The sequence below is a fragment of the Stenotrophomonas sp. LARHCG68 genome (assembly GCF_052871705.1).
The window spans coordinates 510068-567738 of sequence record NZ_JBIXJV010000001.1; the positions used below are offsets into that span (position 1 = coordinate 510068).

Below are 57671 nucleotides of genomic sequence, written 5' to 3' on the forward strand. Positions count from 1 at the left end.
GGCAGCTCGATGTCGGCATAGGCCAGGGCGCGGTGCGACTCGGCCACGAAGGCCTCGCGCGGCAGGCGGGCCAGCACGTCCAGCACGCGGATGTCCAGCACGTCCCAGGGACGGATCTGCTGTTCAACCATCAATTCGCGGACGTGGGAGTAGTTGATCGTCATGGGAAAGCTCGTCATTCCAGCGCGGTGGGCCGGCCATTTTACCGGTTAGGAGCGCGATGCGGGCCAAGCATCGCCGTGGCCGCTCGGGCGGCCGCAGTGCCGGAAGTCATTCGGACCTACGGTCTGTTCAGCTTGGCAGGGGTGGGTGTCAGCGCGGTGCATACGCCCGCAGGAAGAAGTCGACGCTGGCGGCCACGTGGGCATCCTGGTCGAGCTGGCCGGGCGCGGCACACAGCCCGCACATCATATGGGAGTGCAGCTCGCCCTTGATGATGCAGAAGTACTGGCGCGCGGCGACGATCGGGTCGGGGATGTCCAGTTCGCCCCGGGCCACGCGGGCGGCCAGGAAGTCCGACAGCGCGGTCTCGGTGCGGGCCGGGCCGGCCTCCCAGAACATCTGCCGGATCCGGTCGTCGGTGTCCGGGCTCATCATCATCCGCTGGGTGGCCAGGGCCGCGTCGCTGCTGATCAGCGTGAAGAACGCATGGCCGATGCCCAGCAGCTGGTCGCGCAACGGGCCTTCGCTGTCGGTGACGAACAGGGCGTCGGGCATCATTTCTACGCACTTGGCCTGGATGGCCTCGCGGAACAGGGTCTCCTTGTCACCGAAATGGCTGTACACGGTGAGCTTGGATACGCCGGCACTGGCGGCGATGCCGTCCATGCTGACGCCGTTGAAGCCCAGCTCCACGAACATTTCCTTGGCCGCATCGAGGATGGCGGCACGTTTTCCAAGGTCTTTCGGACGGCCCGGCCCACTGCTGCGCGCAGGCTCCCGGGAGACGTTGGTGGCAGAGGATTTGGAAGACATGAGGGAATACTAGACCAGCTGGTTCGATATTTATACTATACCGCGTCGTTCAGTAATGGCGGTGAAACCCCGGCCGCCTCCCTTCCCCCTGCGTTCGCGACCCTGATCACCATGAACAACCTCCGATGGATTGGCGGCAGCCTGTTGCTGGCCGTGCTTGCTGCGTGTGGCAAAACCGAAACCGCCGCGGTGCCGGCCTTGCCGGTAATGGTGGTCAAACCGGCCGGCGGGCAGGACGTGACCGTCACGGCCTATCCCGGCGAAGTGCATGCACGCGAGGAGGCCGCGCTGTCCTTCCGTGTGGCCGGCAACCTGCTGCGGCGTGAGGTCGATGCCGGCCAGCGGGTGAAGAAGGGCCAGGTGCTGGCCGAACTGGATGTCGCCGACTACGCGCTGCAGGCCCGTGCCGCACAGGCACAGTACGCCGCGGCCGAGGCCGACCTGGTGAAGGCCCGCGACGAGCACCGCCGCTATGAGGTGCTGGCCGCCCAGCAGGTGGTCAGCCGTTCGGCACTGGACGCACAGACCGCGGCGCTGAAGGCGGCGCAGGGCCAGGCCGACGCGGCGCGGGCCAACCTGGACGTCAACCGCAACCAGGCCAGCTATGCGCAGCTGCGGGCACCGGCCGACGGCATGATCGCCGCGCGCGAGGCCGAGGCCGGGCAGGTGGTCGCCGCCGGGCAGACGATCTTCACCCTGGCCGCCGACGGCGCCCGCGAAGTGGCCATCGCGTTGCCGGAAAGCGCCATCCGCGAGTTCAGCGTCGGCCAGCCGGTCGAGGTGGAGTTGTGGAACCAGGCAGGCAAGCGTCTGTCCGGCAGCATCCGCGAGATCGCGGCCGGCGCCGATGCGCAGACCCGCAGCTACGCTGCGCGCGTGCAGCTGGCGGCCGATGCGTTGGATTCGGTCGAGCTGGGCCAGAGCGCCCGCGTCTATATCGGGCACGGCAAGGGAGCGGCGCTGAGCGTGCCGCTGTCGGCGGTGCAGGCAGGCAAGCAGCCGCAGCAGGCCAGCGTGTGGGTGGTCAACCCGGCCACCGGCGCACTGCAGTCGCGCGCGGTGACCCTGGGTGCCTACGGCGCCGAGTCGGTGCCGGTGCTGCAGGGGCTGCGCGCCGATGAGTGGGTGGTGGCCGCCGGCGGCCACCTGCTGCGCGAAGGCCAGGTGGTGCGGGCCGTGGACCGCAGCAACCGCCCGGTGCTGGCACCGGCGCCGGCTGCCGCCGCGAACAAGGGGGAATGAGGCGTGCGCCGCTTCAATCTTTCCGAGTGGGCACTGACCAACCGCCCGCTGGTGCTGTTCATGATGATCGCCCTGGCGATCATCGGCACCTGGTCCTACAAACACCTCGGGCAGTCCGAGGACCCGCCGTTCACGTTCAAGGCCATGGTGATCCAGACCTCGTGGCCGGGCGCCACCGCCGAGCAGGTGTCGCGGCAGGTGACCGAGCCGATCGAGAAGGCGCTGATGAACACCGGGCAGTTCGAGTTCATCCAGTCGTACTCGCGGCCGGGCGAATCGCAGGTGATCTTCAGCGCCCGCGACGCGATGGCCTCCAAGGACGTGCCGGAGCTGTTCTACCAGGTGCGCAAGAAGGTGGGCGACATCCGTTCGCAGCTGCCGGCCGAGGTGATCGGGCCGTTCTTCAATGACGAGTTCGGCGATACGTTCGGCAACATCTATGCGCTGACCGGCAAGGGCTTCGACTACGCGGTGATGCGCGACTACGCCGACCGCATCCAGCTGGAGCTGCAGCGCGTGGCCGATGTCGGCAAGGTCGACCTGGTCGGCCTGCAGGACGAGAAGGTGTGGATCGAGCTGTCCAACACCAAGCTGGCCACGCTGGGCGTGTCGATGCAGCAGGTCCAGCAGGCGCTGTCCGAACAGAACGCGATGGCACCGGCGAGCTGGTTCGAGACCGCCAGCGACCGCGTGCAGCTGCGCATCACCGGCCAGTTCAACTCGGTGCAGGAGATCAGCGACTTCCCGATCCGCGCCGGTGACCGCACCGTGCGCCTGGGCGACATCGCCCAGGTCAAGCGTGGCTTCGCCGACCCGGCCTCGGCCAAGATGCGCTTCATGGGCGAGGACGCCATCGGCATCGCGGTGGCGATGAAGAACGGCGGCGACATCATCAAGCTCGGCAAGGCGCTGGACGATGAGTTCGCGCGCCTGCAGAAGACCCTGCCGGTGGGCATGGAACTGCGCAAGGTGTCCGACCAGCCGCATGCGGTGAAGGATTCGGTGGGCGAGTTCGTCAAGGTGCTCACCGAGGCGGTGGTGATCGTGCTGCTGGTGAGCTTCTTCTCGCTGGGGCTGCGCACCGGCCTGGTGGTGGCGGTGTCGATCCCGCTGGTGCTGGCGATGACGTTCTTCCTGATGCACCAGTTCGACATCGGCCTGCACAAGATATCGCTGGGCGCGCTGGTGCTGGCGCTGGGCCTGCTGGTGGACGATGCGATCATCGCGGTGGAGATGATGGCCACCAAGATGGAGCAGGGCTACGACCGCATGCGTGCGGCCAGCTTCGCCTGGGAGTCCACCGCCTTCCCGATGCTGACCGGCACCCTGATCACCGCCGCCGGCTTCCTGCCGATCGCCACGGCGGCATCGAGCACCGGTGAGTACACCCGCTCGCTGTTCCAGGTGGTGACCATCGCCCTGCTGGTGTCCTGGGTGGCCGCGGTGTTGTTCATCCCGTACCTGGGCGACAAGATGCTGCCGGACCTGCACAACCCGCAGCCGCCCAAGCCGACCAGCCTCGCCGGCCGCGTGCGTGCGCTGCGCCAGCGTTGGGCCGACCGCAACCCGGCGCTGGCCAACCTGGTCGCGCCGAAGGAACTGACGCACGACCATGACCCGTATGGCACCGCGTTCTACCAGCGCTTCCGGCGTTTCCTCGACGCCTGCCTGCGTCGCCGCTGGCTGGTGATCTTCGCCACCATCGGCCTGTTCGTGTTCTCGCTGGTGATCTTCCGCTTCGTGCCGCAGCAGTTCTTCCCCGATTCGACCCGGCCGGAGCTGATGGTGGACATCGAGCTGGCCGAAGGGGCCTCGCTGACCGCCACCCAGGCCCAGGCCGAGAAGTTCGAGGCCCTGCTCAAGGGCCATGCCGGCATCGCCAACTTCGTCGGCTACGTGGGCACCGGTTCGCCGCGCTTCTACCTGCCGCTGGACCAGCAGCTGCCGGCCACCAACTTCACCCAGTACGTGGTGCTGGCCGAAGACACGCATGCCCGCGAGGAAGTGCGCGAGTGGCTGCTCAAGGAGGTGGTGCCGCAGTTCTCCGACGTGCAGATGCGCGTCACCCGCCTGGAGAACGGCCCGCCGGTGGGTTACCCGGTGCAGTTCCGGGTGTCCGGCGAGCACATCGAGCGGGTGCAGGCCATTGCCCGGCAGGTGGCGGACAAGGTGCGCGAGAACCCGCACACCACCAACGTCAACCTCAACTGGAGCGAGCCGAGCAAGGTGGTGCGGCTGGTCGTGGACCAGGACCGTGCGCGCGCGCTGGGCGTGAGCAGCGCGCAGCTGGCGCAGTTCCTGAGCAGTTCGTTGTCCGGCACCAGCGTCAGCACCTACCGTGAAGGCAACCGCCAGATCGGCATGCTGCTGCGCGGCCCGGAGGACGAGCGTGCGCACCTGGAGATGCTGGGCAGCCTGGCCATTCCCACCAGCAGCGGCAAGCCGGTGTCGCTGTCGCAGGTGGCGCGCCTGGAGCAGGTGTTCGAGGACGGCATCATCTGGCACCGCGACCGCCTGCCGACGGTCACCGTGCGCGCCGACATCGGCGACAGCATGTTGCCGGTGGGGGTGGTGCAGCAGCTGCTGCCGACGCTGGAAGGCATCCGCGCCGAGCTGCCGGACGGCTACCTGCTGGAGACCGGCGGCACCGTGGAGGACTCGGCCCGTGGCCAGAACTCGATCAATGCCGGCATGCCGCTGTTCCTGGTGGTGGTGGCCACGCTGCTGATGCTGCAGCTGCGCAGCTTCTCGCGGGCGGCGATGGTGTTCGTCACCGCACCGCTGGGCATCATCGGCGCGACCCTGTTCCTGCTGATCTTCCGCGCGCCGTTCGGCTTCGTGGCGATGCTGGGCACGATCGCGCTGGCCGGCATGATCATGCGCAACTCGGTGATCCTGATCGACCAGATCCAGCAGGACATCGACGCCGGGCACGACCGCTGGCACGCGATCATCGACGCCACCGTGCGCCGCTTCCGGCCGATCGTGCTGACCGCGCTGGCCGCGGTGCTGGCGATGATCCCGCTCTCGCGCAGTGCCTTCTATGGCTCGATGGCGATCGCGATCATGGGCGGGCTGATCGTCGGCACGGTGCTGACCCTGGTGTTCCTGCCGGCGCTGTACGCGGCCTGGTTCCGGGTGCGCCCGGACGAAGCGGCCCAGTAAGGGGTGGGAGATCCGTCCCTGGAAGGGGCGGATCTCACGCCGGAATGCTAAATTGAAGCGGCCGGCCGCTGGCCGGGAGGACCTGCGGGAGGCAGGTTTGCCCAGACCGCTTCACCATTTCCCGAACCCCGTCACCCGCGCCATCGCGCGGGTCGCCGGGTGCTGCCTGTGGGTGCTGTTGGCGGTGCTGGCCGCGCCGCTGGCGCAGGCCGCGCGCCACACCGTGGCCGGTTGGGACATGGAGCAGGGGCTGCCGCACAACCTGGTGCAGGCGGTCGCGCAGGACAACGAAGGGTTCATCTGGCTGGGGACGTGGGAAGGCGTGGTCCGCTTCAACGGCCGCAGCTTCACCGTGTTCGACCGCCAGAACACCCCGGGCGTGGAGCTGTCCGGCGTGCCCACCCTGCTGGCCGACCGCGACGGCGGCATGCTGTTCGGCACCATCAACAACGGCCTGTACCGCTACCACCGCGGGCGCTGGGAAGCGCTCGGCGGGGAGCAGGCCCGCCACCTGTCGATCACCGCCTTGCTGCGCGACGCCGACGGCACCCTGTGGGTGGGCGCGAAGGAACGGTTGCTGCGGTTGTCCGCCGAGGGCGAGCTGCGCGACGTCGGCCTGTCCCCGGGCCTGCCCGAAGCCACCATCACCGCCCTGGCGCAGTCGGCCGACGGCACGATGCTGGTGGCCACCGAGCGTGGCGTGTTCCAGCTCCGGGGCAGTCAGGCAACGGCCTGGCAGGACAGCGCCGGCTGGGTGGTGCGTGACCTGGTGGGAGACGGAAAGGGCGGTTGGCTGGTCGCGGCCGATGACGGCGTGCGCTGGCTGCGCGGCAATGGCACGCGCGAGCACCTGTACCCGGGTGAGCGCGTGGAGCGGCTGCGCCGCGATGCCGGCGGCGACCTGTGGTTGAGCCTCTCGGCCGGACGGCTGGAACGCTTCGGCGCAGGCCAGCGCGAGCGCATCGCCATCCCCGGCCAGGTCAGCCCGGCGCTGATGATCGACCGCGAAGGGCTGGTCTGGGCCGGAAGTACCGATGGCCTGTTCCGGATCGACGAAGGCGCCGCGCAGGGGCTGACCGAGACCGAGGGGCTGGGTTCGAACTACGTCCGCGCGGTCATCCAGTCCGCCGATGGCACGGTGTGGATCGGCCACTCCGAGGGGCTGGACCGGCTCGATGGCGGGCAGCCGCGGCGGGTCCCGCTGGTTCCCGGTGCCCGTCGCGATGCCTCGGTGCTGGCGTTGGCGGTGGCCCCCGGCACGCTGTGGGCGGGCACCTACAACCATGGCGTGCTGCGGCTGGATGCCGATGGCACGGTGCGGCAGCAGGTGGTGCTGCCGGGCACGGTGCAGCCGCTGGTGCGCGCGCTGTGCGTGGATGCTGATGGCGGGCTGTGGATCGGCAGCGCCGAAGGGCTGTTCCATTACCGCGATGGTCACCTCCGCCTGTACGGGCTGGAGGAAGGCCTGCCCGGCGCGGCGGTGCATGCGCTGTACCGCGATGCCGGCGGCGTGCTGTGGATCGGGACCAATGCCGGCATGGCCTCGCTCGGCGCCGATGGCAAGCTGCAGAGCTGGTCGGTGCAGAGCGGTTTCCCGGCCAGTTACGTGTTCGATTTCCTCGGCGATGGCAACGGCGACCTGTGGATCGCCACCGACCATGGCCTGCTGCGCAAGCGCGGGCTGGACGTGCAGGTGTTCGACCACCGCAGGGGCCTGCCGCGCGACAAGGTGTTCCGCATCATCGACGACGGCCGCGGGCACCTGTGGTTGCCCAGCAACCAAGGCGTGTTCCGGCTCGACCGCAATGACCTGGTCGGGGTGGCGGCGGGGGCGCGCAGCCAGTTGGCGGTGCATGTGATCGACCACACCGACGGCATGCCGAGCAGCCAGGCCAACGGTGCGTCCTCGCCGGCCGGTTGGCTCGCCCGTGACGGGCGCCTGATGTTTCCCACCGCCGAAGGGCTGGCGGTGATCGACCCGCTGCGCGTGGACGGCAGCGCCCGCCTGCGCCGGTCGCCGGTGGTGATCGAAGGGGTGGTGATCGACGGCACGCCGCAGGCCCCGCAGGAACGCTATGCGTTGCCGCCGGAAGTGGAGCGGATCGAGGTCGCCTACACGGGGCTGGGGTTCCGGGCGCCGGACAAGATGCGCTACCGCTACCGGCTGGAGGGCTTCGACGCCGACTGGGTCGAGGCCGGCGAGCGTACCGAGGCGGTGTACACCAACCTGGCCCCGGGTAATTACCAGCTGCGGGTGCAGGCGATGACCCTGCCGCTGGATTGGCAGGATGCGCGCCGCGTCGGCGAAGCACGCCTGCAGCTGAGCGTGGCCACGCCGTACTGGCGGCGGCCGTGGGTGATGGCGATGGGCGTGGTCGCGCTGCTCGGGCTGGTGCTGGTCCTGGTGGCCTGGCGCACGGCCAGCTACCGCCGCCGGCAACGTCTGCTCAGCACCGAGATCGCGGCGCGGACGCAGGAACTACGCGAGAAGAACCGCGCGCTGCAGCAGGCCGACGCCGAGCGCGATCACCTGCTGCGGCGGTTGGAACACATGGCCATGCATGACGTGCTGACCGGCCTGCCGAACCGGCGCGCCGGTGATGCCTACCTGCAGCAGGCCATGCGTGAGGCCGAGCGCGACGGTGCGCCGCTGCACGTGGCGCTGCTGGACATCGACCATTTCAAGCAGATCAACGACGGCCACGGGCATGAGGCCGGTGACCAGGTGTTGCGTGACGTCGCCAGCCTGCTGCAGCTGCAGCTGGGCGAGAACCAGTTCGTGTCACGCCATGGCGGCGAGGAGTTCCTGATCGTGCTGCGCGGCATGTCGTTGCCGGCCGCGGCCGAACAGCTGCAGGCGGTACGCATGCAGCTGGCGCGGTTGCGCCTGGAGGAACTGGGCGCGGACACGCATATCACCGTCTGCATGGGCCTGGCCAGCCTGGGCCCGGGGCAGCAGACCGTGCGGACCCTGCTGGCGGCGGCGGACCGCCAGCTGTATCGCGCCAAGCACGAAGGCCGCAACCGCGTCGCGCACTGAGTTGCGGCCAAGGCGCCGTGCGTGTCGCACGGCGCGGCGTTGGCGGCAGGCTCAGTACAGGCCCTGTGCCAGCATCGCGTCGGCGACCTTGACGAAGCCGGCGATGTTGGCGCCGTCGACGTAGTTGACGCTGCCATCGGCGCGCACGCCATGGCGCACGCAGTTGGCGTGGATCTCCTTCATGATCACGTGCAGGCGCTCGTCCACGTCGGCATGGCGCCAGGACAGGCGCAGCGCGTTCTGGCTCATCTCCAGGCCCGAGGTGGCCACGCCGCCGGCATTGCTGGCCTTGCCCGGCGCGTACAACGTGCCGGCGTGCAGGAACACGTCCACCGCTTCCAGCGTCGAAGGCATGTTGGCGCCTTCGGCCACGCACAGCACGCCGTTGCTGACCAGCGTGCGCGCATCGGTTTCGTCCAGTTCGTTCTGGGTGGCGCAGGGCAGGGCGATGTCGGCCGGGATATGCCACGGGCGGCGGTCGGCGAGGAACTCGAAGCGCGCATCGTCGGCCAGTTCGGACAGGCGGCCCCGGCGCTCGTTCTTCAGGGTCATCACCGCCTGCAGGCCGTCTTCGTCGAAGCCGTCGCGCGCGTACAGCGTGCCGCCGGAATCGGAGAAGGTCAGTACGCGCGCGCCGAGTTCGGCGGCCTTGATCGCCGCGAACTGGGCGACGTTGCCCGAGCCGGAGATCAGCACCTTGGCCCCGTGCGTTTCGCGGCGGGCGTGGTGCAGCATCTGCTCGACGAAGTAGACCGTGCCGAAACCGGTGGCCTCCGGCCGCATCAAGCTGCCGCCGTAGGCCAGGCCCTTGCCGGTGAACACGCAGGACGCATCGTTGCTGAGCTTCTTCATCATGCCGGCCATGAAGCCGACCTCGCGCGCGCCCACGCCGATATCGCCGGCCGGAACGTCGGTGTCCGGGCCCAGGTGGCGGTACAGCTCCAGCATCAGCGCCTGGCAGAAGCGCATCACCTCGCCGTCGCTCTTGCCCTTGGGGTCGAAGTCCGAGCCGCCCTTGCCGCCGCCCATCGGCAACGTGGTCAGTGCGTTCTTGAAGGTCTGTTCGAAGGCCAGGAACTTGAGGATGGACAGGTTCACCGACGGGTGGAAACGCATGCCGCCCTTGAACGGGCCGATCGCCGAGCTGTGCTGCACGCGCCAGGCCCGGTTGACGTGGGTCTGGCCGGCATCGTCGGCCCAGGCGACGCGGAACTGGATCACGCGCTCCGGCTCGACCAGGCGTTCCAGCAACCCGTAGCGGGTGTACTTCGGGTTCTGCTGCAGGAACGGCCACAGGCTGAGGGTCACCTCCTTCACCGCCTGCAGGAACTCGGGCTGGTGCGGGTCGCGCTTGGCCACGTGGGCCAGGAAGTCGTCGGGGCTACGGTAGTTCAAGGGCATTCCTCAAGGATGGGGGGATCCGAAAACGGGGATCCAATAAGGGAAAGGCTGTCTATCCACCGGGCGACAAGAGGTCGCCAAAAAAAGACGCGGCCCAAAGGCCGCGTCCGGATGTCATTACTGCAGTTGGGCAAGCACGGCCTGGGCGGCCTGGCTGGTGCTGAGCGCCTGGCCCTGCGCGGCTAGGTCGGCGGTGAAGTGGCCGTCATCCAGTGCGGCGGAGACGGCCTGTTCGATCGCCGCCGCTTCGGCCTCCAGCCCGAGCGAATGGCGCAGCAGCATCGCCGCGCTGAGGATGGTGGCGTAGGGGTTGGCGATGCCCTTGCCGGCGATGTCCGGTGCCGAGCCGTGGATGGGTTCGTAGATGCCGACCTTGCCTTCCTGGCCCAGCGAGGCCGATGGCAGCAGGCCCAGCGAGCCGGCCAGCATCGAGGCCTCGTCGGTGAGGATGTCCCCGAACATGTTCTCGGTGACGATCACGTCGTAGGCGCGTGGCTTGGCGATCAGGTGCATGGCCATCGAGTCGACCAGCTGGTGTTCGAGTTCGACGTCTGGGAACTCCTCGCGGCCGATGCGCGCGGCGGTATCGCGCCACAGCCGCGAGGTTTCCAGCACGTTGGCCTTGTCCACCGAGGTCAGCTTGCCGCGACGCTGCTGCGCCAGGCGGAAGGCGCTGCGCAGCACGCGCTCGATCTCGACCACGGTATAGCGGCACAGGTCGCTGGCGCTGTCGGCATCGCGGGTCTTGTCACCGAAGTAGATGCCGCCGGTGAGCTCGCGCACGACGATGAAGTCCACGTCGGTGAGCAGTTCGGGCTTGATCGGCGAGGCGTTCAGTGCGGCCGGATGGGTGCGCACCGGGCGCAGGTTGGCGTACAGGCCCAGCGCCTTGCGGATGGCCAGCAGGCCCTGTTCCGGGCGCACCTTGGCGTTCGGGTCGGACCACTTCGGGCCACCGACGGCGCCGAGCAGGACGGCATCGGCCTTGCTGCAGGCTTCCAGCGTGCTGGCCGGCAGGGGCTCGCCATGGTTGTCGATGGCGATGCCGCCGATGTCGTGTTCGCTGAAGGTGAAGCTATGGCCGAAACGGGCGGCGATGGCCTTGAGCACGTCCACGGCGGCGACGGTGATTTCAGGACCGATGCCGTCACCCGGCAGTACGACGATGTTGGCTTGCATGTAAGGCTTCCGATTGCTGTTCTTTTGAAGCCCCTCTCCCTGTGGGAGAGGGGTTGGGGATTGGGTAGGGAGGACCACGCGTTGTGTCTGGCCGCAGTAGTCCTCGCGCTTACCCTCATCCGCCCCTTCGGGGCACCTTCTCCAGGAGGGAGAAGGGTTTATGGCTCACGCCGCGCGGGCGGCTTCGTAGGCTTCAATTTCCGACACGCGGCCCAGCAGCCAGCCCAGCTGGTCCACGCCTTCCAGCAGGCAGGTCTGCGAGAAGCCATCCAGCGGGAACGCATAGGCCTTGCCGGATGACGTGCGCAGTTCGCGTGCGGCAACGTCGACGGTCAGTTCGTCGTCCGGGTGCTGCATCAGTTCCTGCACGTCGGCCTCGTCCAGCACGATCGGCAGCAGGCCGTTCTTCAGCGAGTTGCCACGGAAGATGTCGGCGATCTCGCTGCTGACGATGGCACGCAGGCCCAGGTCGGTCAGCGCCCACGGCGCATGCTCGCGCGAGGAACCGCAACCGAAGTTGCGGCCGGCCAGCAGGATCGAGCGGCCTGCATTCTCCGGTTGGTTGAAGGCGAACTCCGGGTTCGGCGAGCCGTCGGCCTGCCAACGCCAGTCGTTGAACGCGTTCTTGCCCAGCCCGGCACGCTCGGTGGTGGACAGGAACCGCGCCGGGATGATCTGGTCAGTGTCGATGTTGGTCTGGCGCAGCACCACGCTGCGCGAAACGATCCGGGTCAGTGCGGCCATCAGGCCACCTCCTTGGCAAACAGTTCACGCGGGTCGGCGACATGGCCGTTCACCGCAGCCCAGGCCGCGCTCATCGGCGAGGCCAGCAACGTGCGTGAGCCCGGACCCTGGCGACCTTCGAAATTACGGTTGCTGGTGCTCACCGCCAGCTGGCCCGGTGCGACCAGATCGCCGTTCATGGCGATGCACATCGAGCAGCCCGGTTCGCGCCATTCGGCACCGGCCGCACGCACGATCTCGTGGATGCCTTCGGCTTCGGCATCGCGCTTGACGATCTCCGAGCCCGGCACCACCAGCATGCGCACGCCATCGGCGATGCGACGACCGCGCAGCACCTGCGCTACTTCGCGCATGTCGCTCAGGCGGCCGTTGGTGCAGGAACCGACGAACACCACGTCCACCGGCGTGCCGGCCAGCGCGTGGCCGGCTTCGAACTTCATGTAGTCCAGGCCCTTCTGCGCGGCCGCGTCGTTGGCGGCCGGGATCGGCGCATCCACGGCGATGGCGGTGCCCGGGTGCGTGCCCCAGGTCAGGGTCGGGCGGATGTCGGCGGCATCGATGTGCACTTCGGCATCGAAGCGTGCGCCGGCATCGCTGTTCAAGGTCTTCCAGTGGGCGACGGCGCTGTCGAAGGCGGCGCCCTTCGGGCCACGCGGGGTATTGGCAACCCAATCGAACGTGACCTGGTCCGGTGCGACCATGCCGGCGCGCGCGCCGGCTTCGATCGACATGTTGCACAGGGTCATGCGCTGTTCCATGTCCATCGCGCGGATCGCCGAGCCACGGAACTCCAGCACGTGGCCGGTGCCGCCGTTGACGCCGATCACGCCGATGATGTGCAGCACCACGTCCTTGGCACCAACGCCGGGCGACAGCGCGCCATCAACGGTGATCGACATGGTCTTTGCCTTGCGCTGCAGCAGGCACTGCGTGGCCAGCACATGGCCGACCTCGCTGGTGCCGATGCCGAAGGCCAGCGAACCGAACGCACCGTGGGTGGAGGTGTGGCTGTCGCCGCAGACGATGGTCATGCCCGGCTGGGTGAAGCCCTGCTCCGGGGCGATGACGTGGACGATACCGCGGTTGGCCGAGGCCAGGTCGAACAGCTCGATGCCGTACTCGGCGCAGTTCTTGGCCAGCATCTCCACCTGCGCCTCGGAAGCCTTGCTCGCGTACGGCAGTTTGCCGTCAGGGCCGGCCGGCAGGGTCGGGGTGGAGTGGTCCATCGTCGCCTTGGTGCGGTCCGGGCGGCGCGGCTTCAGGCCGCGCTCGCGCAGTTCGGTGAAGGCCTGCGGCGAGGTGACTTCGTGGATCAGGTGCAGGTCGATGTACAGCACGGCCGGCGCGCTGTCCGATTCGGGGACGACGACATGCGCGTCCCACAGCTTGTCATACAGGGTCTTGGGTGCGGAGCTCATTGCTTTCTGGTTCCGTTGCCTATGAGGGGCCATCGCGCTCAGGCGCTGACGGCTTCCTGGGTCTGTGCGCTCTCGCGCTGGCGCAGCAGGCGGTTGGTGACATCCAGCCAGGCCAGCGCGCTGGCCTCGATGATGTCACGGCTGGTGCCGGTGCCTTCCAGGATCTCGCCTTCGTGGCGGACGCTGAGGTTGGCTTCGCCGCGCGCATCGGCGCCGATGCCGACGCTGTGCACGTGATAGCTGTCCAGGGTCAGCTGGATGCCGGTGGCGGCCGACAACGCCGAGAACAGCGCATCCACCGGGCCATCGCCCTGTGCGGTCTCGGCCACGCGGTTGCCTTCCGGATCGGACAGCTCCACCAGTGCGTTGGCGCGGCTGCCGACGTCGCTGATGGTCATCGAGGCCAGGCGGTAGCCGTCGCTGCTGGAGGTGCCCTGCATCAGGGTCTGCAGGTCGGCGTCGGTGACCACGCGCTGCTGCTCGCACAAGGCCTTGAACTGCTCGAACACCAGCTTCAGTTCTTCCTCCTCCAGCCAGTAGCCCAGCGCCCGCAGGCGGGCTTCGACCGCGGCGCGGCCGCTGTGGCGGCCCAGCACCATCTGCGAGGACTCCCAGCCCACGTCCTCCGGGCGCATGATTTCGTAGGTGTTGCGGTTGCGCAGCATGCCGTGCTGGTGGATGCCGGACTCGTGCGCGAACGCATTGGCACCGACGATGGCCTTGTTGCGCTGGACCGGCATGCCGACCAGGCGCTGCAGCAGCTGCGAGGTGGGCACGATGCGCTGGGTGTCGAAGCCGGTGTCGAAGTTGTAGAAGGCATTGCGTACCTTGAGCACCATCGCGATCTCTTCCAGCGCGCAGTTGCCGGCGCGCTCGCCGATGCCGTTGATCGAGCCTTCGACCTGGCGCGCGCCGCCTTCGATGGCGGCCAGCGAGTTGGCCACGGCCAGGCCCAGGTCGTTGTGGCAGTGGGCGCTGAAGATCACCTTGTCGGCGCCGGCGGCATGCCCGATCACGTGCTGGAACATCGCGCGGATTTCGTCCGGCGTGGTGAAGCCGACCGTGTCGGGCAGGTTGATGGTGCGCGCGCCGGCGGCGATGGCGACCTGGGCGACTTCGGTCAGGAAGTCCAGTTCGGTGCGGGTGGCGTCCTCGGCCGAGAACTCCACGTCGTCGACATGGCCGCGGGCCATCGTCACGTGCTTGTGCACCGACTCCAGCACTTGCTCCTTGCTCATGCGCAGCTTGTGCTCGCGGTGCAGCGGGCTGGTCGACAGGAACAGGTGCAGGCGCGGACGCGCCGCCGCCTCCAGCGCCTTGACCGAGGTCTCGATGTCGGCGGCCAGGCAGCGCGACAGCACCGCCAGCACCGGGCCGCGGACGTCGCGGCCGATCAGCGCCATCGCCTCGCGGTCGGATTGGGAACTTGCCGGGAAACCGGTCTCGATCACGTCCATGCCCAGCTCGGCCAGGGCGCGCGCCATCACCAGCTTCTGCGGTGGGGTCATGCTGCAGCCCGGGGATTGTTCGCCGTCACGCAGGGTCGTGTCGAAGATGGTAATTCGCGGGGTGTTGTTGGTTGGAGTATTCACCAGAGGGTCTCCTCGACAGCGGTAACGGAAATGGGGGGGGAATCGGATTTGAGGGTGCGTGGCGGGGGCGAGGTGGCGCGGCTTCTAAGTCGCTCGCCGTTGCGCCGTCGGGGCTTGCGCGGTGGCCGCGGGCGGACTTCGGACAGCAGCGTGGACAGCACGGTGGCATCGATGTTGCCGCCGGAGACGACCGCGCACTTGCGCTTGCCGGCCACGCGGCGGCCGGCGGCCAGCGCCAGCGCACCGGCACCCTCGGCGATGACGTGTTCCTCCAGCGCCAGCCGCACCAGGGTTTCGCGCAGTTCGGCCTCGCGCACGATGACCACGTCGTCGAGCAGGCTGGCGCACAGGCGGCGGGTGAGGAAGCCGGGGATCTTGACCTTGACGCCATCGGCCAGCGTGGCCACCGGCGCGATCTCGCGCACGTCGCCCTTGATCGCGCGGGCCATGGAGTCCACGCCCTCGACCTGCGCGCCGATGATGCGCACGCCCTGTGACTTCAGCGCCAGTGCCACGCCGGAGGCCAGGCCGCCGCCGCCGATCGGCACGATCACCACGTCCGGGGCATGCGGGGCCAGCTCGATGCCCAGCGTGCCCTGGCCGGCGATCACGTCCGGGTCGTCGAAGGCGGACAGGAAACGATAGCCATGGTGTTCGGCCAGCTCGCGGGCGAAGGCATAGGCCTCGTCGTAGCTGGTGCCGTGCTGGCGCACGGTGGCGCCCCAATGCTGGACGCCGGCGATCTTGGTATCCGGCGCGCCGTGCGGCATCACCGTGATTGCCTGCACGCCGAGGCGGAACGACGCCCAGGCCACGCCCTGGGCGTGGTTGCCGGCCGAGGCGCAGATGACCGGGCGCTCGTCACCGCGTTCCAGCGCGGCCAGCATCGCGTTCAGCGCGCCACGGACCTTGTAGGAGCCGGTGCGCTGCAGGTTCTCGAGCTTGAGCCAGGTACCGAAGCGTTCGGCGTAGTGCAGCGGGGTGGGCGGCAGGAAGCGGCGCAGGCGTGCCTGCGCGGCCAGCACGTCGGCGACGCTGACGTGCATCTCGCCCGTGGGTTCGGCGGTTACGGCGGGGCGGCCACGATCAGGCATCGAGGTGGCCGTGGAGCGGGGAACGGGGAAGGGGGAACCGGGGGTGAAGGTCGTGGCCGGAGCGTTGAAGAAGACGCCTCCGTTGTACCCGTGCCGCATTGGCACGCGGGGCCTGCAGCCCCTGCTCCCGATTCCCCGGTCGTACACCTACGTCGCTGTTCATGCGCTGGCACCGGCGACCGGTACCACGCGTACCGATTCGCAGTCGTAGACCTTTTCCAGCTGGTGGCGCAGGGTTTCCGGCGGCCGGGTGCCGTCGATGTCCATCTGCACGTGCCAGCGTCCGGCATCGTCGGCGTTGCGGCTGCCGGCGATGTTGCTGAAGGAAAAGCCGCGGCGTTCGACCATGCCGATCACGCGCACCAGCGCGCCCTCGGCAGGCTTCAACACCAGGTCAAGCCGGTATTGCATTGGAACTCTCCTGCGTTGCCTTGGCGTGGGCGGGGTTGCTGTCCAGCATGGTGCTGTTGGCGTTGTTCGGCGGCACCAGCGGCCAGACGTTGGCGCGGGCATCGATGGCCACGTGCAGCAGCATCGGGCCGGGGGCGTCGAACAGTTCGGCCAGGCCGTCCTCGACGTCGTTGCGGTGGATGATGCGCCTGGCCTGGATGCCGAACACCTGCGCCAGCGCGACGAAGTCCGGGTTGTCGGACAGGTCGATCTCGCTGTAGCGCTCGGCATGGAACAGCTCCTGCCACTGGCGCACCATGCCCAGCGAGGAGTTGTCCAGCAGCACGATCTTGATCGGCAGCTTGCAGCGGGCGATGGTCACCAGCTCCTGCACGTTCATCATGAAGCTGCCATCGCCGGAGACCAGCACCACGGTGCGGTCCGGGCAGGCGAACTGCGCGCCCATCGCCGCCGGCAGGCCGAAGCCCATCGTGCCCAGCGCACCGGAGGTCAGGTGGTTGCGCGGGTCGTTGAAGCGGCAATGCTGGGCCACCCACATCTGGTGCTGGCCGACGTCGCAGGCGATCACGGTGTCCGGCGGGGCCACTTCGCTCAGGCGCTTGAGCAGGCGCGGGGCGTAGATCTGCTCGCCGGGTGCGTCGTAGCGGGCGGTGAACTTCTCGCGGTTGGCGGCGCAGCGGGCCCGCCAGGCGTTGCAGTGGGCGCGTTCGCCGGCCAGGGCGCGCAGGCCGTCGCGGACATTGCCCGGCACCGGGATGTCGGCACCGCGCAGCTTGGAGATCTCGTAGACATCGGCATCCAGGTGGATGACCCGTGCGAACGGGGCGAACTCGGCCAGCTTGCCGGTGGCGCGGTCGTCGAAACGTGCACCGACCACGACCAGCAGGTCCGACTCCTGCACCGCCATGTTGGCCGCGCGGGTGCCGTGCATGCCCAGCATGCCCAGGTACTGCGGATGGTTGGCCGGCAGTGCGCCCAGTCCACGCAGGGTCAGCACGGTCGGGATGCCGCTGGCCTCGACGAACTGGCGGAAATCCTCCACCGCATCGGCCAGGGCGATACCGCCGCCGCCGTAGATCACCGGCTTCTCGGCCTGGGCGATGGCGGCCAGTGCTTCGGCCAGGCGTTCGGCGGCCGGGGCCGGCACCGGATCGACCGCCGCCGGCACGTGGTCGGGCAGATGTGAGGCATCGGCCAGCTGCACGTTCTTGGGCAGGTCGATCAGGACCGGGCCGGGACGCCCTTCGCGGGCGACCCGGAATGCCTCGGCCACCACGTGCGGCAGCTCATCGACGCTGCGCACCAGCCAGCTGTGCTTGACGATCGGCATGGTCATGCCGAACACATCCAGTTCCTGGAACGCATCGGTGCCCAACAGTGGCGTGCCGACCTGGCCGGTCAGGCACACCATCGGCACCGAGTCGAGCATCGCATCGGCGATACCGGTCACCAGGTTGGACGCCCCCGGGCCGGAGGTGGCCACGCAGACGCCTACCTTGCCACTGGCACGGGCGTAGCCGTTGGCGGCCAACGCCGCGCCCTGCTCATGGCGTACCAGGATGTGCTTGAGGCTGGAATCCACCAGTGCGTCGTAGAACGGCATGATGGTGCCACCTGGGTAGCCGAACAGCGTTTGCACGCCTTCGGCCTCCAGGGCCTGCGTCAGCCAGCGTGCGCCGTTGCGTGGCGCATCGTGGGTGGAAGTGTTCATGCAGCGACCTTTGCGTTAAGCGGGTGGGGGACCGCCGCGTGATTACGCGGTCTGACCTTGCAACCAGACCATCTTGGCGCGCAGTTCCTTGCCGACCTTCTCGATCGGATGCTCCTTGTCGGCCTGCTGGAACTTCTTGTAGTTCGGCAGGCCGGCGTCGTACTCGGCTTCCCAGTTCCGGGTGAAGGTGCCGTTCTGGATGTCGGTCAGCACATCCTTCATGCGCGCCTTGACCGAGGCATCGATCACGCGCGGGCCGCTGACGAAGTCGCCGTACTGCGCGGTCTCGGAGATGAACTCCAGCATGCGGGTGATGCCGCCTTCATAGAACAGGTCCACGATCAGCTTCAGTTCGTGCAGCACTTCGTAGTAGGCGATCTCGGGCTGGTAGCCGGCTTCGACCAGCGTTTCAAAACCAGCTTGCACCAGCGAGGAAGCACCACCGCACAGCACGGCCTGCTCGCCGAACAGATCGGTTTCGGTCTCTTCCTTGAAGGTGGTCTTGATGATGTTGGCGCGCGCGCCGCCCAGGCCGGCGGCATAGGCCAGCGCGAACTGCTCGGCCTTGCCGCTGGTGTCCTGGTAGACGGCGTAGATGCACGGCACGCCACGGCCGATTTCGTACTCGCGACGGACCAGCGCACCCGGGCCCTTCGGCGCGACCAGCACCACGTCCAGATCGGCGCGCGGCTCGATCATGCCGAAATGCACGTTCAGGCCATGGGCGAACAGCAGGCATGCACCCTGCTTCATGTTCGGCGCGAGCACGTCGTTGTAGAGCTTCTTCTGCACCATGTCCGGGGTCAGCACGGCGACCAGGTCGGCCTCCTTGACCGCCTCGGCCGGCGCCTTGACGGTGAAGCCGTCGGCCTGGGCCTTGGCTTCGGTCGGGCCACCGGCGCGCAGGCCCACGACCACGTCGTAACCGGATTCACGCAGGTTCAGTGCATGGGCGCGGCCCTGGCTGCCGTAACCGATGACGGCGATTTTGATCTGGGGCAGTTCGTTGGTGCTCATGGTGCTTGGGTTCCTTGCGATGAAGAGAAAACGTGCAGTGAAAAAAGAAACGGCCGTCGCGTCAGGACGCGGCGGCCGGGTCGGGGAGGGCGATCGCCATGCAGGCCGATGCGGCGCACGGGGCGTTGCAGGCGGTGTGTTTGTGCATGGTGGAATCGGTCGGATACATGGTTTCAGATGAAATAGAAGCTGGAAACGAAAAACCCCGCACCGGGGTCGGCGCGGGGTCTTTAGTCGAATCTGGCTGTTTTTCTGCTACGCGCCAGTCTGCCCCGCACCTGTTGGCTCGGTAATAAGTACGAGTACGAGCAGCGACGCCGCGGCGGAAGCCGGGGTCGAAGTCAGGTGGGCGGTGGCGTTGTGGCGTTGCAGCATGGGGTCGAGATAACCACCGTCCGCCGGCGCTGTCAATGCTTGCAGTTGTGATTGCCGGTGAACGGCGCGCAAGCCCCGCCACGGCTGCTTGGTTGCGGTTGAAACCTACGCGCGGCGCGGCTTGGCGGCGCCCGCGTTGCGCGGGAATCGGACGTTTGTCGAGCGCGTGTGAACGTTTTTCGTGCCGGGGTGATGGGATCGGGACGCTTTTGCCGGTTTAACAGGTAAGGGGCTCAATGGCTGAGGCCCATCCGGGGGAAATCATGGCATTGGTATCGGAACAGGCGGCGCACGCCGGGTGCGAAGCATCCTGCGGCGGCGCGCACGTGGCGACCGAACGTGGGCTGGTCCAGCTGATGGGCGCCAGCCACGGGTTGCCGGCACCGTTGATCTACCGCAAGGGCTGGGCACTGCTGGGCTACCTAGCGGTGGAGTCGAACCGCAAGCATTCGCGCATCGCGCTGGCGGCCCTGCTGTGGCCGTCGCTGAGCGAAACCAGCGCGCTGACCAACCTGCGCCAGGTGCTGAGCAACCTCAACCGCTACTGCAGCAACGCACTGGGACCGGACGCCCTGCGCATCGAGCGCGGCAGCGTGGGGCTGTTCCGCGACGACCAGGTGCGCTTCGACATCGACCTGCTGCAGCTGGCGCCCTGCCAGGCCGTGTACATGCTGGCGCGGCAGAGCTGCTTCCTCGACGGGATGGATGACATCGCCGGCATCGACTTCCACAGCTGGCTGGAAACCACCCGCCAGGAGCTGGACGGTCGCCTGATCGACGCGGCGGAGAAGTGCTGTGACGAGCTGCTGGCCAGCCAGCAGTGGGAGCGCGCGGCGATGATGGCGCGTTCGCTGAGCCTGCACGACCCGTGGAACGAGGCGCATGCACAGCGGGTGATGCGGGCCCACGCCGGGGGAGGTATGCGGGCGGCGGCGGTGAAGGCGTACCAGCGGTTCGAAGTCATGCTCCGCGCCGAACTGGGGTTGGACACCAGCGTGGAACTGCGCCAGCTGCTCGCGCAGATCTCCAACGGGGTGGGCACGCTGGCCGGCGAGGTGACGTCCGGATTGCGGATGGAGCGCGGGCGGATCAGCGGCGTAGTGTTGGGGTAATGCCCCGATCTCCCCTCGCGGTGGCAGTGAAGGGCGTGCGCAGGCACGCCCTTCGCCTGTTGCAGCGGTGGCAGGCCGGTGGCAGCCGGCAGGCTCAGCGCAGTGCGTCGGCCGCGTCATGCTGGGCCTTGCCGGGGGAGAGCCCGAGCAGGTCGGCGCGGCGGGCTTCCAGGTCCACCCGGCGGGCGATGACCGGGGCCTTCTGGTCCAGCGCGTAGACCGTCTGGTCCGCATCCGAGCCGGTGGGTTGGCCGGTGCCGAAGGCGCTCTGGGTGGTCCGCGCGATGTTGACGTTGGATACGGCGATGCCCTTCATCGCGGCGGCGGCGACCACGCCGCCGATCGCGCTGCCCAGGCCGGCGGCGGCGAAGCCGGTGCGCCAGGTCCACACGAACTTGGTCTGGCTGACCTCCGAGGCGGTGTCGAACATGCCGGCGACCGCCGAGGCGATCTGCCCGGTGGCCAGCACGATGTCGGCGTCGGCGCTCTTGTTCCCGGCCTCGGCGAGCTCGGTCATGATGGAGAGCTGCTCCTTGTAGTCGACCATCGCCGGCACGTTGAGCGCGGCGGCGACGGCGGCATTGGCATGCGCGTGCAGGGCCGCGCCGGTGGCCTCGCCGCAGCGCAGGCGGCTCCACAACTGTTCGAAGCCGACCGCCCGGCGCAGCTGGCCGACGTTGCTGCCGGCGCGCGGGGAGTCGATCGCCGGGTCCGATGGGGCCGCTGCGTCCAGCGAGGTGGTGGCCAGCGCGTAGGCGATGTTGCCGAGCACCGCGCTGCCGGCACCTTCGGTGCGCCGGCTGTGCAGGAAGCTGTCCTTGCCGGTGGCGTTCATGCCGCTGCGCAGCGCGTAGCAGAAGTCCAGCCCGTTGACCTGCAGGTTCGGCACCGACGCGCAGCCCGCTTCCGGGTGTGTGGCGCAGGTGTCCTGCAGCTTGACCAGCGCGGCCACGCTGTTGCTGGTGGCGTTGTTGAGCATCTGCAGGGACGGCGCGCGGTCCACCGCACGGGTGAGGTCGGCGTCGATGCTGGCGATGTCCGGGTCCACGCCGGACATCGCGTTGTCGCGGAATACGCCATAGGCGATCCGTGCGGCGCGCTGGTCCGGCAAACCCAACTCGCGGTAGGGCAGGAAGCCCTGGGCGAGGCTGCAGTCGCCGACGCCGCTGTCACCGGTGGCCGGGCACGGCAGGTGATGATTGGCGGCGGCGTAGGCCAGCAGCGCATCGTCGGCGCGTTGCAGCAGGCTGCGTTGGGTGACCTGCAGGGCCTCCTGGTTGCTCTGCATCAGCCAACGGGCCAGGAACACCCCGATGATGCCCAGCACCACCAAGGCGATGGTCAGTTCGATCAGCGAAAAGCCCGCCGGCCGGCGGCGCGGCACACGGATCTGCCGGTGTGTCATTTGTCGATCCCCGCGATGTCCAGGGCCTTGGCCTGTTGCAGCGCCTGGTCGCGCGCGTGCGCGGCCAGGTCGTTGCGGGTGCTGGCACGGGCGGCGATGTCCTTGGCCGTGGCCAGGGACTCGCGCGCGCCCTTGAGGTCGTCATCGGCCATCTTCACCAGGAAGACGGCATAGCCGACGGACGCGAGCGCATTGGCGTGTTCCATCACCGCCAGCGCGATCTTGAAGCCGGTTTCGAAATTGCCGGTGGTGGTCAGGAACACCGCGATGGCTTCGTCGAAGATCGCGAATGCCAGCGACGCGGCCGCGGCGGCGACGCCGGTCTCGGCGGCCTTGAGCAGCGCTTCGTTGGTGCGCACGTCGAACTTGCGGAAGCGGTAGTTGAACTGTGCCACCTCGGCGATGCTGTAGGCCGCGGCGGCGGACTGGGCCGCGCCCTGTGCGCGGCCGAGGCGGTCGGCGCAGGCCAGCCGGCTGGACAGCTCGCCGACGCCGGCGGCCAGCGTGAGGCCGGGAAGGCTGCCGGCCACGGGCGCGGCGCCCGGCAGCGCCAGCGCGCGCGCGGCGGCCTGGGCGTCGCCGACCTGGCCGCGTTCGTTCGGCATGCCCAGCGCGTAGGCCGCCGGCATGGACAACCCGGCCAACGGGGTGCCATTGGCCTGGACCTGCTGCAGGTGCAGGCACAGGTCCAACCCGTTGGTCGGCGAACTGACCTCCGCGCCGGCCAGGTGCGGTGCATACACGTTGCCCGGTGCCGCCAGCAGCGCGGCATGGGCGCTGTAGAGGATGCGCGCGTCACCCGGCAGGCCGAGCTCGCGCACCGGCAACCAGCCCGAGGTACTGCCCGGATCGGGGCGCCCGTCGCCATCGCTGTCGGCCGCCGGCAGGTGCAGCTTCGCGCGGGCATGGCCGAGCAGCGCTTGTTCGGCCTGCGCGAGCAGGCGTTCGTCGTGGTCGGCCTTGAGTACCTGCCCACCGATCGGGATCAGGGTGAACACCACTGCGCTGACCAGGCCGGCGATGAGCAGGGCCACGGCGATCTCGACCAGGCTGAAGCCGCGTTGCCGCCGCACGCACGGGCCGCTCATGGGCTTGCCTTGCGGGCGCCGACCGCGCCGCGCGTGTCGGCCTTGCCGAGGATGGCGCCGGCACCCACGGCGATGCTGTAGTCCTTGACGGAGCCAGGCGGGGCCATGTCCTTCAGCGCGTTGTACTGGGCTTCCAGTTCCTTGAAGCGGGTTTCGTTCTCGATGCGGTTGCGCGTGGCTTCGGCGGCGGCATCCCTTGCACGCACCCAGTCCGAGTAGGCGCGCGCATAGGAATAGGTGCTCTTCTCGGTGCCGCATCTGCCGGGGTCAAGCACGCAGCGGAAATCACCGTCGTAGTTGATGTCCTCGATCAGGCGCTGGCCATTGCTGCCGTCGGTCGGCATGTCGGCATAGCGGCGGATGGTGCCGGAAATCCAGGTGAACGTGGATTGCTCGTCATCGATCTCCATCATGGCCTTGCTCCAATCGCCCGGGTACTGGAGGTAGGGCGAGCTTTGGCTGTCGTAGTTGGACTTGGCGCTGGTGCGCCGCTGCTTGGCGTCGTCCAGCGCCGCCTTGGTCAGGTCGCGGTCGCGCTCGAGCATGGGCGTGCACTGGGCGCCTTCGTTCATCTCCTGGCCGGCGGGCGGGTGCATCTCATCGACGATGGCGGTGCTGCCGTCGTCGTTGATGACCGTGTAGGTGCAGCTGCGCATGTAGGTCACCTTGTCGCGCGAGTTGCGGCAGACCTGCTGGCTTTCGGCGTTGGTGGCCTGCCGGCAGATGTCCTCGGCGTCCTTGTGCGCGCTGTCGACCAGCTTCACCCATTGCTTCACGGCGTCCACCTTCTGCAGGTAGGCGCTTTCCAGCTCTTCCACCGTGCGCTGGATGTCGGCCCACCGCTGGGCCAGATCGCGCTTGCTGCGGGCGTCCTGGTAGGCGATCGGCTTGAAGCGGGTCACCCAGGTGTAGCCGCCCACGTGGCTCTCGGTGGGCAGCACGACGCAGCTGCCGTTGACATAATCGTAGCTGCCACCGGTGGCGGCCACGCATACGGTTTCCTTGTACTTGCCGGCGGAGTTGCCCAGGTGCATGCGATAGGAGATCCAGGTGTCGCTGAAGTGCGACATGCGCTTGTCCTGGTATACCGCGGCGGCATCAACCAGCTTGGCCTCGACCGCCTTGGCGCTGTCGATCTGCGCGGCCATGCCGGGCTGGTACTCGGTCACCATGTCGCATTCAAACTCCGGCGCGCCGTTGGCCTGCCACACCGGCTCGCCGTTGCTGTCCTTCTTCTGCACGGGGAGCTTGGTCTTCGGGTCCAGGCGTTGCTTGCAGTACTCGCGGGTGCCGCCGTACAGCGTCTGGCGCATGGTCTCCAGCACGTCGGCGACGGACGAGGTGGCGGGTTTGATCGATGCCGCGGCACGGTCACGCGCCTTGACGTTGGCATCCAGCGCCAGCCCGATCGGGGCCAGCGCCGCCGAGTTCAGCGCCACCGCGGCGGCGGAGTAGCTGATGGCGATGGCACTGATGATGACGGCGGCGGTGTCGAACGGCACGCCGACGCAGACCGTGCCGAGCGAGGCGATGCAGGTGATCACCGAGGTGGTCAGCGAGATGGCGTTCCAGACCGCCGAGTCGAAGATGTCGACCGCGCCGAGCACGCTCAGGGTCAACCCGGTGATGGCCATGGCCTGGGCGAACGCCGCATCACGCACCTGGGCCTCGCCGTTGCCCAGGTTGGTGTCCTGGAAGTCGGCCACCGTGGCGTGGTTGGCGACCGCGCCGGCCAGCACTTCCATCGACAGCAGCGAGACGTTGGTGGGGGCGTCGGCGGCGGCCATCGCCGCGTACTGGCGGCAGCCGACCAGCGGTGCCAGCGAGGCGAAGGTCCGCAGGCGGGTGCGATCGTCGTAGTCGATGTCGCCGGGCCGGGCCGGGCTGGGCAATGCGGCCGAGGCAGTGCTGTCGAAGCGGCCCTGGGTTCCCGCGACGGGGCCGGCGGCGACCAGCCCATAGGCGATGTTGAGGGCATTGCCCTGGGCGTCGGTGCTGGTGGCGTAGGTGTCCGCGGTGGCCCCGGGCAGCGCGTTCTGGTCCAGCGCGGCGCAGAAGTCCAGGCCGTTTCCGTGTCCTTCGGCCGGGTCCACGTAGTCCTCGAAGGGCTCGCCGCTCGGGTCGAGCGGGATGAACGCATCGCCGGTCGCCGACAGCGCGGGCTGGCGGGCACTGGTGCCGCCGGCGGCGATGCCGGTGACGCCCCGCGAGACCGAGTAGCGGATCGGCGCGGCGCCGGCCCCCATCTCGCGCGCGCCGGGCAACAACGCGATGGGCAGGAAGCCGACCGCATTGCTGGTGCCGGCCACGGCACTGCAGTCCTCGATGACCGCGGCCGGATCCTCGGTCCAACGCGTGGCCGGGCAGGGCAGGCGGGCGTGCGCGGCGGCATAGGCGGCCAGCGCATCATCGGCCCAGCGCAGGTATTCCTGCTGCTGGACGGCCTGTTCGGCCGGGCGCCGGGCATTGAGCAGCAGCGCGCCGGCGGCGACGGCCACGCCGACCAGCATCAGCAGCAGCATCACCTGCAGCAGGCTGAAGCCCCGCTGCGGGTGGCTGCCGGGGATGCAGCCGAGGATGGGGAGATGATCGCGGGAAGGGGTATGCATGCGGGCGATATCCGGTTACTGGCTCATCTTGATGTAGGCGATGACGGTGGCACTGGCGGCATCGGCACTGGTGTTGGCGTTGCTGGTCTCATCGCGCGACCAGGCGGCATCCTCGGTCGGCGCGGCGACCTTGCCGGTGCCCGGGCGCTTCTCGCGCACCCGGCCAACGCGCGCGTCGACCTTGCCGTCGATGCGCTGGTCCAGCTGCTGCGCCAGTTCGGGGGTGAGCCCATGCAGCACCAGCACGTTGCGCGTACGGGCGGCGTAGCCGCTGGCGCTGATCGGCTCGTGCCAGTCGGTGATGGCCTGCAGGCAGACCTGCAGGCGCTGCGGCAGGCCGTTGCGGTCCTGGTAGACGTAGGTTTCCTGGCGGCCTTCCATCGCTCCCTGGGGCAGGGTGACGCCTGCCTTGAGCATCTCGTCGACCAGCGCAGTGCCGCACAGCGCGGTGGCGGCGGTGCCACCGCCGATCATGCCGGTGAGCGCGTTGTCGCCGGGGACCCGGCCGGTCTGGCTGGCGTAGCGGTCGTAGGCCAGGATCCAGCCCTGCACGAACTCGCTGCTGATGCGCTCGGCCACGGCACCACGGTAGACGTCGCGGCCGACGGTGACCGCGCCGAGGATCAACGCGATGATCACCAGCACCACCGACATCTCCATGAGGGTGAAGCCGCGGCTGTGGTTGATGGGTTTCATGGTGGCGCGGTTCCTTACAGCTGCGGCGAGGTGATCGCCTGCTGCACCAGGTCATAGACCGGCAGCAGCAGGGCGACGATCAGGAAGACGAACATGCCGCCGCCGAACAGCACGACGACCGGCTTGATGATTTCCGACAGGTTGGTGATCAGGCGCTGCAGGCGCAGGCTGTATTCCTCGGACAGGCGCGAGAACTGGCTGTCCAGCGTGCCGGTGTCCTCGCCGACGCTGATCATGCGCACCATCATCGAAGGGAAGCCGCCGACCTGGCGCATCGCCGAGGACACCCGGTCGCCGCGCTCCAGGACCTGCCGGATCGCGATGATGCGGTCGCGGTAGTACTCGTCGCGCATGGCGCGCTCCATCACCTGCAGGCTGCTGACCATGTCTACGCCGGCGCGGATCAGCAGCGCCATGTACTCGGTGAAGAAGGCCAGGCCGGAGGAGAACATGATGGTCTTGGCGATCGGCAGCCGGTGCAGCGTGTAGTGGATGGCGCGGCGGAAGCGCCGGCTGTAGCGCCAGGTGACCCACAGCACGAACGCCAGCGCGGCCAGCCCGGCCAGGATCATCACGATGTGCCCGATCAGCCACTCCGAGCTGCGTATCACCCAGATGGTGAGCGGCGGCAGCTTGGCGTTCATCTGCTTGAAGAGATCGGACAGGTTGGGAATGACGTAGTAGATCCAGAAGCCGCCGGCGGCGAAGATGGCCGAGAACACGAACGCCGGGTAGATCAGCGCCTGGCGGGTATCGGCGGTCATCCGCGAGATGCGCTCGACGTGGTCGGCGGCCTCCATCAGCATCCTGTCCATGGAGCCGGTCTCGTCGCCGATCATGACCAGGTTGCGGACGGTTTCCGGGAAGGCGTCGGGATAGCGGCCGAATGCATCGCTCAGCGAGGCGCCGGCATCCAGTTCGTCCAGCAGCCGGCGTGCCAGCCGGGCCGGATTGGACACGCGGCCGGTGCTGATTTCGTTGGCCACCGCACGCAGCGCCTCCATCACCGGGATGCCGCTGCTGGTCATCACCGCCAGGTCGCGCAGCATGCCGGCCAGTTCCACCGGCTTGATGCTGGGCTTGATCAGGTGGGTGAGCGAACGCTGGGTCTCGGCCAGCCAGCCGGGGAAGCGATACAGCTTGAGTACCACCGCATCGAAGTTCTTCTCCAGCCACAGGCGCGCGGAGGCGTCGTGCTCGACGGCCAGCTGGGTCACGCCGGCGCGCACGCGGCCGTTGGAGAGCAGCAGCCGGTAGTAGTAGACGTTCATGACGCCGGGCCCACGCCGACCACGCGCAGGACTTCCTCGCTGGTGGTCTGGCCGGCGATGACGCGCGCGCGCGCGACCTGCTCGATGCCCTTGAAGCCGGCGCCCATCGCCAGCCCGCGCAGGGTCTCGCGGCTGACGTCATCGGCGATGCCGTTGGCCAGCGGTTCGTCGACCACCATGATGTCGTAGACCGGCAGGCGCCCGTAGTAGCCGCTGCCGCGGCAGCGGTCGCAACCGCCGCCACGCCGGCCGCTGCTGCCCACGGGCAGCTCCAGCCATGCGCATTCCTTGTCGGTGAACGGCACGTCCGTGGCACAGAACGGACAGACCTGGCGGACCAGGCGCTGGTTCACCACGGCCAGCAGGTTGTCGGCGATGACCTGCGCTTCCAGACCGAGCGGGCGCAGGCGGGGCACCACGCCGAACACGGTGGTGACGTGCAGGGTGGACAGCACCAGGTGGCCGGTGGCCGCCGCTTCCACGGCTGCCTGCGCGGTTTCGGCATCGCGCATTTCGCCGAGCAGGATCACGTCCGGGTCATGGCGCAGGAAGTGGCGCAGGGCCGAGCCGAACTCGTAGCCGGCGCGGCGGTTGACCTCGGTCTGGCCGGCACCGGGCACGCGGTACTCGATGGGGTCCTCGACGGTCAGCACATTGCGCTCGATCAGCGACTGCATGCGCAGTGCGGCGTGCAGCGAGGAACTCTTGCCCGAGCCGGTGGGACCGGTGATCAGGATCAGCCCGGCCGGCTTGGCGAACAGGCGTTCGAGCAGGGCCACGTCCTCGGCGAAGAAACCCAGTTCCTCCAGCCCGGCCAGGTCGCTGTGCTCGGGCAGCAGGCGCATCACCATGCGCTCGCCGGATTCGGTGATCAGGGTGGACACGCGCACCGTCAGCGCCGAGTCCAGCACGGTGGCGCGGAAGCTGCCGTCCTGCGGGCGGCGCTGCTCGGAGATGTCCATTTCCGAAGCGAGCTTGATGTAGCCCAGCAGGCGGCTGAGCGAGTTGGGCATGGCCCACATCGGGCGCAGCACGCCATCGACGCGGAACAGCACGTGCAGGCTGTGCTCGGACGGGGAAATGTGGATGTCGGTGGTGCGCTCGCGCACGGCCAGGTGCAGCAGGTAGTCCAGCAGCTTCTCCGGGCTGTAGGCGTGGTCGTTGTCGGTGGCGAGGCGGCGGATCTCCTTCTCCAGCAGCGCCTCGATCGGGTTCTGCGCGAAGTAGTAGGTTTGCCGGATCAGCCGCGCGACCTTGCCGTACTCACCCTGCAGGAAGCGGCAGCGCAGGCCGCAGCGTTGCAGCACGAGCTGCGCCACCGCGGTGGGGTCGGCATCGCCGAGCAGCACCTCCAGTTGCTCGCCGTCGCGGCGCAGCGGCAGGAACTGCCGCATCTGGCACAGCTCGCGGTTGAACATGGCCAGGATCTGCGGCTCGGCCACCGGCAGGGTTTCGACCTGGGTGAACTCGATGCCGAGCATGCCGGCGTGGGTGCGCACGATGTCCGATTCATTGGCCAGGCCGTGGCGGATCAGCAAGCGGCCGAAGCTGGTCTGCTCGACCAGGTTCTTCTGGCGGGCGTACAACAGCTGGATGGGGTCCAGCAGCCCCTGCTCGTTGAGCAGCACGCCGAGCTTGGCCTGTTCGAGGCTGACCAGTCCCTGCGTGGAGCTGGCGGAGGCGGAGGGGATGCGGGAATCAACCGTGGCCATTGCGGGAAGGATCCATGTCGTTCGGGGAGTCGGCGTGCGCGGCGGGAAGGGCCAGCAGGTGCAGGGTCAGTGCATCCGGGGTCCCGGTTGCCGGCAGGGCGTTGTGCTGCTGCATGCGGCGCAGCGCCCGCTGCGTCAGCGGGCCGAAGCGGCCATCGAGCTGGCCGTCGTAGTGCCCCTGCTGCCGCAGGCGGTACTGCAGCTGTTGCAGGCGGGTATTGGGTTGCTGTTGCAGCAGGTCGGCGTCGGGCACACGCGGCACGAAGGTGACCAGTGCGCCCTGCGCGGTGGCTTGCACGCACAGGTCGTCGTGCTGGCGCAGGTAGGGGGCAGCGCCGGAAGGCACCTGGACCTGGCGCCGTGCGCCGTCACCCAGGCGTGCAAGGCAGTGCTGCGGTGGGGGCGCGGTTGTGGCGCTGGCCGCTGCGGGCGGTGCCGATGCCACCGTCGATGCCGGCTCGGCATGGGTGTCGCCCGGACGCAGTGACAGGACCAGCCCACCCACGGCCAGCAGCCCGCCCAGCGACGCCGCCAGTGCCCACGGGTAGCGACGCGCGCGCGCACGGCGCTGCACACCGGCTTCGGCGGCGGCGGTGCGGATCAGCGCGGCATCGATCCGGCGTGGACCGGCGGCCTGGCCATACAGGCCATACAGGCAGCGGTCCATGATCTGGTGGATATGGCGTGGGTTGCCGTTGCTGGCGCGGTGCAGGGCGGTGATCGCCGCTTCATCGAGCGCGATGGCGCCGTCGGCACCGGCGCTGTCCAGCCGGAACCGCACGTACTCGCCGGTGCGGTCGGGTGCCAGGGCGCAGAGCTGGGCGTGTTTGCTGATGCGGCTGCTGAGCTGGCGGATCGCCGGTTGCGCCAGGACCTGCAGCAATTCCGGTTGGCCGGCCAGCACGATCTGCAACAGCTTCTCCTGCCCCGACTCCAGGCAGGTGAGCAGGCGCAGCAGTTCCAGGCTTTCGATGTCCAGGTTCTGGGCATCGTCGATCAGCAGCACGCAGGTGGTCTGGCGCTGCCAGCGCTCGAGCAGGAAGCGGTTGAGGCGGTCGATGTTGTCCGCGGCACTGCCCTTGGCGGGCAGGCCGAAGTCACGCAGCACCGCCGCCAGCAGGTCATTGCCCTGCAGGTAGGTGTTGAACACCAGCGACACCACCATGTCCTCGCGTTCCAGCGTGGACATCAGGCGGCGCAGGAAAGTGGTCTTGCCGGTGCCGACCTCGCCGGTGAGCAGCACGAAGCCCGAGCGCGTGCGCAGGCAATGCGTGGCCTCGACCAGCTCGCGCTCCAGCGCATCGGTCTGGAAGTAAGCGGCGCTGTCGGGCGTGGGCGGGAACGGCGAGCGGTCCAGGCCCAGCTGCTGCAGGTGCTGGCGGGTGGCCGGGTTCATTGCGGCGTTCCGCGGATCTGAGCCAGCGCCTGGGCGATGATGCTGGAGTCGCCGTTCTCCGCGGCCAGGCGCAGCAGCCGGCCCTGCGCGACGTCGGTCTGGCCGCGTCCGGCTTCCAGCAGCGCGAGGTTGACCCCGGCCTGAGTGTCCTCCGGGACCCGCAACAGGATCTGCCGGTAGCGGTCCTCGGCGGTGACCAGGTCGCCGCGGTTGTGTGCAACCCAGGCTTCGTTGCGCAGCAGGGTCAGGCTGTCGGCGGGAAGCAGCTGGCGCAACGCCTGCAGTTGCTGCTCGATGGCCGCGGCGTCGCCCTGCGCGACAGCGCGCTGCAGCAAGGCCAGTACATCGGGAATCCGGGCGGTGGTGTCCGCCGCAGGGCCGGCGTCGCGGGCCGGCCGGCGGGTGCTGACGGTGATGTTCATCTGCTGCGACTGCACGTGCACCACCTCCTGTCCGGACGGCGTGGTGGCCAGGCGTGGGGCGGGCGTCGCCGGCGCGGGCACGTCGCTGCCGGCGACGGGCGCTGCCGACGTGCGGGTGGCGGCCCGCGGTGCCAGTGGCGGCAAAGGGGGGATGGGCGCGGTCGCGGCAACCGGTGCCGGCGCTGCGACCGCAACCGGTACCGTCACCGATGCTGTTGCAGGCGCTGCGGCAGGCGCGGCCAGCGGTGCCCGCGTCGCGGTGGCGGCCACCGGCGGCGTGGCATTGCCGGAGAGCGCATGCACCAGCGCATAGCCGAGCAGCACGCTGCCGGTCGCGCCCAGCCAGAGGTAGCCGGTGCGCCGGCCGCCGCCGCGGGCCCGTGCTACCGGCGTGGCCGTGGCCTGGGGCGACGCCGTGCCGTTCTGGCGCAATGCGTCGTAGATCAGGCTCACAGCACTTTCACCCGCAGTACCAGCACCAGTTCGCGGGTGGTGTGGGTCTTGGCACGCGAGCCGAACATGCGGCCGAACACCGGCACATCGGACAGGCCGGGGATGCCCTTGTCATCGAGCGAGGCGTTCTGGTCGATCAGGCCGCCGAGCATCACGGTGTCGCCGTCGCGCAGGTTCAAGGTGGTGGTGATGCCCTTGACGTTGACCTGCGGCAGCGTGACCGCGTTGCCGTTGGGGAACTCGCGCAGGGTCAGGCTGCTGGCATCGACCTCGGTCTGCATCGGGTGCACCAGCAGCTCGACGCTGCCGTTCTCGTGGATCATCGGTGCCACGCCGATCACCACGCCGGAGAACAGCGAGTCGGTCTGGATGTCGGTGGACTGGTTGTAGGAGCCGCCGCTTCCGCCGGTGTTGGAGAAGTTGCTGGTGGACTTGGTGACGTAGCGGATGTTGGTGCCCACGCTCAGGTAGGCCGGGCTGCCGTTGCGCACGCGCACGCTGGGGTTGGACAGCACCTTGACGTTGCCGAAGCCGCGCAGCACGTTGACCGCCGCCGAGAACGTGTCGGTGGTGTAGCTCAGGCCCATCGCCCGGCCGAGGCTGGAGCCCAGGGTCTGGTTGGGGAAGGTGATGGTGCGCGGCTGCTGGCCCAGCCGGGTCAGGCCGTCGTAGGACAGCGGCGTGTTGGCATCGGGCAGGATGGTGGCGGCGGTGTCGCCGTAGATGCCGGCGACGCGGTCGCGCAGCAGGTTCCAGTCCACGCCGTAGTTGCTGCTGTCATTGAGCGAGACGTCCAGGATCTGCGCCTCGACCAGCACCTGCCGGCGCAGCTTCTGCTTGTTGTGTTCGATCAGCTGCTCGACGGCGCGCATCTGCGAGGGGCGGGCGCGCACGAACAGGGTGCCGCTGCCGGCATCCAGGTTGTAGCTGGCAACCGCTGGCGGCTTGGGCTGGTCCGGTGCGGTGGGGGCGGGCGCCTGCTTGCTCTTGTCCGCGTCCAGGATCACGTCCAGCGCGGCGGCCAGTTGCTTGTAGGGGTCGTTGTCCTTGCCGACGCTGCCGCTCATCGACAGCGAGCCGCGCAGGGACTGGCCTGCGCCGCCCTCGCCTTGCATGCCGGCTCCGAACACGTCACCACCGCTGTTGAGCTCCAGCGAGGTCACCGAGTTGAGCATGTCCACGTTGAAGATGCGTTCCTTGGTCTGGCTGACCACCAGTGCACCGCCGCGCAGTTCGCCATGCAGGTCGAACGCATCGAGGATGTGGTTGAACACCTCGCGCGCGGAGACATTGCTCAGCTGCAGGCTGGAGCGCTGCTTCTGCTCCAGCACCCTGGGGTCCACGATCAGGTTCATCTTCAGCTCGCCGGCCAGCGCCCACAGCAGCTGGCCGACGTCGGCATCGAACATGCTGATGCTGACCACGCTGTGCTCCAGCGGGTCGTAGACCGGCGCCAGTGGCGTGGTGGTGGGCGTGCGGGTGCCCTTGTGTTCGAGGCTGGCCAGGCGCTTGTCCTGGGCCTCGAGGAACTTGGCCGACTCTTCGGCCAGCGCGGTGCTGGTGCGTTCCAGTGCCTTGTGCTCCACCGGTGGCAGGTCCTGCACGCTGCGCGGCGGCATGTTGGTGCATGCCGCCAGCATCAGCGAGCCGATGCCGCCGGCCAGCAGCCGGGGAAGATGGCGCAACTGCGGCTGGTGGGGGTTTCTGCGGTGGCAGCTAGTCATTTCCAAGGCCTCGGAGGTATGCGGGATCGGTTGCTTATCGTTCAAGGGAGGTCAGCCAGCCGAGCAGCGTGGTGCTGGATTCGGCCAGGACCTGGTCGTCGTAGCGGAAGCTCGATGGCCGTTCCGGCGGCGCCATGCACAGGGCGGTCCCGCGGGCGATGGCGTTGTTCATCGTGTCGAAGCCGGGCGCGTTGCCCGAGGACTGGTCCATGTCCATTCCCGGGGAGATCAGCGCGTAGGCAGGGTTGACGGTTTCGCCACCCCCATCGCAGGGAAGGTCCGGGCTCGACGGGGTTTCGGTCGGGTAGGCGGCGTTGGCGGTGGGCAGTTTGTAGAACGGCAACGCGGTGACGGGCGTGGCCTGCGCGGCCCGCGCAAGCGCGGCCAGCAGCCCGCCCGATCCGTCCTGGTCACTGAACTCGGCGCTGGCCGGGGACGGCCTGGCCAGGTCCGCCGTGCTGCTGCGGTGGACCGCGTAGCGGATGCGCGCGTTGCGGTCGGGCAGGGCCAGGCCCAGGCTTTCGTATGGCAGCCAGCCGACCGTGAGTCCCGCGGCGCAGCCACTGGCCCCACCGTTCTCGCGCCCGGCGTCGCCCTGCGGACTGCTGTCCGGGCAGGGCAGGCGCTTGTTGCGGAGGGTGAAGGCGCGCAGCGCCAGGCGGGCCTGACCCAGTTGTGCGCGGCTGGCGGTATGGCTGCGGGACTGCTGGAACATCTCATACGTGCCCGTCGCCGCGCTGGTCAGCAGGGCAAGCACGCCCACCACGACCGTCAGCTCGAGCAGGTTGAATCCGCGTTGTCGGCGGAGGTTGCGCATGTCAGGGCGCGGCCTTCGCCGCGGCAGGCGTGTTGACGTCGTAGCGCAGCCCTTCGCGCAGCGCGATCAGTTCGGTGCTGATCTGGTTCATGCGCTGCTGGCGCGCCGGCGAATCGGGCTGCTGGCTGAGCGCGACCATCTCGCGGCCCAGCTGCTGCGCCTTCAACGCGATCTGGATGTTGGTGCGCGCCGCTTCGACGTTCATTCCCGGCGGCAGGCTGCCGGTGGCCTGCGCGGTGTTCAGCTGGCGCAGCATGGCGTGGGCCTGCGCCTCGTTCTGCGCCATCTGCCGTTCCATCTGCGCGATGGCGGTGCGCATCTGTGCGTCTGGGGACGTCGGCGGGGGCGGCACGCGCATAGCTGCGGTGGCCGGTGCCGCCGCCGTCGGCACGGCAGGGCCGGTTTCCCACGGCGCGGGCGTGGCATCGGCCGGGGGCGGCGTGGGCGCTGCCGGTGTCGCATCGACGACGGCGGCCGGCGCGGGCACCGGCGGAGCCGCGGGCTCACCCTTGCGCAGTGCCAGCACGAGCGCGGCGCCGATCAGGATGGCCGCCCCCGCGCCGACAACGATCTTGAGGTGGGCGTTCACAGGCTGCCCTCGCTGGCGTCCGGCGCCTGGCCGATGTGGCGCACGCGCAGCGTGCTCACGTTGCCGGCGGCATCACGCACGCGCGCCCAGTTGTTGCCGATGGCGAGCACCCGGGTGCCGTCTTCCAGGCGCGAGCCCTGGCGGACCGGCGTGCCATTGATGACGGCGGTGGAGCGTCCGCCCGCGGTGACCACCAGTGACAGGGACGCAGGCGCGACCGGCAGCACCGCGGCGGCAGCGGCGGCGCCTGCGCCGCCGGGCAGGCTGCCGGGCGCGGCCTGTTCGGGAACGGCGATCAGCCCGGCGCTTTCGAAGCGCGGTTGCGGGCGCAGCGTGCTGGCCATGTCCAGCACCTGCCGGTTGCGCTGGATCGAGGCGCGCAGCCGTGCGGTTTCCGGGCTTTCCTCGGCGTTGTTGCCCATGAACAACACCGCCGGTTTGGCCACGACCATCGAGGCCAACCAGCCGGAGACCCCCAGCCAGCAGCACAGGGCCGTCATTGCGATGTATTTCTTCTTCACGTGGTGGGCTCCGTGGCGGTGTCGGTGCCGGCCGGGGTGGGGCGCTTGAGCAGGTAGGAGAAGACGCCGCCACCGGCGCGCGTGGCACCGCCGGACTGCGGATCCAGCGGCTCGGGGTCGAAGCCTTCGCGGCGCAACCGCTCGACGAAGGTGGCGATCTGCATGCCCGGCGTGCCGCGGTCGGCGTCGACCATGCCGTCCACGCGCAGGGTGCGCGGCGCGGCGGTGGCCTGCCCCGGTGCGGGTTGTTCCACGCGCACGCGCAGGACGCGTACCTCGTCCTGCGCGGCCAGGCGTATCGACTCCAGCCCGGTGACCGGATCCAATCCGTCGGTGAGGGTCTTGGCCTTGTTGACGAACTGCATGGCGGCATCGAACCCCGGCGGCATGGCAGCCTTGCCGGACAGCTGGCGGGCCTGCTCCTCGAGCGAGGCGATCTCCTGGCTGATCGTTTCGCTGCGCTCGTTGGCGTCGTGCGCGGCGAGCATCCAGCGTGTGCCAAGCGTGCCGAGCGCGATGGCGATCAGCAGCGAGGCCGCCGACGCCAGCGGCAGCGCCCATTCGGCCAGGTAGGCCGCACGGCTGGCGGTGGGGTTGACCGCATCGCGCGGCGACGCCTGTGCGGCCATCCACGCGATGCCACTGGACCACGCCTGGCCTTCCGCATCGTGGTAGACCTGCATCGGCACCTGCTTGACCTGGCAGCCGGTGTTGACCGCGAAGATCTCGGCCAGCTGCTGGTTGGCCGGGGCCTGGCCCGGTTCGGCCGCCGGCACGAACAACGAGCACCAGCGGAACTGCAGCGGTTCGCTTTCCTCGTCGTTGCGCGAAAGGTCGTCGGCCACCTGCTGGGCCAGCGCGCCGGCGGTCATCGACAGGTCCGAGGCGTCCTCGCTGTAGGCCATCGAGGCGCGGTGGATGATGTCGTGCTTGCGCAGCGCCAGCACGCTCATCTGCCGTCCGCTGTGCACGACCAGGCCATCGCCGGCCTTGAGCGTGCGCCACATCAGCGAGGTGAGCGGCACCACCAGGCAATGGTCCGGCTGCGCTTCGGCCCAGGCATAGGTCTGCTGCCAGGTATCCAGCGGCACCGCCGTGAACAGGGTCTGGTAGCCCGCGCCCATCGAGCGGTTCTTGTGGATCAGGATCTTGCCTTCGCCGTCGATCAGGCCATCGGCGCGCAGGCGCTTCTCGATCAGCGCGACGGCGTGCGCCGAACTGCCTTCCAGCGACATCACGCCGCTGTTGCCTCCTTCGAATTCGGCGAACAGCCAGGCCGGCCCTTCCAGGCGCGGACGGGTGTCGCTGACGGTCACGCGGTCCTGGTCGAAGGTCAGCCAGCGCCCGGGCAACTGGACGATGTTCTGCGTGCTCATGGCTGCGCGCCTCCCGGCGTGCTCTGGGGCGGCAGCGGGCCACCGACGGTGCGGAACAGCAAGCTGCCGCGCAGGGTCAGCGACAACGGCGCCGGCGGGCGGTCGGACAACGTGGTGGGCAGGTGGAACAGTCCTTCGGTCGGGTCGGTCACCGACAGCTCGAACACGTCCGCACCGAAGATGCGGTCGGGGCTGGGAGCAATGCCGCCCAGCAGGGCGTCGGCATCCATGCGCGAGAGCTGGGTCTGGTTGAGGTTGATCAGGCGCTCGCCCCAGCCGGTGGGCTCCATCCCCAACCCTTCCAGCTGCTCCAGCAGCTGGCGGGCGGAGCCGGCGTTGTCGACCTTCAGTTGCGCCTCCTGCTGGGCCATCCGAGCCTGCGACAGCAGCTCGTTGCGGGTGCTGAGCTGGTCGTAGGCACGGGCCAGACTGCTGCGTGCGGAGATGAACCACACGGCCGTGGCCACGAGTGCCAGCAACGTCACCGCGAAGATCATCAGGGAGAGACGTCGGGACCGGCGCAGCCGGCCCAGCAGGGAGGCGATGTCCATGGATTTACTGGTTCATCTTGTAATGGGCGACCAGCGTGATGACCTGGTCGGTGTCATCACCGCCACCGGCGACGTTGGAGTTGGCCGCGCCGGCCGAGCCGGCCTTGTTGGTGTTGTTGCCCTTCCACTCCATGCTCTCGGCGTCGGCGTTGCTGCCCACGCTGCGCTTGTTCAGACCCACCTGGCGGAACGCGCCGGATTGCGGGTCGGGCTTGCCGTCGATCATCTGGTCCAGCGAGCGGGCCAGGTCCGGGGTCAGGCCGGAGATGACCATCACGTTGCCGGCGCCGGAGGCGGTCTCGGCCGGGTTCCACTGGAAGCAGACCTGGATTTCCTGCGGGTTGCCGTTGGTGTCCAGGTAGACGTAGCGGTCCTCGAAGCCCTCGCCGCGGCCCGGCGGCAGGCTGATGCCGGCGCCACGCATGAAGTCGCGCAGCTTGTCGCCGTCCTGCGAGGCGGCGGTCACCGGCTGGTCGCTCTTGGTCGAGGCCGAGCCATTGCAGATCGCGCCCTTGCTGGCGGTGTTGTTGGCCATGTCGATGTCGTACTCCTTGCCGGCGACCATCAGGCGCGGCGCGGCCTGGTTGTCACCCACCGGAGCACCGAAGCGCTGGTGGTAGCTGTTGTAGGCCACCACCCATTGGTCGACGAACTTCTGCTTGATGCGCGTGTATTCGGCGTTGCGCTGCACGTCGCGGCCGATCATCACCGCGCCGATGATCACGCCGATGATGACCAGGACCACGGCCATCTCGACCAGAGTGAAGCCGCCCTGATGGCGCTTGGATCGCATTTGCATTGGAAGAGCCCCTTTTGGAAGAACCGGATGCCGCCGTGGCCATGCAGGGCGACGGGTTTGTTTCGGAGGAGCTAGATACGGTGCGGGCGTAAGACGTGCGTAAGACAGCGCGGTGGGCTACTTTCGCCGGACCATTCCTCCGGAGCCCGCCGATGCTGCGTCCCATCCTGTTCCTGGCGGTCTCATCCGTCTCGTTGTGCGCGGCGTCCGCCGCCGACCGTGTCACCGGTCACGCATTCGCCACGCGCTCGGAAGTCATCGCGCCGCATGCCATGGCAGCCACCTCGCAACCGTTGGCCACCCAGATCGCGCTGGACGTGATGAAGGACGGCGGTTCGGCGGTGGACGCGGCCATCGCCGCCAATGCCGCGCTGGGCCTGATGGAGCCCACCGGCAACGGCGTGGGCGGTGACCTGTTCGCCATCGTCTGGGATCCGAAGACGCAGCGCCTGTACGGCTACAACGGTTCCGGGCGCTCGCCGCGTTCGCTGACGCTGGCCGAGTTGCAGCGCCGCGGGTTGAAGGAAATCCCGGCCACCGGGCCGCTGCCCGTATCGGTGCCCGGTGCGGTCGATGGCTGGTTCGCGCTGCACGAGCGTTTTGGCCGCAAGCCGATGGCCGACAACCTGGCCCCGGCTATCCGCTATGCGCGTGACGGCCATCCGGTGGCCGAGGTGATCGCCTACTACTGGGACCGCTCGGTTCCACGGCTGTCGCAGTACCCCGGCTTCACCGAGCAGTTCACGGTCAATGGCCATGCGCCGCGCAAGGGCGAGATGTGGCGCAACCCGAACCTGGCCAACACCCTGCAGCAGATCGCCGACGGTGGCCGCGATGCGTTCTACAAGGGCGACATCGCCCGCACCATCGGCGATTACTTCAAGGCCAACGGTGGTTTCCTCAGCTACGAGGACATGGCCGCGCACCACGGTGAATGGGTCGAGCCGGTGAGCAGCAACTACCGGGGTTACGACGTGTGGGAGCTGCCGCCCAACAGCCAGGGCATCGCCGCGCTGCAGATCCTCAACATCCTGGAAGGCTACGACTTCTCGAAGATCCCGTTCGGATCACCCGAGCATATCCACCTGTTCGTCGAGGCCAAGAAACTGGCTTTCGCCGACCGTGCGCGCTTCTACGCCGATCCGGCGTTCGCGCCGGCACCGGTGGCACGCCTGGTGTCCAAGGACTATGCGGCGCAGCGGCGTGCGCTGATCTCGATGGACAAGGCGTTGAAGGAAGCCCAGCCGGGCACGCCGAAGCAACTGGAGCAGGGCGACACCATCTACATGACCGTGGCCGATGCCGACGGCATGATGGTGTCGTTGATCCAGTCCAACTACCGCGGCATGGGCAGCGGCATGGCCCCGCCGGGGCTGGGTTTCATCCTGCAGGATCGCGGCGAGATGTTCGTGCTGCAGAAGGACCATCCCAACGGCTACGCGCCGGGCAAGCGGCCGTTCCAGACCATCATCCCGGCGTTCATCACCAAGGACGGCAAGCCGTTTGCCAGCTTCGGCGTGATGGGCGGGGCGATGCAGCCGCAGGGGCATGCGCAGATCGTGATGAACCTGGTGGACTTCGGCATGAACCTGCAGGAAGCCGGTGATGCGCCGCGCATCCAGCACGAAGGCTCCAGCGAACCGACCGGGCAGGGCACGGCGATGAGCGACGGTGGGGAAGTGAACCTGGAGACCGGCTTCAGTTGGGAAACCGTGCGCAGCCTGATGCGCAGGGGACACCGGGTGACGTTCGCCGATGGTCCGTATGGCGGCTACCAGGCGATCATGCGGGACCCCGAAACCGGCGTGTACTACGGCGCTTCCGAGAGCCGCAAGGACGGGCAGGCGGCCGGGTACTGAGCTGGGCTGTTCGGGGAAGCAGAAGCACCCCTCCCCGCCCCTGCCCTTCGCCTGCGGCGAAAGGGAGGGGGAGGAGCTTAAGAGCCAAGAGCTGAAAGCTCCCTGTGTCGCCTGCGCTCCGCTTCTGCTCCTGCTTCGCCCCCTCCCTTTCGCCACAGGCGAAGGGGAGGGCCGGGGAGGGGTAAGGCCCTTGCCTCAATCCCCGCCCACATTCCGAGCGGCTTCCTCGCGTGCATCCTCCTGCGCGGCCTGCTCGCGTTCGATCCAGGCCTCGATCAGGTGCCGTCCGCGCTGCGCCAGCCGCCGCTGGCGGTTGGACTCGGCGTCCAGCACGCGGTACAGCGACACCATCACCAGCACCATCAGCAGCGCGAACGGCAACGCGGCGATGGTGATCATGCCCTGCAGCGCTTCCAGCCCGCCGGCCAGCAGCAGCACCGCGGCGATCAGCGCCACCGCCACGCCCCACACCAGCTTGCGCGACAGCGGCGGGTCGCCGGCCTCGTCGGTGGACATGCTGGCCAACACCAGCACCGCAGAGTCGGCCGAGGTGACGAAGAAGATCATCAGCAGCACCAGTGCCAGGCACGACAGCAGCAGCGAGCCGGGCAGGCTGTCGAACAGGGTGAACAGCACCGTCTCGTAGCCGTTGCCCAGCGCCTGCACCAGGTCGGCGTGGCCGAACAGCTGCGACCACAGCGCGGTGCCACCGAACACCGAGAACCACAGGAAGCCGAGCACGGTCGGTGCCAGCACCACCCCGACCACGAACTCGCGCACGCTGCGACCACGTGACACCCGCGCGATGAAGGCGCCGACGAACGGCGCCCAGGCAATCCACCAGGCCCAGTAGAAGATGGTCCAGTCGGCCACCCAGGTGCTGCCGGAGAATGGCGACATGCGCAGGCTCATCGTCACCAGCTGGTTGAGGTAGGAGCCCAGCGTGGTGGTGAAGGTGTCGAAGATGAAGCCGGTCGGGCCCAGCACCAGCACCGCGGCCAACAGCAGCGCGGCCAGAGCCAGGTTGAAGTTGGACAGCCACTTGATGCCGCGCTCCACGCCGCTGGTGGTGGAGATCATGTACAGCACGAAGGCGACCGCGATCACCGTCATCTGCAGCGGGACATCGGCGGTGATGCCGAACACGCGCTGCAGGCCGGCCGAGATCTGGATGGTGCCGAAGCCCAGCGTGGTGGCGACGCCGATGGCGGTGGCCACCACCGCGGCGATGTTCACCAGCTTGCCGAACGCGCCGCGGTGATGGCGGCCGATCACCGGCTGCAGCATGTCGCTGATCAGTCCCCGGCCATTGCGGTTGTACTGGAACCAGGCCATCGCCAGCCCGATCAGCGCGTAGATCGCCCACGGGTGCAGGCCCCAGTGGAAGAACGCGTAGCGCATCGAGGCACGCGCCGCGTCCATGCCTTGTGGCGGCAGCCCTTCCGGCGGGGTGACGAAGTGCGAGATCGGCTCGGCCGCGCCCCAGAACACCAGACCGATGCCCATGCCGGCGGCGAACAGCATCGACAGCCAGCTGGCGCGCGAGAAGTCCGGCTCGGCGTCCTCGCCGCCGATGCGCAGGTTGCCGAAGCGGCCGAACGCCAGGTACAGCAGGAAGGTCAGGGTGAGGAACACGATCAACAGGTACATCCAGCCCGCGCCGCGCACGACATGCGTCAGCGTGGCCTGGACCACGTCGTTGAAGGGACCGGGCGCGATGCCGGCCAGGAGCACCAGTACGGCGACCAGTGCGATGGAAACACGAAACACCATGAAGGAGCGTCTCCGATCAAGAGCGATTGAGGGGAGCGAGCCGGGGCTTGCAGCGAGGGCCGGCGCCAGGGCCGGGCAGGGAAAGGTGGACGAGCACCGTGGCGCGGCCAGCAGGGCATCGCACCGGGGCGGGATGTTACTGAACGGGACGTCACGATTCCGTTAGCAGGCGATGACGCGGCGCACCGGGCCAGGTGTCACCGCTTTGTGGTCTAATGCCGCCCGAAGCGGGGGTACCGCGGCCATCGGGCCACGGTTGAGACATACCCTTCGAACCTGATCCGGCTCATACCGGCGTAGGGAAGCTTCGTGTGCCATGGCATGCGTTCCGGTCACAGGGGACAACCGCCATCGGCGTGCGCCTTCGCTTCGTTCCGTCATGCGAATCCCTCGCATGGCCCGCACCTCCCGGTGCGGCTCGACCAGGACGAATGCCGATGAACGCCCAGCCCAGCCTGCAGCAGCAGGCCCAGCAACTCTCCGAATCCGTGACCCAGCCGATCCCCGGCTCGCGCAAGATCTTCGTGCCCGGTTCGCGGGCCGACCTGCAGGTGCCGATGCGCGAGATCGCACAGACGCGCACGCCCACGTTGTTCGGCGGCGAGGAGAACCCCCCGATCACGGTGTACGACACCTCCGGCCCGTACACCGATCCGCAGGCGCGCATCGACCTGGCCGCCGGGCTGGCGCCACTGCGCGCACGCTGGATCCAGGAGCGTGGCGATACCGGGCAGCTGCCGGGCCTGAGCTCGGCGTTCGGGCGTTCGCGCGAAGGCAATGCCAGGCTCGATGCCGTGCGTTTCCCGGCGCGCGTGCTACCGCGTCGTGCCATTGGCGGTGCCAACGTCACCCAGATGCACTACGCGCGCCGCGGCATCATCACCCCGGAGATGGAGTTCGTCGCCATCCGCGAGAACCAGCGGTTGGAGGCGGTACGTGATTCCGGCCTGCTCGCGCAGCACCCGGGGCAGAGCTTCGGCGCCGACATCCAGAAGGTCATCACCCCGGAATTCGTGCGTGACGAGATCGCGCGTGGGCGCGCCGTGCTGCCCAACAACATCAACCACCCGGAAAGCGAACCGATGATCATCGGTCGCAACTTCCTGACCAAGATCAACGCCAATATCGGCAACAGCGCGGTGTCCTCGGGCATCGCCGAGGAAGTGGAGAAGCTGGTGTGGGCGATCCGCTGGGGCGGCGACACGGTGATGGACCTGTCCACCGGCAAGCACATCCACGAAACCCGCGAGTGGATCATCCGCAATTCCCCGGTGCCGATCGGTACCGTGCCGATCTACCAGGCATTGGAAAAGGTGGATGGTCGCGCCGAAGAACTCAACTGGGAGATCTTCCGCGACACCCTGATCGAACAGGCCGAGCAGGGCGTGGATTACTTCACCATCCACGCCGGTGTGCTGCTGCGTCATGTGCCGCTCACTGCCAAGCGCGTGACCGGCATCGTGTCGCGCGGTGGTTCGATCATGGCCAAGTGGTGCCTGGCGCACCACAAGGAGAACTTCCTCTACACGCACTTCGAGGACATCTGCGAGATCATGAAGGCCTATGACGTGTCCTTCAGCCTCGGTGATGGCCTGCGCCCGGGCTGCATCGCCGATGCCAACGACGCGGCGCAGTTCGGCGAACTGGAAGCGCTGGGCGAATTGACCAAAATCGCCTGGAAGCACGACGTGCAGACCATCATCGAAGGTCCGGGCCATGTGCCGATGCAGCTGATCAAGCAGAACATGGACAAGCAGCTGCACGAGTGCGGCGAAGCGCCGTTCTACACGCTCGGCCCGCTGACCACCGACATCGCGCCGGGCTACGACCACATCACCAGCGCCATCGGCGCGGCGATGATCGGTTGGTACGGCACGGCGATGCTGTGCTACGTGACGCCCAAGGAGCACCTGGGCCTGCCCAACCGCCAGGACGTGCGCGACGGCATCATGGCCTACAAGATCGCCACGCACGCGGCCGACCTGGCCAAGGGTCACCCGGGCGCGCAGGTGCGCGACAACGCGCTGTCCAAGGCGCGCTTCGAGTTCCGTTGGGAGGACCAGTTCCACCTCGGCCTGGATCCGGAGAAAGCCAAGGAGTTCCACGACGAGACCCTGCCCAAGGACGCGCACAAGCTGGCCCACTTCTGCTCGATGTGCGGCCCGCATTTCTGCTCGATGAAGATCACCCAGGACGTGCGCGACTATGCGGCCGGGCAGGGCATGGACGCGGCGCAGGCCCTGCAGGCCGGCATGGCCGAGAAGTCGGCGCAGTTCCGCGAACAGGGCGCGCAGGTGTACCGGCCGGATTGACCGCCGGTTCCGCTCCCGGGGAGCCCGCCGGCTTCCCGGGGCAGGGTTGACGCGGACGGGGCGGCGGTCGTGGTAGCGTGCAGCCGTCCATCGCAGGGGAGGTCGCCATGAAGCTTCGCAATGCGTTCCGGCTCATCACGGTGCTGTTGCTGTCCTCGCTGCTGGCGGCCTGTGCCAGCACGCCCCGGGTCAGCAGCCAGGCCGATCCCAGCGGCGACTTCGGCCGCTACCGCAGCTTTGCGTTCTACTCGCCGCTGGCGCTGGAACAGAACGGCTACACCACCATCACCAGCAATCGCATCCGTGCGGCGGTGCTGGCACAGATGCAGGCGCGTGGCTATGTGCTCGACGAAGCCAAGCCCGACCTGTGGGTCAACCTCAATGCCTATCTGCAGGACAAGACGCGGGTGACCACGATGCCGCAGGTGGACTACGACTACTACTACAGCTATCGCGCACGCGGCTACGTGGCCGTGCCGTACTGGCGCGACCGCACCGACGTGCACCAGTACACCGAGGGCACGCTCAACGTGGACGTGGTCGACGTGCAGCGCAACCGCCTGGTCTGGGAAGGCGTGGCGGTGGGTACGGTGGGCCGCAGCACTCCGGACAAGCGTGGCGCGCAGATCGATGCGGCGGTCGCGGCAATCTTCGCGCAGTACCCGTACCGCGCCGCGCGCTGAGGATCGCCCTTGATGAGCGTCGGTCCGGAGGGAGCGCGGCCGGAAGGCCTGCGCGTACGCGCGCACCTGCGCTGGCTGGCGTTGGCCCGCCGGCATCCGTCGGCGTGGCTGCTGGCGGTGCAGCTGCTGGGCGTGCTGCTGTACCCGGCGATGGAGCACATGACCGCCGGCCGCGTGCTGTTCAACGCGTTTGGCATGGCGGTGCTTGGCCTGTCGGTGTGGGTCGTGCGACGCAGCCCGCTGGGCATCTGGGTGGCGTTGACGCTGGCGATCCCGGCGGTGGTGTTCTCGGTGGCCGGTGCGGTGCTGCAGCGGCATGCGTTCACCACCACCTCGCAGGTGCTCGAATGCCTGCTGTACTTCTATACGACCTGCAGCCTCATCGCCTATATGTTGCAGGACCATGAAGTCACGCGTGACGAACTGTTCGCCGCGGGGGCGACATTCACGCTGTTGGCATGGGCGTTTGCGTTCGCCTATTCAGTTTGCCAGCAGTGGTATCCGGGCAGCTTCATCGCCAGCAGCGAGGGGGAAATACGCAGCTGGGTGGAGCTGCTTTATCTGAGCTTCAGTTTGTTGTCCGGGGTCGGGCTCAGCGACGTCACGCCGGTGCATCCGCAGGCACGCGCGTTGGTGATGCTGGAGCAGTTTTCAGGCGTGATGTACGTGGCTCTGGTGGTTTCGCGACTGGTCGGGCTGACCATCAGCAAGGCGCGAAAAGGCTGAACGCCAGTTAAAAAAATCGCGCCTTGCGGCGCGAATTCTGTAACGGATTATGTGGATTCGTCGGCGAGAGAGAGCCTGATGTCGTCGATGTGGGGGCACACCGGTAACTTGCTTAGAGTAGTATTCGCACCCGTTTGAACTTTTGCGCTTTCCGTTGCAGCCATTTGCGGAATCTGGCGGTTGATCGACTCTCCCCCGGGTCGTTCAACCGGACACAGGAATGGTGTCCAAGACGGCTTTGACCCTGATCCCGATGCAAACAATCGACAACGAGAAGCCTGCCGGTGATCGGCTTCGCATTGGCGAGTGTCTGGTGGTGTTGTCCTCACGCGAGGTGCATCCGCCGGATGCACGCAAGGTGCAGCGACTTACCCCCAAGAGCATCGGCGTATTGCTGGCGCTGGCACGTCGTGCCGGCCAGGTGGTCACACGTGATGAGCTGTTCGCCGAAGTGTGGCCGGACACCATGCCGACCAACGACGTGCTGACCCAGGCGATCACCCAGCTGCGCAAGGCGTTTGCATCGGCCGCGGTCGATGGCGAAGGCGTGGCCTACATCGAGACGATTTCCAAGACCGGTTACCGCTTGCTGGTGCCGGTTGCCTGGGAGGATGCCGACGCTGACGCGGCGGTGGTGGACGCGGAGGCGTCGGATGATGCGTCGCAGCCTGCGGTCGTCGAACCCGTCGCCGCGGTGCAGGACGAGGCTGCCGCCAGGCCGGCTCCGGCGCGGTCGGCACAACGGCGGGTGGTGCGGCGCTACGTGTTGGGTGGCGTGGGCATACTGCTGTTGGCCAGCACGCTGCTGATGGCCTGGCTGCTGTGGAAGCAGCCGGAGCCGCCGGCACCGCAGGAAACCGTCAGTGGTACGCGGGTGCTGGGCAGTCCCGAGCGCCCGTACCGCTTGATCACCTCGACGTCGGCGTTCGAAACCCATCCGGACCTGTCGCCGGACGGCGCGCTGGTGGTGTTCGCCAAGGAAAGCGATGGGCTTTCGAGCCTGTGGGTGCAGAGCACCGGCACCGCGACGCCGGTGCAGCTGGTCACGCCGCCGGAAGGCGGTTCGGACCGTTTCCCGGCGTGGTCGCCAGATGGACGCGAAATCGCCTTCGCGCGCTTTCTCGCTGATGGTGGCTGCGAAGTACTGGTGATGCCCGCCACCGGCGGAACCGCGCGCCGCGTGACCCGTTGCGACGGCACCGAGATGCTCAGCTTCGACTGGGCACCGGACGGGCGCAGCCTGATCTTCGGATCGATGACCGGCAGCCAGGCCAGCCGCGGTATCCGCACGCTGGAGCTGGCATCCGGGCGTTGGACGTCGTTCTCCTATGCGATGTCCGGTGACGACTTTGATTACGCACCGCGCTACTCGCCCGACGGCAAGCGCATCGGTTTCGTGCGCAATCCGCAGGTGGGCGATCTGTGGGTGATGGACGCCGACGGCAGCAACGCCGAGCGCCTCACCGAGGAAGCCGCCGAGATCCGCGGTTGGGCGTGGCTGACTTCCAGCGAGATGGTGTTCGGCCGGCGCGTGGACAGCGAGTCGCGCCTGTTCGGGCTGGACCTGGGTACCCGCCTGCTGCGCGACCTGGGCATCGGCGATGCGCAGAGTCCCTCGGTCTCGCGCCAGGGCAGCAACCTGGCCTTCATGCGCGACCAGCCGCAGTACGGGTTGTTCCGGTTCCCGCTGGGCGTGGCTGGCGGCGAGCCGCAGCGGTTGTTCGCTTCCTCCGGTCGCGATGGCCAGCCGATGGTGTCGCCCGATGGCCGCCAGCTGGCTTTCACCTCGGACCGTTCCGGTGCGTTCGCATTGTGGTGGGCGCGGCTGGAGGCACCTGATTCGCTGGAGATGATCGATGGTTTCCGGCCCGAGGCGCGCCAGCCGATGGATTGGTCCGCCGATGCCCGCCATCTGCTGGTCACCGGCCGTGACGCGCAGGGCCTGCCCGGCATCTACGAGGTGATCCCGGAGGAAGGGCAATGGAGCAAGTTGCCGGTGCCGGCGAACGAGCCGTTGCAGGCCGTCTATGGACGGCAGCCCGGCACGGTGCTGGTGGTCGAGCGTGCCGTCAATGACCGCATGGTGCTGGCCCTGTTCGATCGCACGCAGACACCCTGGAAGCGCCTGGCGGCGCTGGAGGGCGTGTCCCAGGTGCGGGTCGACAAGACCGGCGGGCAGGTGTTGTTCACCCGCTTGGGCAGTCCCGGCCTGTGGCAGGTGGATTCAAGCCTGGCCTTGAGCAGTGCCCGGCCGGTGAATCGCGAGGTGCCGACGCGCTGGCGTTACCGGACCTGGGCGGTGGCCGACAACGGCACGGTGCAGTACCTGAACATCGGGCCGCGATGCGCCACCCGGCTGGATGCGATCAACCCCGGTGCCAACGGGCTCAGCCAGTGCCTGGACGCCGTGCGCTACAGCTCCGGCAACGGCTTGAGCCTGGCGCCCGATGGCAGTGCCGCCTTCGTCGCGCTGGCGGTCGCCGACGGCGCCGATATCGGCGTGATGCCGGTCCCCAGGCGCCCGCCGCGGCGGCTGATGGGCGTGGCCAAGTGGTTGCCGTGGCTGGGAAAACATCCTTCGTGATTCTTTCGGAAGTCGCTTCCGGATAATTTCGGAGCAATCTCGCAGGATCTTCCTGACCTTCGCCGCCAGAGTTGGCAAAACCATCGCCCATTGAAGGCAAACAGATGGTGAGCAGCATGCGGCAGGTGACCTGGGTGGATCGCGGGCAATCGGTGACGTTCGACAGGCATGTCGATGACGGGCCGCGCCCGAGCTGCGTGGGCGTCGCGCGGCTGGGCAGCCTGCAGACCTCCGGGACCGTGTTCACCGTATGGATGCAGTTGCGTGGCACCGCATGGGTGGAGTCCAAGGAAGGCAAGTTCCGTCTGCACCAACGTGAATGGATTGCCTTCGAGAAGGAGTCCCGTCCGCTGATCCAGGCCGGCCGTGATGGCGTGTGCATTGGCGTGAGCCTGGATGCCGATGCCCTGCGCATGCTGGGCACGCTGGCCGACTGCAGCGTCTACACCGGCCGCGGCCGCATGAGCCATGCCGAGGCGCGGCTGGCGTTGCGCCTGTGGCGCGAGGCCCAGGGCGCCGGTACCACCATCCACCAGCTGCGGCCGCTGCTGTTGCACCTGGCCTCGCTGCAGCGCGAGCTGTCGGTGACGGTGCAGCGTTGCCCCGGCCGTTCACGCATGCGCAAGCGCCAGGTGTTCGGCCGCATGCAGCGTGCGCGCATGTACCTGGAGGGCAACAGCCACCGCGTGGTACGCATCGGCGAGCTGGCCGAACTGACCAACTTCTCCAGCTGGTACCTGTCCAAGACCTTCCAGAGCCTGTACGAGGAAAGCCCGCAGTCGCTGTCGGCGCGGTTGCGACTGGAGCGTGCCGCGATGCTGTTGCGCGATACCGACATGATGGTCGGCGAAGTTGCATCGGCCAGTGGCTTTGACAACTGTTGCAGTTTCGCGCGCGCATTCCGCGCCCGCTTCGGCACCTCGGCCACGCACTACCGCGACATGCGCGAAGCGTTGAGGCCAGATTCGGCAAAGTTTAAGGGCGGCTCGCGCAAATCAATCGGGGCGATGCAATCGTAACGTTCAGGGGTGTTTAACACACCACTAACGTTGTTGTTATTTGCTTCCTTGGAGAGATTGATGAAGCTTCGTAATTCCGCAGTGCGGCTGGGTTTGCTCCCGGCCGGCATCGCCATTGCCCTGACGCCTGCCTTCGCTTCCGCTCAGGACGCCGCCGCCGGTACCACCACCCTGGACCGCCTGGAAGTCACCGGTTCGCGCATCCGCCAGGCCAGCATGGAGACCGCCCAGCCGGTCATCGCGCTGCAGCGCGCCGACATCGAGAAGCAGGGCTTCACCAGCGTCGCCGACATCGTGCAGAACCTGGCTGCCACCGGTTCGCCGGCCATCAGCCGCGCTGACGCCCTGACCTCTGGCGAGGAAGTGGGTGGCCAGTACGTTGACCTGCGCAACCTCGGCCCGGAGCGCACCCTGGTGCTGCTCGACGGCAAGCGCATGGGCACCAGCACCGGCGGTTACTCCGACCTGGCTTCGATCCCGACCTCGGTGGTCGAGCGCATTGAAGTGCTGACCGACGGCGCATCGGCCATCTACGGCTCCGACGCCATCGCCGGCGTGATCAACATCATCACCCGCAAGAACTTCGACGGCCTGGAAGCCAGCGTCTACCGCGGCCAGTACGGCCAGGGCGACGGCGACAAGGAAACCTACAACTTCGTCTACGGCCAGACCGGTGAACGCGGTTCGCTGACCTTCGGCGCCGAGTACAGCTCGGAGAAGCCGGTTGCCGCCAAGGACCGTCGCTACAGCCGCTACGGCAATGGCCAGTGGCACCCGTTCCCGAACGAGGCAGAAGGCGCCAACGGCTGGTCGGCCGCGACCAACAAGGGCGTGCTGATCGACCAGAACGACAACTGGTACGTCAAGAACCCGGGCGCGGCTGGCGATACGCTGGCTGATTTCCACGACTTCGGCCTGGCTGACTACAGCAACCCGAGCTCGGAGATGTGGCTGCAGAACAAGCTGAAGCGTCGTTCGGTCTTTGCCAACGGCAACTTCGATGTGACCGAAAACATCCGCGCCACCGCCAGCGCCCTGTACACCAAGCGCACGGCCACCTCGCAGATCGCCGGTTATCCGTACCAGTCCGAGCGTTTCGACACCCCGATGTCGGCTGACAGCGCCTTCAACCCGCTGGGCGAAGAAGCACACTTCATCCGTCGTACCTCGGAAATGCCGCGCCAGACCGAGTCCGAGCAGGAGACCTTCCGCTTCAGCGCAGGCCTGGAAGGCTCGTTCGAGTTCGCCGACAAGTACTTCGACTGGGACGTGGGCTACGTCTACAACCAGAACAAGGGCGTCAAGACCGGTACCGGTGACCTGTTCACGCCGAATGTCGCCAACGCCGTCGGCCCGTCGTTCATCAAGGACGGCGTCGCCTACTGCGGTACCGAAGCCAAGGTGATCGCTGGTTGCACCCCGTGGAACCCGCTGCTGGGCTACGGCGAAGCCGGCATCGGCGGCCTGGCAGGCAACAAGGCGCTGCAGGACTACCTGTTCCTGCCGAGCCACGACACCTACACCAACACCACCAAGGTGCTGAGTGCCAACCTGTCCGGCTCGCTGTTCACCCTGCCGGCCGGTGACCTGGCCTTCGCGGCAGGTTACGAGCACCGCGAGGAAAGCGGCGAGTACAACCCGGACGCGATGCTGCAGTCGGGCCTGAGCACCAGCCTGGCCGGCGCCCCGACCAAGGGCGACTACGAGCTGGACGAGTTCTACCTCGAAATGAACGTGCCGATCCTGGCCGACATGGCGTTCGCCAAGGAACTGTCCCTGGACCTGGCGGGTCGCTACTCGGACTACAACACCTTCGGTGACACCATCAACTCGAAGTTCGGCCTGAAGTGGAAGCCGATCGACGACCTGCTGGTCCGCGCCACCTACGCCACGGGCTTCCGTGCGCCGAACATCTCCAACATGTACGGCGGCGTCTCGCAGACCTTCGACAGCTACACCGATCCGTGCGACAGCAGCTTCGGCGCAGCCGTGCGCAACCCGTCCGTGGCAGCTGCCTGCCAGGCCGCTGGCCTGGGTGCTGACTTCCGTCAGATCACCTCCGGCGGCGCCCTGTCGACCGGCCCGGGCACCCAGTCCTACAGCGCCTTCGAGTCCGGTTCCAATGCTGAGCTGAAGCCGGAAACCTCCAAGACCTGGACTGCCGGCTTCGTGTACAGCCCGAACTTCGTGCAGGGCCTGGACGTCAGCCTGGACTGGTGGAAGATCCGCATCGACGACGTGATCGCCGCCGAGTCGGTGACCTCGATCCTGAACCAGTGCTACGTGCTGGGCATCGATTCGGCCTGTGACCGCTTCAGCCGTGGCACCTCGGGCCGTACCAATGGCCAGGTGGTGGACGTGACCCGTACGCTGATCAACGGCGGCTACCAGGAAACCGCAGGTTACGACCTGGGCGTCAAGTACCGCCTGCCGGAACTGGCGATCGGTAACTTCGTCATCGACTGGAAGACCACCTACGTCGATTACCTCGAGTACAAGCGCGACAACGAAGCCGAAACCCCGATCGAGCAGTCCACCGGTTGGGCGGGCAACTTCCGCGTGCGTTCGAACCTGAACGTCGATTGGAGCTACGGCAACTTCGGCGTGAACTGGGGCGTGCGTTACTACTCGGGCATGAAGGAAGCCTGCTCGTACGACATGGACGGTGGCCCGGAGTGCAACATGCCGGACTTCAGCTCGTCGTACACGCTGGCACAGCCGACCCGTCAGCTGGGCTCGAACACCTTCCACGACGTGCAGGTGCGTTACAACGCTCCGTGGGATGCCACCATCTCGCTGGGCGCGAACAACGTGTTCAACCACGAAGGTCCGGTCATGTACAGCCAGCCGAACTCGAGCTTCTCGTACTACGGTGGCTTCGACATCGGTCGCTTCGTCTACATGAAGTACACCCAGCGCTTCTGATCCATCGAAGCCCTGTGAAACAAGGAAAGGGTGGGCCGCAAGGCCCACCCTTTTTCTTTGCCTGCGATGGCGCGGCGCGGGGCACGCATCCGGCGCGGGCTGTCGTGGACGCCGGCATGCCGGTGGCTTGCCGGCGGACGCCCAAGGAAAACGGCCGCACGCGGCGGCCGTCGTTCACCACACCAACGGGGCAACTCACGCCTCCAGCGTCAGCCCCATCATGCCGTCGGCCATCTCGCGCCATTGCTCCAGCTTGGGCAGCACGCCTACGCGCGCCAGGTACTGTTCGTCGACCTCGCGGCCGGCGGCCAGCGCGGTGGCCACGTGCACGGCACCGGCGACCCAGAAGCTGCGTACGTTCGAGCGCAGCGGCTGCAGCTGGAAGGCCACGGCCTCGATGATCGGCATCGGCAGGCCCCACAGGCCCAGCAGGTAGGCGCCGGCCTCGGCGTGGCCGGGGCGGTCATCGCCGGATTCGAGCGGCAGGTGTTCGTCACGCACGCCCGGCAGCAACTGGCCGATGTCGGCCAGCAGCGCGGCGGTGGCGCCCAGCTCGGCGCTGGACTGGGGCAGCATCCTGGCCGCCAGCCGCGAGGCGAGCAGGGCGCGGGTCTGCAGCGCGTTGCGCTCGGCGCTGGACGCGCCGGGCAGGGCGAAGACCTCGCTGGCCAGCACCAGGTCACGCAGGGTGGACAGGCCCAGCCGCGTCACCGCGCCACGCAGGTCGGAGATCGCGCGGCCGTTGTTGAAGAATGCCGAGTTGGACAGCTGCAGCACCTTGGCGGCGATGGCCGGGTCGGCCGAGACCAGCTTGGCGATGTCGGCCGCGTTGCTCTCGTCGTCGTCCTCCAGCGCATGCATCAGGCTCAGATACAGGTGCGGGGGCGAGGGCAGCTTCTCGATGCGGCCGATGGCCGCACGCAGGCGCGGGCTGTCCAGCAGCTCGCGCAGCTCTTCCAGGCTGGTCAGCGCCTCGAGCAGCATTTCCGGGGCCAGCGGCAGCGGCAGGAAGCGGTGGGCCAGGCCGATGATGCGGGCCGACGGCACGCGCTGGTTCTCGCCGCCCTCGATCAGGGCGATGCGGATGGTTTCCGGGCGCAGGGTGCGGATCTGGCCGAGCAGGGTCGCCGGGGACAGGTCGTTCAGGGTCGGGGCGACGATGATCGCGTCGATGGTCGCCGAGGAAACCGCCACTATCGCGGCACTGCCATCGGGGACCGACTGCACCTCCCACTCGTCGCCCAGATCGCCGATGTACTCGAGCAACTCGGCCGACAGCGTGGCTTCGCCACCGACTAACAGGATTCGCAAGACACTTCCCCTTGGCAAAACACGCGATTACGACGAACGGGCAGAACGGAAACAGGCCGGATCAACCGGCCTGTAAATGTAGCGAATCGCTGGCGACGGGTCATGCGCGACGCCGGAGAAACGTGATCGCAGTCGCTGCGGGCGGGCCGGAACGTGGCCCCGCCCGCGGCGTGGATCAGCCTTCCTGTTCCTGCTTGGCCAGGAAGGTCTGGTGGGCGTCGACCAGGATCTTCTTGGCTTCGGCGGCGTCGCCCCAGCCTTCGATCTTGACCCACTTGCCCTTTTCCAGGTCCTTGTAGTGCTCGAAGAAGTGGCCGATGCGCTCCAGCCAGTGGCTGGACACCTGGTTGATGTCTTCCACGTGGGCGTAGCCATTGAAGATCTTGGCCACCGGCACGGCGAGGATCTTCTCGTCGCTGCCGGCCTCGTCGGTCATCTTCAGCACGCCGACCGGGCGGCAGCGGACCACCGAACCCGGCACCAGCGGCAGCGGCAGGACCACCAGCACGTCGGCCGGGTCGCCGTCGCCGCACAGGGTCTGCGGCACGAAGCCGTAGTTGCACGGGTAGCGCATCGGGGTGGAGAGGATGCGGTCGACGAAGATCGCGCCGCTTTCCTTGTCCATCTCGTACTTCACCGGCTCCGAATCCTTCGGGATCTCGACGATGACGTTGATTTCTTCCGGCGGGTTCTTGCCCGGGGAGACCAGTTTCAGGCCCATTGCGCTGACTCCGAATCGTGTTTGGTTGAAAAAGAGGGCCATTCTACGCGCACGGCTATTGCGGCGCACCAAAGGCAAGGATTATTTGCGCATGGGAAGCATTATCGTTTGCGATATGCTTGCCAGCCTGCCGGCAGGAGGATCGCCCGGCGCCTGGAATGCCGGACAACGGCGGCTACCGGCCGTGCGCGGCCGATCTTCCGGCCCTGGCTTCTCCCCCGCGAGGCCGCGCCTGTGCCGCAGGCGAAGGCGAACCCCACCGCTACCCCTCCGCGCGCCATGAACACGACCGAAACCCCTGCCTTCCCGACCCGCAGCCAACGCCTGAAGGCCGCGACCCACGGCACGCATGATTCGCTGGACAAGCGGATCATGGCCGAGGACATCTTCGCCAGCCGTGCGCGGTTTGCCCGCTTCGTGCGCGTGCAGTACCGCTTCCACCGTGACATCCAGGCGCTGTACGCGGTGCCGGCGCTGGTAGCGCTGCTGCCCGGGTTGGCCGAGCGTTGCCGGCTGGAGCAGATCGCCCAGGACCTGGGCGATCTGGAGCAGGGCCTGCCGGCGGCCGCACCCACGGCGCTGCCCGCCGCTGTCGACCTGCCGCACGCACTGGGGTGGCTGTATGTCGCCGAAGGCTCCAACCTGGGCGGTACCATTCTGTTCAAGATGGCCGCCAAGCTGGGGCTGGGCGCGCGGTTCGGTGCCAGCCACCTGGCGGCGCACCCGGACGGTGCGGCCCGCCACTGGCGGCAGTTCACCGCGGCACTGGATGCGGTGCCGCTGACTGCCGGGCAGGAAGCGGAGGCCATCGAAGGTGCAAATGCCGCGTTCCGTACGGTGCGCGGGTATGTCGAGGAGGAGTTCGTGTGACCAACCCCCGGGCCAGGCCCGCCGTGCCGGAGAGCCAGCGATGATCCGCTGGTTCTGGTTCTGCGTGGGTTGGTTGATGGTTGCGCTGGGCATCATCGGGGCCTTGCTGCCGGTGATGCCGACCACGATCTTCCTGATCCTGGCGGTGTGGTGTTTCTCGCGTTCCTCGCCGCGCTTGGAGGCCTGGCTGCTCAACCACCCGCGCTACGGGGGGCCGCTGCGGCAGTGGAAGGAGCACGGCGCGATCAGCCGCAAGGGCAAGTGCTTTGCCGGCGGGGGCATGGCACTGGGCTATGTGCTGTTCTTCATCGGCGCCCACCCGGACTGGAAGCTGGCGTTGGGCGTGGGCCTGTTCTTCGTTGCCAGTGCCGCCTACGTGCTGTCGCGGCCGCGACCGCAGGAAGACGCGCACCTGGCCGAACCGCGCCGCGATCACCCGGGATGAGCGGGCCGCACACCGTGTGACCGAAGATTCCGCGCTGGAATGAAGCCAGGCGGACTCCCTGCGTGCAAGGCCAGCCACCCTTCCCCCGGGCGGGGGAAGGGTGACGCCGCCGGTCACGCGATGTGCATCAAAGCAACGGCACCAGCAACAGCGCCACGATGTTGATGATCTTGATCTGCGCCTTCGGCGCCCCCCATCCCGTTCCCTTCCCCCGTGAACGGGGGAAGGGCGAAGGTGCCATGCGCAGTCGGCTTCGACTACAGCAATGGCACCAACAGCAGCGCGACAATATTGATGATTTTTATGAGGGGGTTGATGGCCGGCCCGGCGGTGTCCTTGTACGGATCACCGACGGTGTCGCCGGTCACCGCCGCCTTGTGTGCCTCGCTGCCCTTGCCGCCGAAGTGTCCATCCTCGATGTACTTCTTGGCGTTGTCCCAGGCGCCGCCGCCGGTGGTCATCGAGATGGCGACGAACAGGCCGGTGACGATGGTGCCGATCAGCAGGCCACCCAGCGCCTTCGGGCCGAGCAGCAGGCCCACCACCACCGGCACCGCGACCGGCAGCAGTGAGGGCACGATCATCTCCTTGATCGCCGAGCGGGTCAGCATGTCCACCGCCTTGTCGTACTGCGGCTTGCCGGTGCCCTGCATGATCCCCGGGATGTCACGGAACTGGCGACGCACTTCCTCCACCACCGCGCCGGCCGCACGCCCCACCGCCTCCATCGCCATCGCGCCGAACAGGTAGGGGATCAGGCCGCCGATCAGCAGGCCGATGATCACCGTGTGGTCGGACAGGTCGAAGGTGAACACCTCGGTTGGATGCGCGGCCTGCAGGTTGTGCGTGTAGTCGGCGAACAGCACCAGCGCGGCCAGTGCCGCCGAACCGATCGCATAGCCCTTGGTCACCGCCTTGGTGGTGTTGCCCACCGCGTCCAGCGGGTCGGTGATGTCGCGGATGTCGGCGGGAAGCTCGGCCATCTCGGCGATGCCGCCGGCGTTGTCGGTGATCGGCCCGTAGGCATCGAGCGCGACGATCATGCCGGCCATCGACAGCATCGCGGTGGCGGCGATGGCGATGCCGTACAGACCGCCGAAGTGGAAGGCGCCCCAGATCGCCGCGCACACGGCGATCACCGGCAGCGCGGTCGACTTCATCGATACGCCGAGGCCGGCGATGATGTTGGTGCCATGGCCGGTGGTCGAGGCCTGCGCCACGTGCTGCACCGGCTTGTACTGGGTGCCGGTGTAGTACTCGGTGATCCACACGATCAAACCGGTCAGCACCAGCCCGATCAGCGCGCACAGGTACAGGTTGGTGGCGCCATGGCGGGAATCGGCCATCAGCTGCGTGGTCACCGGCCAGAAGGCGATGGCGGCCAGCACGCCGGAGACGATCACGCCCTTGTACAGCGCGCCCATGATCGAGCCGCCGGACTTCACCTTGACGAAGAACGCGCCGATGATCGAGGCGATGATCGACACACCGCCCAGCACCAGCGGGTACAGCACCGCATTGCGCCCGACCTCGGCCACCATCAGCCCGCCGAGCAGCATCGTGGCGATCACCGTCACTGCGTAGGTCTCGAACAGGTCGGCGGCCATGCCGGCGCAGTCGCCGACGTTGTCGCCGACGTTGTCGGCGATCACCGCCGGGTTGCGCGGGTCGTCCTCGGGGATGCCGGCCTCGACCTTGCCGACCAGGTCCGCACCCACGTCGGCGCCCTTGGTGAAGATGCCACCGCCCAGTCGCGCGAAGATCGAGATCAGCGAACTGCCGAACGCCAGCCCGACCAGTGCATGCAGGTTGTCGGCCTGGCTCAGGCCCAGCCGCTGCAGGATCAGGTAGTAGCCGGCCACGCCGAGCAGGCCCAGCCCGACCACCAGCATGCCGGTGATCGCGCCGCCGCGGAACGCCACGTCCATCGCCGCGCTCATGCCGTTGCGTGCGGCCTCGGCGGTACGCACGTTGGCGCGCACCGACACGTTCATGCCGATGTAGCCGGCCGCGCCGGACAACACCGCGCCCACCGCGAAGCCAATGGCGGTGTACCAGCTGAGGAAGAAGCCGACCAGCACGAACAGCACCACGCCGGCGATGGCGATGGTCAGGTACTGGCGGTTGAGGTAGGCCCGCGCGCCTTCCTGGATGGCGGCGGCGATTTCCTGCATGCGGGCATTGCCGGCAGGCTGCCGCAGTACCCATTGGGCCGAGATGATGCCGTAGATGATGGCGACGGCGGCGCAGACCAGCGAGAGCACAAGACCGTACTGTTCGAGCATGACCCCTCCAGCGTTGGTGGATGCCATCCAGCTGTGGATGAAGCGGGGACACGCCGGGTAGATCGAAGCACTGGAACAGACCCGGGCCGCGCTGCGGCTGTGGTACGTGTCGCTGTGTTCAAACACTCCTGAGGCCGGCCGAGTATGACTGCCAGCTGTCTCCGCCGCCAGCCATGGCCGCGTTTGCCTGCCCGTTCAGCGCGACAGTGGCAACGTGCGGCGTCCGTCTTGTGGAGTTGCCCGATGAAAGCCA

The 57671-nt window shown here is 68.1% G+C and carries 44 protein-coding genes and 1 riboswitch (2 of these 45 running past the window's edge); of the genes, 14 read left to right on the top strand and 30 right to left on the bottom strand.

Going from position 1 to position 57671, the window contains the following annotated elements; genetic code table 11:
* On the bottom strand, nucleotides 1-164 hold the beginning of the coding sequence (locus ACIPR8_RS02235; RefSeq protein ID WP_132865550.1) for a protein-L-isoaspartate O-methyltransferase family protein. The gene continues 484 nt to the left of window position 1, outside the view; 164 of the gene's 648 nt are visible here — the first part of the coding sequence; the start codon lies at nucleotides 162-164; the stop codon falls past the left edge of the window.
* Nucleotides 165-312: 148 nt separating this feature from the next.
* Nucleotides 313-975: a TetR/AcrR family transcriptional regulator gene (locus ACIPR8_RS02240; protein ID WP_132865549.1), complete on the bottom strand. Its 663-nt coding sequence runs from the start codon at nucleotides 973-975 to the stop codon at nucleotides 313-315.
* Between the two features lie 111 nt (nucleotides 976-1086).
* Here ACIPR8_RS02240 and ACIPR8_RS02245 point away from each other — a divergent pair, with 111 nt between their 5' ends.
* The 3 genes from ACIPR8_RS02245 to ACIPR8_RS02255 all read left to right on the top strand — a co-directional run bounded on the left by ACIPR8_RS02245 (nucleotide 1087) and on the right by ACIPR8_RS02255 (nucleotide 8422).
* Nucleotides 1087-2217, top strand: coding sequence for an efflux RND transporter periplasmic adaptor subunit (locus tag ACIPR8_RS02245; RefSeq protein WP_313252117.1), 1131 nt, complete (start codon nucleotides 1087-1089; stop codon nucleotides 2215-2217).
* 3 nt (nucleotides 2218-2220) lie between these two features.
* Nucleotides 2221-5382, top strand: a complete 3162-nt coding sequence (locus ACIPR8_RS02250; protein WP_446540030.1) for an efflux RND transporter permease subunit — start codon at nucleotides 2221-2223, stop codon at nucleotides 5380-5382.
* 97 nt (nucleotides 5383-5479) lie between these two features.
* A complete protein-coding gene (locus ACIPR8_RS02255) occupies nucleotides 5480-8422 on the top strand; it encodes a diguanylate cyclase (RefSeq protein WP_446540031.1) in 2943 nt (980 codons plus the stop codon).
* 51 nt (nucleotides 8423-8473) lie between these two features.
* Here the strand turns inward: ACIPR8_RS02255 and gdhA are convergent, their stop codons facing one another.
* The 9 genes from gdhA to ilvC all read right to left on the bottom strand — a co-directional run bounded on the left by gdhA (nucleotide 8474) and on the right by ilvC (nucleotide 18989).
* A complete protein-coding gene (gdhA, locus tag ACIPR8_RS02260) occupies nucleotides 8474-9817 on the bottom strand; it encodes an NADP-specific glutamate dehydrogenase (RefSeq protein ID WP_446540032.1) in 1344 nt (447 codons plus the stop codon).
* 123 nt (nucleotides 9818-9940) lie between these two features.
* Complete coding sequence (leuB, locus tag ACIPR8_RS02265) at nucleotides 9941-11002, bottom strand: 3-isopropylmalate dehydrogenase (RefSeq protein WP_446540033.1); 1062 nt, start codon at nucleotides 11000-11002, stop codon at nucleotides 9941-9943.
* Nucleotides 11003-11167: 165 nt separating this feature from the next.
* On the bottom strand, nucleotides 11168-11746 hold the full coding sequence (gene leuD, locus ACIPR8_RS02270; RefSeq protein WP_446540034.1) for a 3-isopropylmalate dehydratase small subunit: 579 nt from the start codon (nucleotides 11744-11746) through the stop codon (nucleotides 11168-11170).
* The gene (gene leuC / locus ACIPR8_RS02275) at nucleotides 11746-13164 is read right to left on the bottom strand and encodes a 3-isopropylmalate dehydratase large subunit (protein ID WP_446540035.1); all 1419 of its coding nucleotides are present in this window, start codon (nucleotides 13162-13164) and stop codon (nucleotides 11746-11748) included. The genes leuD and leuC overlap by 1 nt, the downstream gene beginning before the upstream one ends.
* A gap of 38 nt (nucleotides 13165-13202) precedes the next feature.
* Nucleotides 13203-14756: a 2-isopropylmalate synthase gene (locus tag ACIPR8_RS02280; protein ID WP_446540036.1), complete on the bottom strand. Its 1554-nt coding sequence runs from the start codon at nucleotides 14754-14756 to the stop codon at nucleotides 13203-13205.
* Complete coding sequence (locus ACIPR8_RS02285; RefSeq protein WP_446540618.1) at nucleotides 14753-15802, bottom strand: threonine dehydratase; 1050 nt, start codon at nucleotides 15800-15802, stop codon at nucleotides 14753-14755. Before ACIPR8_RS02285 ends, ACIPR8_RS02280 begins: the two co-directional genes overlap by 4 nt.
* Before the next feature lie 207 nt (nucleotides 15803-16009).
* Nucleotides 16010-16261, bottom strand: coding sequence for an ACT domain-containing protein (locus ACIPR8_RS02290; protein WP_132865539.1), 252 nt, complete (start codon nucleotides 16259-16261; stop codon nucleotides 16010-16012).
* Complete coding sequence (gene ilvG / locus ACIPR8_RS02295) at nucleotides 16245-17972, bottom strand: acetolactate synthase 2 catalytic subunit (RefSeq protein WP_192287584.1); 1728 nt, start codon at nucleotides 17970-17972, stop codon at nucleotides 16245-16247. The genes ACIPR8_RS02290 and ilvG overlap by 17 nt, the downstream gene beginning before the upstream one ends.
* 42 nt (nucleotides 17973-18014) lie before the next feature.
* A complete protein-coding gene (gene ilvC / locus ACIPR8_RS02300; RefSeq protein WP_132865537.1) occupies nucleotides 18015-18989 on the bottom strand; it encodes a ketol-acid reductoisomerase in 975 nt (324 codons plus the stop codon).
* Nucleotides 18990-19690: 701 nt separating this feature from the next.
* On the opposite strand from ilvC, the gene ACIPR8_RS02305 reads away from it, so the two are divergent.
* Nucleotides 19691-20476 carry an AfsR/SARP family transcriptional regulator gene (locus ACIPR8_RS02305; RefSeq protein ID WP_446540037.1) on the top strand — a complete coding sequence of 262 codons (786 nt, stop codon included), beginning with the start codon at nucleotides 19691-19693 and terminating at the stop codon, nucleotides 20474-20476.
* Nucleotides 20477-20570: 94 nt separating this feature from the next.
* Here the strand turns inward: ACIPR8_RS02305 and ACIPR8_RS02310 are convergent, their stop codons facing one another.
* The 15 genes from ACIPR8_RS02310 to ACIPR8_RS02380 form a co-directional block, all read right to left on the bottom strand.
* Nucleotides 20571-21881: a type II secretion system protein gene (locus tag ACIPR8_RS02310; protein ID WP_446540038.1), complete on the bottom strand. Its 1311-nt coding sequence runs from the start codon at nucleotides 21879-21881 to the stop codon at nucleotides 20571-20573.
* The gene (locus ACIPR8_RS02315) at nucleotides 21878-22969 is read right to left on the bottom strand and encodes a type II secretion system protein (RefSeq protein WP_313252096.1); all 1092 of its coding nucleotides are present in this window, start codon (nucleotides 22967-22969) and stop codon (nucleotides 21878-21880) included. Before ACIPR8_RS02315 ends, ACIPR8_RS02310 begins: the two co-directional genes overlap by 4 nt.
* Nucleotides 22966-25578 (bottom strand): hypothetical protein, encoded by a 2613-nt coding sequence (locus ACIPR8_RS02320; RefSeq protein ID WP_446540039.1) that lies wholly within the window; start codon nucleotides 25576-25578, stop codon nucleotides 22966-22968. Before ACIPR8_RS02320 ends, ACIPR8_RS02315 begins: the two co-directional genes overlap by 4 nt.
* A gap of 15 nt (nucleotides 25579-25593) precedes the next feature.
* Nucleotides 25594-26274 (bottom strand): type II secretion system protein, encoded by a 681-nt coding sequence (locus tag ACIPR8_RS02325; protein ID WP_192287578.1) that lies wholly within the window; start codon nucleotides 26272-26274, stop codon nucleotides 25594-25596.
* A 14-nt stretch (nucleotides 26275-26288) separates the two neighbouring features.
* Nucleotides 26289-27545 (bottom strand): type II secretion system F family protein, encoded by a 1257-nt coding sequence (locus tag ACIPR8_RS02330; protein ID WP_313252092.1) that lies wholly within the window; start codon nucleotides 27543-27545, stop codon nucleotides 26289-26291.
* On the bottom strand, nucleotides 27542-29257 hold the full coding sequence (locus tag ACIPR8_RS02335; protein ID WP_446540040.1) for a GspE/PulE family protein: 1716 nt from the start codon (nucleotides 29255-29257) through the stop codon (nucleotides 27542-27544). Before ACIPR8_RS02335 ends, ACIPR8_RS02330 begins: the two co-directional genes overlap by 4 nt.
* The gene (locus ACIPR8_RS02340; protein WP_446540041.1) at nucleotides 29244-30653 is read right to left on the bottom strand and encodes an ExeA family protein; all 1410 of its coding nucleotides are present in this window, start codon (nucleotides 30651-30653) and stop codon (nucleotides 29244-29246) included. Before ACIPR8_RS02340 ends, ACIPR8_RS02335 begins: the two co-directional genes overlap by 14 nt.
* Complete coding sequence (locus ACIPR8_RS02345) at nucleotides 30650-31528, bottom strand: tetratricopeptide repeat protein (RefSeq protein WP_446540042.1); 879 nt, start codon at nucleotides 31526-31528, stop codon at nucleotides 30650-30652. The genes ACIPR8_RS02340 and ACIPR8_RS02345 overlap by 4 nt, the downstream gene beginning before the upstream one ends.
* On the bottom strand, nucleotides 31525-33213 hold the full coding sequence (gene mshL / locus ACIPR8_RS02350) for a pilus (MSHA type) biogenesis protein MshL (RefSeq protein WP_225591806.1): 1689 nt from the start codon (nucleotides 33211-33213) through the stop codon (nucleotides 31525-31527). Before mshL ends, ACIPR8_RS02345 begins: the two co-directional genes overlap by 4 nt.
* 73 nt (nucleotides 33214-33286) lie before the next feature.
* Nucleotides 33287-34069 (bottom strand): type II secretion system protein, encoded by a 783-nt coding sequence (locus ACIPR8_RS02355; RefSeq protein ID WP_446540043.1) that lies wholly within the window; start codon nucleotides 34067-34069, stop codon nucleotides 33287-33289.
* A gap of 1 nt (nucleotide 34070) precedes the next feature.
* Nucleotides 34071-34658 carry a hypothetical protein gene (locus ACIPR8_RS02360; protein WP_446540044.1) on the bottom strand — a complete coding sequence of 196 codons (588 nt, stop codon included), beginning with the start codon at nucleotides 34656-34658 and terminating at the stop codon, nucleotides 34071-34073.
* Nucleotides 34655-35179, bottom strand: coding sequence for a hypothetical protein (locus ACIPR8_RS02365; protein ID WP_132865525.1), 525 nt, complete (start codon nucleotides 35177-35179; stop codon nucleotides 34655-34657). The genes ACIPR8_RS02360 and ACIPR8_RS02365 overlap by 4 nt, the downstream gene beginning before the upstream one ends.
* On the bottom strand, nucleotides 35176-36555 hold the full coding sequence (locus tag ACIPR8_RS02370; protein WP_446540045.1) for a hypothetical protein: 1380 nt from the start codon (nucleotides 36553-36555) through the stop codon (nucleotides 35176-35178). The genes ACIPR8_RS02365 and ACIPR8_RS02370 overlap by 4 nt, the downstream gene beginning before the upstream one ends.
* Complete coding sequence (locus tag ACIPR8_RS02375; RefSeq protein ID WP_446540046.1) at nucleotides 36552-37106, bottom strand: hypothetical protein; 555 nt, start codon at nucleotides 37104-37106, stop codon at nucleotides 36552-36554. The genes ACIPR8_RS02370 and ACIPR8_RS02375 overlap by 4 nt, the downstream gene beginning before the upstream one ends.
* Nucleotides 37107-37110: 4 nt before the next feature.
* Nucleotides 37111-37905, bottom strand: coding sequence for a prepilin-type N-terminal cleavage/methylation domain-containing protein (locus tag ACIPR8_RS02380; protein WP_192287569.1), 795 nt, complete (start codon nucleotides 37903-37905; stop codon nucleotides 37111-37113).
* A 152-nt stretch (nucleotides 37906-38057) separates the two neighbouring features.
* On the opposite strand from ACIPR8_RS02380, the gene ggt reads away from it, so the two are divergent.
* Nucleotides 38058-39764, top strand: coding sequence for a gamma-glutamyltransferase (gene ggt / locus ACIPR8_RS02385; RefSeq protein ID WP_446540047.1), 1707 nt, complete (start codon nucleotides 38058-38060; stop codon nucleotides 39762-39764).
* A 195-nt stretch (nucleotides 39765-39959) separates the two neighbouring features.
* Here the strand turns inward: ggt and ACIPR8_RS02390 are convergent, their stop codons facing one another.
* Nucleotides 39960-41537 (bottom strand): BCCT family transporter, encoded by a 1578-nt coding sequence (locus ACIPR8_RS02390; RefSeq protein WP_446540048.1) that lies wholly within the window; start codon nucleotides 41535-41537, stop codon nucleotides 39960-39962.
* Nucleotides 41538-41756: 219 nt separating this feature from the next.
* A riboswitch (TPP riboswitch) is annotated at nucleotides 41757-41858 on the top strand.
* 116 nt (nucleotides 41859-41974) lie between these two features.
* Between ACIPR8_RS02390 and thiC the strand changes: the two genes are divergently transcribed.
* From thiC to ACIPR8_RS02420, 6 genes are all read left to right on the top strand, one after another.
* Nucleotides 41975-43849: a phosphomethylpyrimidine synthase ThiC gene (gene thiC / locus ACIPR8_RS02395; RefSeq protein WP_446540049.1), complete on the top strand. Its 1875-nt coding sequence runs from the start codon at nucleotides 41975-41977 to the stop codon at nucleotides 43847-43849.
* 107 nt (nucleotides 43850-43956) lie between these two features.
* Nucleotides 43957-44532, top strand: coding sequence for a DUF4136 domain-containing protein (locus tag ACIPR8_RS02400; protein WP_446540050.1), 576 nt, complete (start codon nucleotides 43957-43959; stop codon nucleotides 44530-44532).
* 12 nt (nucleotides 44533-44544) lie between these two features.
* Nucleotides 44545-45258 (top strand): ion channel, encoded by a 714-nt coding sequence (locus ACIPR8_RS02405; RefSeq protein WP_132865517.1) that lies wholly within the window; start codon nucleotides 44545-44547, stop codon nucleotides 45256-45258.
* Nucleotides 45259-45511: 253 nt separating this feature from the next.
* Nucleotides 45512-47842, top strand: a complete 2331-nt coding sequence (locus tag ACIPR8_RS02410; protein WP_446540619.1) for a winged helix-turn-helix domain-containing protein — start codon at nucleotides 45512-45514, stop codon at nucleotides 47840-47842.
* A 116-nt stretch (nucleotides 47843-47958) separates the two neighbouring features.
* The gene (locus ACIPR8_RS02415; protein ID WP_446540051.1) at nucleotides 47959-48861 is read left to right on the top strand and encodes a helix-turn-helix transcriptional regulator; all 903 of its coding nucleotides are present in this window, start codon (nucleotides 47959-47961) and stop codon (nucleotides 48859-48861) included.
* A gap of 60 nt (nucleotides 48862-48921) precedes the next feature.
* Nucleotides 48922-51786, top strand: a complete 2865-nt coding sequence (locus ACIPR8_RS02420; RefSeq protein WP_446540052.1) for a TonB-dependent receptor — start codon at nucleotides 48922-48924, stop codon at nucleotides 51784-51786.
* Nucleotides 51787-51981: 195 nt separating this feature from the next.
* On the opposite strand, the gene ACIPR8_RS02425 is transcribed toward ACIPR8_RS02420, so the two are convergent.
* Both ACIPR8_RS02425 and ppa read right to left on the bottom strand, forming a co-directional pair.
* The gene (locus tag ACIPR8_RS02425; RefSeq protein WP_192287562.1) at nucleotides 51982-53097 is read right to left on the bottom strand and encodes an HDOD domain-containing protein; all 1116 of its coding nucleotides are present in this window, start codon (nucleotides 53095-53097) and stop codon (nucleotides 51982-51984) included.
* 175 nt (nucleotides 53098-53272) lie between these two features.
* Nucleotides 53273-53818 carry an inorganic diphosphatase gene (gene ppa / locus ACIPR8_RS02430; protein WP_132865514.1) on the bottom strand — a complete coding sequence of 182 codons (546 nt, stop codon included), beginning with the start codon at nucleotides 53816-53818 and terminating at the stop codon, nucleotides 53273-53275.
* A 279-nt stretch (nucleotides 53819-54097) separates the two neighbouring features.
* On the opposite strand from ppa, the gene ACIPR8_RS02435 reads away from it, so the two are divergent.
* Both ACIPR8_RS02435 and ACIPR8_RS02440 read left to right on the top strand, forming a co-directional pair.
* Complete coding sequence (locus ACIPR8_RS02435; RefSeq protein ID WP_446540053.1) at nucleotides 54098-54688, top strand: biliverdin-producing heme oxygenase; 591 nt, start codon at nucleotides 54098-54100, stop codon at nucleotides 54686-54688.
* Nucleotides 54689-54731: 43 nt separating this feature from the next.
* Nucleotides 54732-55133, top strand: coding sequence for a YbaN family protein (locus ACIPR8_RS02440; RefSeq protein ID WP_313252590.1), 402 nt, complete (start codon nucleotides 54732-54734; stop codon nucleotides 55131-55133).
* 257 nt (nucleotides 55134-55390) lie between these two features.
* Here the strand turns inward: ACIPR8_RS02440 and ACIPR8_RS02445 are convergent, their stop codons facing one another.
* On the bottom strand, nucleotides 55391-57418 hold the full coding sequence (locus tag ACIPR8_RS02445; RefSeq protein ID WP_132865512.1) for a sodium-translocating pyrophosphatase: 2028 nt from the start codon (nucleotides 57416-57418) through the stop codon (nucleotides 55391-55393).
* A 243-nt stretch (nucleotides 57419-57661) separates the two neighbouring features.
* On the opposite strand from ACIPR8_RS02445, the gene ACIPR8_RS02450 reads away from it, so the two are divergent.
* Nucleotides 57662-57671, top strand: partial view of a hypothetical protein gene (locus ACIPR8_RS02450; RefSeq protein WP_446540054.1) — the start only. Its footprint extends 497 nt past the window's final position; only the first 10 of its 507 coding nucleotides appear in the window; its start codon is at nucleotides 57662-57664; its stop codon lies off the right edge, out of view.

Bases quoted from the DNA above. Each gene is read 5' to 3' on its own strand.
- ACIPR8_RS02330 (WP_313252092.1), bottom strand. From the start codon at position 27,545: ATGAACGTCTACTACTACCGGCTGCTGCTCTCCAACGGCCGCGTGCGC.
- ACIPR8_RS02355 (WP_446540043.1), bottom strand. From the start codon at position 34,069: ATGCGCAACCTCCGCCGACAACGCGGATTCAACCTGCTCGAGCTGACG.
- ACIPR8_RS02335 (WP_446540040.1), bottom strand. From the start codon at position 29,257: ATGGCCACGGTTGATTCCCGCATCCCCTCCGCCTCCGCCAGCTCCACG.
- ACIPR8_RS02420 (WP_446540052.1), top strand. From the start codon at position 48,922: ATGAAGCTTCGTAATTCCGCAGTGCGGCTGGGTTTGCTCCCGGCCGGC.
- thiC (WP_446540049.1), top strand. From the start codon at position 41,975: ATGAACGCCCAGCCCAGCCTGCAGCAGCAGGCCCAGCAACTCTCCGAA.
- ACIPR8_RS02400 (WP_446540050.1), top strand. From the start codon at position 43,957: ATGAAGCTTCGCAATGCGTTCCGGCTCATCACGGTGCTGTTGCTGTCC.
- ACIPR8_RS02310 (WP_446540038.1), bottom strand. From the start codon at position 21,881: ATGACACACCGGCAGATCCGTGTGCCGCGCCGCCGGCCGGCGGGCTTT.
- ilvG (WP_192287584.1), bottom strand. From the start codon at position 17,972: ATGAACACTTCCACCCACGATGCGCCACGCAACGGCGCACGCTGGCTG.
- ACIPR8_RS02290 (WP_132865539.1), bottom strand. From the start codon at position 16,261: ATGCAATACCGGCTTGACCTGGTGTTGAAGCCTGCCGAGGGCGCGCTG.
- ACIPR8_RS02415 (WP_446540051.1), top strand. From the start codon at position 47,959: ATGCGGCAGGTGACCTGGGTGGATCGCGGGCAATCGGTGACGTTCGAC.
- ACIPR8_RS02380 (WP_192287569.1), bottom strand. From the start codon at position 37,905: ATGCAAATGCGATCCAAGCGCCATCAGGGCGGCTTCACTCTGGTCGAG.
- ACIPR8_RS02445 (WP_132865512.1), bottom strand. From the start codon at position 57,418: ATGCTCGAACAGTACGGTCTTGTGCTCTCGCTGGTCTGCGCCGCCGTC.
- ACIPR8_RS02285 (WP_446540618.1), bottom strand. From the start codon at position 15,802: ATGCACGTCAGCGTCGCCGACGTGCTGGCCGCGCAGGCACGCCTGCGC.
- ACIPR8_RS02405 (WP_132865517.1), top strand. From the start codon at position 44,545: ATGAGCGTCGGTCCGGAGGGAGCGCGGCCGGAAGGCCTGCGCGTACGC.
- leuB (WP_446540033.1), bottom strand. From the start codon at position 11,002: ATGCAAGCCAACATCGTCGTACTGCCGGGTGACGGCATCGGTCCTGAA.
- leuC (WP_446540035.1), bottom strand. From the start codon at position 13,164: ATGAGCTCCGCACCCAAGACCCTGTATGACAAGCTGTGGGACGCGCAT.
- ACIPR8_RS02340 (WP_446540041.1), bottom strand. From the start codon at position 30,653: ATGAACCCGGCCACCCGCCAGCACCTGCAGCAGCTGGGCCTGGACCGC.
- ACIPR8_RS02315 (WP_313252096.1), bottom strand. From the start codon at position 22,969: ATGAGCGGCCCGTGCGTGCGGCGGCAACGCGGCTTCAGCCTGGTCGAG.
- ggt (WP_446540047.1), top strand. From the start codon at position 38,058: ATGCTGCGTCCCATCCTGTTCCTGGCGGTCTCATCCGTCTCGTTGTGC.
- ppa (WP_132865514.1), bottom strand. From the start codon at position 53,818: ATGGGCCTGAAACTGGTCTCCCCGGGCAAGAACCCGCCGGAAGAAATC.
- ACIPR8_RS02320 (WP_446540039.1), bottom strand. From the start codon at position 25,578: ATGCATACCCCTTCCCGCGATCATCTCCCCATCCTCGGCTGCATCCCC.
- ACIPR8_RS02325 (WP_192287578.1), bottom strand. From the start codon at position 26,274: ATGAAACCCATCAACCACAGCCGCGGCTTCACCCTCATGGAGATGTCG.
- ACIPR8_RS02245 (WP_313252117.1), top strand. From the start codon at position 1,087: ATGAACAACCTCCGATGGATTGGCGGCAGCCTGTTGCTGGCCGTGCTT.
- ACIPR8_RS02410 (WP_446540619.1), top strand. From the start codon at position 45,512: ATGCAAACAATCGACAACGAGAAGCCTGCCGGTGATCGGCTTCGCATT.
- leuD (WP_446540034.1), bottom strand. From the start codon at position 11,746: ATGGCCGCACTGACCCGGATCGTTTCGCGCAGCGTGGTGCTGCGCCAG.
- ACIPR8_RS02240 (WP_132865549.1), bottom strand. From the start codon at position 975: ATGTCTTCCAAATCCTCTGCCACCAACGTCTCCCGGGAGCCTGCGCGC.
- ACIPR8_RS02370 (WP_446540045.1), bottom strand. From the start codon at position 36,555: ATGAGCACGCAGAACATCGTCCAGTTGCCCGGGCGCTGGCTGACCTTC.
- ACIPR8_RS02435 (WP_446540053.1), top strand. From the start codon at position 54,098: ATGAACACGACCGAAACCCCTGCCTTCCCGACCCGCAGCCAACGCCTG.
- ilvC (WP_132865537.1), bottom strand. From the start codon at position 18,989: ATGAGCACCAACGAACTGCCCCAGATCAAAATCGCCGTCATCGGTTAC.
- ACIPR8_RS02390 (WP_446540048.1), bottom strand. From the start codon at position 41,537: ATGGTGTTTCGTGTTTCCATCGCACTGGTCGCCGTACTGGTGCTCCTG.
- ACIPR8_RS02375 (WP_446540046.1), bottom strand. From the start codon at position 37,106: ATGGACATCGCCTCCCTGCTGGGCCGGCTGCGCCGGTCCCGACGTCTC.